59 protein-coding genes and 3 tRNA genes (1 of these 62 cut by a window edge) are annotated in these 56,797 nt (G+C 51.2%); 15 read left to right on the forward strand and 47 right to left on the reverse strand.

Going from position 1 to position 56,797, the window contains the following annotated elements:
- Positions 1–261: 261 nt before the first annotated feature.
- The 4 genes from FHC48_RS19340 to FHC48_RS19350 form a co-directional block, all read right to left on the reverse strand.
- Positions 262–903, reverse strand: coding sequence for a hypothetical protein (locus tag FHC48_RS19340; RefSeq protein WP_145975700.1), 642 nt, complete (start codon positions 901–903; stop codon positions 262–264).
- Positions 904–1,006: 103 nt separating this feature from the next.
- A complete protein-coding gene (locus tag FHC48_RS23535; protein ID WP_259281180.1) occupies positions 1,007–1,810 on the reverse strand; it encodes a hypothetical protein in 804 nt (267 codons plus the stop codon).
- The gene (locus tag FHC48_RS23540) at positions 1,807–2,757 is read right to left on the reverse strand and encodes a hypothetical protein (protein ID WP_259281181.1); all 951 of its coding nucleotides are present in this window, start codon (positions 2,755–2,757) and stop codon (positions 1,807–1,809) included. The genes FHC48_RS23535 and FHC48_RS23540 overlap by 4 nt, the downstream gene beginning before the upstream one ends.
- Before the next feature lie 863 nt (positions 2,758–3,620).
- Positions 3,621–3,732, reverse strand: a tRNA-Ser gene (locus FHC48_RS19350).
- Between the two features lie 25 nt (positions 3,733–3,757).
- On the opposite strand from FHC48_RS19350, the gene FHC48_RS19355 reads away from it, so the two are divergent.
- From FHC48_RS19355 to FHC48_RS19375, 5 genes are all read left to right on the forward strand, one after another.
- Complete coding sequence (locus FHC48_RS19355) at positions 3,758–4,831, forward strand: site-specific integrase (protein WP_220420568.1); 1,074 nt, start codon at positions 3,758–3,760, stop codon at positions 4,829–4,831.
- A gap of 9 nt (positions 4,832–4,840) precedes the next feature.
- Positions 4,841–5,134 (forward strand): hypothetical protein, encoded by a 294-nt coding sequence (locus FHC48_RS19360; protein WP_259281182.1) that lies wholly within the window; start codon positions 4,841–4,843, stop codon positions 5,132–5,134.
- Positions 5,135–5,151: 17 nt separating this feature from the next.
- Positions 5,152–6,120: an IS5 family transposase gene (locus FHC48_RS19365; protein WP_074449071.1), complete on the forward strand. Its 969-nt coding sequence runs from the start codon at positions 5,152–5,154 to the stop codon at positions 6,118–6,120.
- Between the two features lie 158 nt (positions 6,121–6,278).
- Positions 6,279–6,797 carry a hypothetical protein gene (locus FHC48_RS19370; RefSeq protein ID WP_259281183.1) on the forward strand — a complete coding sequence of 173 codons (519 nt, stop codon included), beginning with the start codon at positions 6,279–6,281 and terminating at the stop codon, positions 6,795–6,797.
- The gene (locus tag FHC48_RS19375; protein WP_086512687.1) at positions 6,784–7,011 is read left to right on the forward strand and encodes an antitoxin VbhA family protein; all 228 of its coding nucleotides are present in this window, start codon (positions 6,784–6,786) and stop codon (positions 7,009–7,011) included. Before FHC48_RS19370 ends, FHC48_RS19375 begins: the two co-directional genes overlap by 14 nt.
- Before the next feature lie 172 nt (positions 7,012–7,183).
- Here the strand turns inward: FHC48_RS19375 and FHC48_RS19380 are convergent, their stop codons facing one another.
- The 5 genes from FHC48_RS19380 to FHC48_RS19400 all read right to left on the reverse strand — a co-directional run bounded on the left by FHC48_RS19380 (position 7,184) and on the right by FHC48_RS19400 (position 11,498).
- Positions 7,184–8,203: an NADP-dependent oxidoreductase gene (locus FHC48_RS19380; protein ID WP_065801638.1), complete on the reverse strand. Its 1,020-nt coding sequence runs from the start codon at positions 8,201–8,203 to the stop codon at positions 7,184–7,186.
- Complete coding sequence (locus tag FHC48_RS19385; protein WP_062793282.1) at positions 8,200–8,595, reverse strand: hypothetical protein; 396 nt, start codon at positions 8,593–8,595, stop codon at positions 8,200–8,202. Before FHC48_RS19385 ends, FHC48_RS19380 begins: the two co-directional genes overlap by 4 nt.
- A 2-nt stretch (positions 8,596–8,597) precedes the next feature.
- On the reverse strand, positions 8,598–9,416 hold the full coding sequence (locus FHC48_RS19390) for an oxidoreductase (RefSeq protein ID WP_065801687.1): 819 nt from the start codon (positions 9,414–9,416) through the stop codon (positions 8,598–8,600).
- Positions 9,417–9,548: 132 nt separating this feature from the next.
- Positions 9,549–10,331 (reverse strand): SDR family oxidoreductase, encoded by a 783-nt coding sequence (locus FHC48_RS19395; protein WP_065801639.1) that lies wholly within the window; start codon positions 10,329–10,331, stop codon positions 9,549–9,551.
- Positions 10,332–10,406: 75 nt separating this feature from the next.
- Positions 10,407–11,498 carry an alkene reductase gene (locus tag FHC48_RS19400; RefSeq protein WP_065801640.1) on the reverse strand — a complete coding sequence of 364 codons (1,092 nt, stop codon included), beginning with the start codon at positions 11,496–11,498 and terminating at the stop codon, positions 10,407–10,409.
- 129 nt (positions 11,499–11,627) lie between these two features.
- Between FHC48_RS19400 and FHC48_RS19405 the strand changes: the two genes are divergently transcribed.
- Positions 11,628–12,176, forward strand: coding sequence for a TetR/AcrR family transcriptional regulator (locus FHC48_RS19405; protein WP_065801688.1), 549 nt, complete (start codon positions 11,628–11,630; stop codon positions 12,174–12,176).
- A gap of 151 nt (positions 12,177–12,327) precedes the next feature.
- On the opposite strand, the gene FHC48_RS19410 is transcribed toward FHC48_RS19405, so the two are convergent.
- The 6 genes from FHC48_RS19410 to FHC48_RS19435 all read right to left on the reverse strand — a co-directional run bounded on the left by FHC48_RS19410 (position 12,328) and on the right by FHC48_RS19435 (position 15,986).
- Positions 12,328–12,540, reverse strand: coding sequence for a hypothetical protein (locus tag FHC48_RS19410; RefSeq protein ID WP_001575475.1), 213 nt, complete (start codon positions 12,538–12,540; stop codon positions 12,328–12,330).
- A gap of 69 nt (positions 12,541–12,609) precedes the next feature.
- Positions 12,610–14,004 carry a P-type conjugative transfer protein TrbL gene (trbL, locus tag FHC48_RS19415; RefSeq protein WP_220420569.1) on the reverse strand — a complete coding sequence of 465 codons (1,395 nt, stop codon included), beginning with the start codon at positions 14,002–14,004 and terminating at the stop codon, positions 12,610–12,612.
- 2 nt (positions 14,005–14,006) lie between these two features.
- A complete protein-coding gene (locus FHC48_RS19420) occupies positions 14,007–14,180 on the reverse strand; it encodes a hypothetical protein (RefSeq protein ID WP_015965741.1) in 174 nt (57 codons plus the stop codon).
- Between the two features lie 11 nt (positions 14,181–14,191).
- Positions 14,192–14,986, reverse strand: a complete 795-nt coding sequence (gene trbJ / locus FHC48_RS19425; protein ID WP_001724243.1) for a P-type conjugative transfer protein TrbJ — start codon at positions 14,984–14,986, stop codon at positions 14,192–14,194.
- 81 nt (positions 14,987–15,067) lie between these two features.
- Positions 15,068–15,421: a conjugal transfer transcriptional regulator TraJ gene (traJ, locus tag FHC48_RS19430; RefSeq protein ID WP_042201482.1), complete on the reverse strand. Its 354-nt coding sequence runs from the start codon at positions 15,419–15,421 to the stop codon at positions 15,068–15,070.
- A 283-nt stretch (positions 15,422–15,704) separates the two neighbouring features.
- Positions 15,705–15,986: a hypothetical protein gene (locus FHC48_RS19435; RefSeq protein WP_225526366.1), complete on the reverse strand. Its 282-nt coding sequence runs from the start codon at positions 15,984–15,986 to the stop codon at positions 15,705–15,707.
- 954 nt (positions 15,987–16,940) lie between these two features.
- Here FHC48_RS19435 and FHC48_RS19440 point away from each other — a divergent pair.
- Positions 16,941–17,195 carry a HigA family addiction module antitoxin gene (locus FHC48_RS19440; protein ID WP_259281185.1) on the forward strand — a complete coding sequence of 85 codons (255 nt, stop codon included), beginning with the start codon at positions 16,941–16,943 and terminating at the stop codon, positions 17,193–17,195.
- 54 nt (positions 17,196–17,249) lie between these two features.
- Here FHC48_RS19440 and FHC48_RS19445 read toward each other — a convergent pair whose 3' ends face one another.
- The 6 genes from FHC48_RS19445 to proB form a co-directional block, all read right to left on the reverse strand.
- On the reverse strand, positions 17,250–18,995 hold the full coding sequence (locus FHC48_RS19445; RefSeq protein WP_220420571.1) for a DUF2326 domain-containing protein: 1,746 nt from the start codon (positions 18,993–18,995) through the stop codon (positions 17,250–17,252).
- On the reverse strand, positions 18,964–19,215 hold the full coding sequence (locus FHC48_RS19450) for an ABC-three component system middle component 6 (protein WP_235837649.1): 252 nt from the start codon (positions 19,213–19,215) through the stop codon (positions 18,964–18,966). The genes FHC48_RS19445 and FHC48_RS19450 overlap by 32 nt, the downstream gene beginning before the upstream one ends.
- Entirely contained in the window at positions 19,184–20,164 is a 981-nt protein-coding gene (locus FHC48_RS19455; protein ID WP_220420572.1) for an ABC-three component system protein, read from the reverse strand. Before FHC48_RS19455 ends, FHC48_RS19450 begins: the two co-directional genes overlap by 32 nt.
- Positions 20,165–20,417: 253 nt before the next feature.
- Positions 20,418–20,493, reverse strand: a tRNA-Thr gene (locus tag FHC48_RS19460).
- A gap of 111 nt (positions 20,494–20,604) precedes the next feature.
- The gene (gene proA / locus FHC48_RS19465; protein WP_059364037.1) at positions 20,605–21,858 is read right to left on the reverse strand and encodes a glutamate-5-semialdehyde dehydrogenase; all 1,254 of its coding nucleotides are present in this window, start codon (positions 21,856–21,858) and stop codon (positions 20,605–20,607) included.
- Positions 21,859–21,869: 11 nt separating this feature from the next.
- Entirely contained in the window at positions 21,870–22,973 is a 1,104-nt protein-coding gene (gene proB / locus FHC48_RS19470; protein WP_008501877.1) for a glutamate 5-kinase, read from the reverse strand.
- 304 nt (positions 22,974–23,277) lie between these two features.
- On the opposite strand from proB, the gene phoE reads away from it, so the two are divergent.
- The gene (phoE, locus tag FHC48_RS19475; RefSeq protein ID WP_008501878.1) at positions 23,278–24,330 is read left to right on the forward strand and encodes a phosphoporin PhoE; all 1,053 of its coding nucleotides are present in this window, start codon (positions 23,278–23,280) and stop codon (positions 24,328–24,330) included.
- Between the two features lie 136 nt (positions 24,331–24,466).
- On the opposite strand, the gene crl is transcribed toward phoE, so the two are convergent.
- The 3 genes from crl to gpt all read right to left on the reverse strand — a co-directional run bounded on the left by crl (position 24,467) and on the right by gpt (position 26,735).
- Positions 24,467–24,868 carry a sigma factor-binding protein Crl gene (gene crl, locus FHC48_RS19480; RefSeq protein WP_008500249.1) on the reverse strand — a complete coding sequence of 134 codons (402 nt, stop codon included), beginning with the start codon at positions 24,866–24,868 and terminating at the stop codon, positions 24,467–24,469.
- Between the two features lie 57 nt (positions 24,869–24,925).
- Entirely contained in the window at positions 24,926–26,170 is a 1,245-nt protein-coding gene (frsA, locus tag FHC48_RS19485; protein ID WP_008500250.1) for an esterase FrsA, read from the reverse strand.
- Between the two features lie 106 nt (positions 26,171–26,276).
- Positions 26,277–26,735: a xanthine phosphoribosyltransferase gene (gene gpt / locus FHC48_RS19490; protein WP_003863205.1), complete on the reverse strand. Its 459-nt coding sequence runs from the start codon at positions 26,733–26,735 to the stop codon at positions 26,277–26,279.
- 260 nt (positions 26,736–26,995) lie between these two features.
- Here gpt and pepD point away from each other — a divergent pair, with 260 nt between their 5' ends.
- Positions 26,996–28,453: a cytosol nonspecific dipeptidase gene (gene pepD / locus FHC48_RS19495; protein WP_059364038.1), complete on the forward strand. Its 1,458-nt coding sequence runs from the start codon at positions 26,996–26,998 to the stop codon at positions 28,451–28,453.
- 76 nt (positions 28,454–28,529) lie between these two features.
- Here pepD and dinB read toward each other — a convergent pair whose 3' ends face one another.
- The 8 genes from dinB to FHC48_RS19535 all read right to left on the reverse strand — a co-directional run bounded on the left by dinB (position 28,530) and on the right by FHC48_RS19535 (position 35,737).
- Positions 28,530–29,588 (reverse strand): DNA polymerase IV, encoded by a 1,059-nt coding sequence (gene dinB, locus FHC48_RS19500; protein WP_008500252.1) that lies wholly within the window; start codon positions 29,586–29,588, stop codon positions 28,530–28,532.
- Between the two features lie 108 nt (positions 29,589–29,696).
- A complete protein-coding gene (gene nqrM / locus FHC48_RS19505) occupies positions 29,697–29,900 on the reverse strand; it encodes a (Na+)-NQR maturation NqrM (RefSeq protein WP_023615899.1) in 204 nt (67 codons plus the stop codon).
- The gene (nqrF, locus tag FHC48_RS19510; RefSeq protein WP_023293209.1) at positions 29,900–31,123 is read right to left on the reverse strand and encodes an NADH:ubiquinone reductase (Na(+)-transporting) subunit F; all 1,224 of its coding nucleotides are present in this window, start codon (positions 31,121–31,123) and stop codon (positions 29,900–29,902) included. The genes nqrM and nqrF overlap by 1 nt, the downstream gene beginning before the upstream one ends.
- A gap of 10 nt (positions 31,124–31,133) precedes the next feature.
- The gene (nqrE, locus tag FHC48_RS19515) at positions 31,134–31,730 is read right to left on the reverse strand and encodes an NADH:ubiquinone reductase (Na(+)-transporting) subunit E (protein ID WP_008500255.1); all 597 of its coding nucleotides are present in this window, start codon (positions 31,728–31,730) and stop codon (positions 31,134–31,136) included.
- Between the two features lie 6 nt (positions 31,731–31,736).
- On the reverse strand, positions 31,737–32,375 hold the full coding sequence (locus tag FHC48_RS19520) for an NADH:ubiquinone reductase (Na(+)-transporting) subunit D (RefSeq protein WP_008500256.1): 639 nt from the start codon (positions 32,373–32,375) through the stop codon (positions 31,737–31,739).
- The gene (locus tag FHC48_RS19525) at positions 32,368–33,162 is read right to left on the reverse strand and encodes a Na(+)-translocating NADH-quinone reductase subunit C (RefSeq protein WP_023293210.1); all 795 of its coding nucleotides are present in this window, start codon (positions 33,160–33,162) and stop codon (positions 32,368–32,370) included. The genes FHC48_RS19520 and FHC48_RS19525 overlap by 8 nt, the downstream gene beginning before the upstream one ends.
- Positions 33,155–34,390, reverse strand: a complete 1,236-nt coding sequence (locus FHC48_RS19530) for an NADH:ubiquinone reductase (Na(+)-transporting) subunit B (RefSeq protein WP_008500258.1) — start codon at positions 34,388–34,390, stop codon at positions 33,155–33,157. The genes FHC48_RS19525 and FHC48_RS19530 overlap by 8 nt, the downstream gene beginning before the upstream one ends.
- Before the next feature lie 3 nt (positions 34,391–34,393).
- Positions 34,394–35,737, reverse strand: coding sequence for a Na(+)-translocating NADH-quinone reductase subunit A (locus FHC48_RS19535; RefSeq protein WP_023326742.1), 1,344 nt, complete (start codon positions 35,735–35,737; stop codon positions 34,394–34,396).
- A 298-nt stretch (positions 35,738–36,035) separates the two neighbouring features.
- Here FHC48_RS19535 and dpaA point away from each other — a divergent pair, with 298 nt between their 5' ends.
- The gene (dpaA, locus tag FHC48_RS19540; protein WP_008500261.1) at positions 36,036–36,776 is read left to right on the forward strand and encodes a peptidoglycan meso-diaminopimelic acid protein amidase; all 741 of its coding nucleotides are present in this window, start codon (positions 36,036–36,038) and stop codon (positions 36,774–36,776) included.
- On the opposite strand, the gene FHC48_RS19545 is transcribed toward dpaA, so the two are convergent.
- On the reverse strand, positions 36,747–37,514 hold the full coding sequence (locus tag FHC48_RS19545; RefSeq protein WP_008500262.1) for a class II glutamine amidotransferase: 768 nt from the start codon (positions 37,512–37,514) through the stop codon (positions 36,747–36,749). The genes dpaA and FHC48_RS19545 overlap by 30 nt on opposite strands.
- 48 nt (positions 37,515–37,562) lie before the next feature.
- Positions 37,563–38,141, reverse strand: coding sequence for a D-sedoheptulose 7-phosphate isomerase (gene lpcA / locus FHC48_RS19550; RefSeq protein WP_021242877.1), 579 nt, complete (start codon positions 38,139–38,141; stop codon positions 37,563–37,565).
- Between the two features lie 239 nt (positions 38,142–38,380).
- Between lpcA and fadE the strand changes: the two genes are divergently transcribed.
- Both fadE and FHC48_RS19560 read left to right on the forward strand, forming a co-directional pair.
- Complete coding sequence (fadE, locus tag FHC48_RS19555; RefSeq protein ID WP_059364040.1) at positions 38,381–40,825, forward strand: acyl-CoA dehydrogenase FadE; 2,445 nt, start codon at positions 38,381–38,383, stop codon at positions 40,823–40,825.
- A gap of 108 nt (positions 40,826–40,933) precedes the next feature.
- Positions 40,934–41,704, forward strand: coding sequence for an amidohydrolase (locus tag FHC48_RS19560; protein ID WP_059364041.1), 771 nt, complete (start codon positions 40,934–40,936; stop codon positions 41,702–41,704).
- 57 nt (positions 41,705–41,761) lie between these two features.
- On the opposite strand, the gene FHC48_RS19565 is transcribed toward FHC48_RS19560, so the two are convergent.
- From FHC48_RS19565 to dnaQ, 9 genes are all read right to left on the reverse strand, one after another.
- The gene (locus FHC48_RS19565) at positions 41,762–43,363 is read right to left on the reverse strand and encodes a gamma-glutamyltransferase family protein (RefSeq protein WP_059364042.1); all 1,602 of its coding nucleotides are present in this window, start codon (positions 43,361–43,363) and stop codon (positions 41,762–41,764) included.
- 9 nt (positions 43,364–43,372) lie between these two features.
- Entirely contained in the window at positions 43,373–44,248 is an 876-nt protein-coding gene (locus FHC48_RS19570) for an ABC transporter permease (protein ID WP_021242873.1), read from the reverse strand.
- Positions 44,249–44,250: 2 nt separating this feature from the next.
- Positions 44,251–45,192, reverse strand: coding sequence for an ABC transporter permease (locus FHC48_RS19575; RefSeq protein WP_220420573.1), 942 nt, complete (start codon positions 45,190–45,192; stop codon positions 44,251–44,253).
- An 18-nt stretch (positions 45,193–45,210) separates the two neighbouring features.
- Positions 45,211–46,725 (reverse strand): ABC transporter substrate-binding protein, encoded by a 1,515-nt coding sequence (locus FHC48_RS19580; RefSeq protein ID WP_023343412.1) that lies wholly within the window; start codon positions 46,723–46,725, stop codon positions 45,211–45,213.
- 2 nt (positions 46,726–46,727) lie between these two features.
- On the reverse strand, positions 46,728–47,810 hold the full coding sequence (locus tag FHC48_RS19585) for an ABC transporter ATP-binding protein (protein WP_059364046.1): 1,083 nt from the start codon (positions 47,808–47,810) through the stop codon (positions 46,728–46,730).
- Complete coding sequence (locus tag FHC48_RS19590) at positions 47,807–48,820, reverse strand: ABC transporter ATP-binding protein (RefSeq protein ID WP_059364047.1); 1,014 nt, start codon at positions 48,818–48,820, stop codon at positions 47,807–47,809. The genes FHC48_RS19585 and FHC48_RS19590 overlap by 4 nt, the downstream gene beginning before the upstream one ends.
- Entirely contained in the window at positions 48,817–49,536 is a 720-nt protein-coding gene (locus tag FHC48_RS19595) for a FadR/GntR family transcriptional regulator (protein ID WP_021242871.1), read from the reverse strand. Before FHC48_RS19595 ends, FHC48_RS19590 begins: the two co-directional genes overlap by 4 nt.
- Before the next feature lie 386 nt (positions 49,537–49,922).
- A tRNA-Asp gene (locus FHC48_RS19600) sits at positions 49,923–49,999 on the reverse strand.
- Between the two features lie 132 nt (positions 50,000–50,131).
- On the reverse strand, positions 50,132–50,863 hold the full coding sequence (gene dnaQ / locus FHC48_RS19605) for a DNA polymerase III subunit epsilon (protein WP_072253893.1): 732 nt from the start codon (positions 50,861–50,863) through the stop codon (positions 50,132–50,134).
- Between the two features lie 64 nt (positions 50,864–50,927).
- Here dnaQ and rnhA point away from each other — a divergent pair, with 64 nt between their 5' ends.
- Entirely contained in the window at positions 50,928–51,395 is a 468-nt protein-coding gene (gene rnhA, locus FHC48_RS19610; protein ID WP_008500276.1) for a ribonuclease HI, read from the forward strand.
- Here the strand turns inward: rnhA and FHC48_RS19615 are convergent, their stop codons facing one another.
- Positions 51,396–52,112: a class I SAM-dependent methyltransferase gene (locus FHC48_RS19615; RefSeq protein WP_059364050.1), complete on the reverse strand. Its 717-nt coding sequence runs from the start codon at positions 52,110–52,112 to the stop codon at positions 51,396–51,398.
- Between the two features lie 32 nt (positions 52,113–52,144).
- Here FHC48_RS19615 and gloB point away from each other — a divergent pair, with 32 nt between their 5' ends.
- On the forward strand, positions 52,145–52,903 hold the full coding sequence (gloB, locus tag FHC48_RS19620; RefSeq protein ID WP_059364051.1) for a hydroxyacylglutathione hydrolase: 759 nt from the start codon (positions 52,145–52,147) through the stop codon (positions 52,901–52,903).
- A gap of 68 nt (positions 52,904–52,971) precedes the next feature.
- Positions 52,972–54,336 (forward strand): murein transglycosylase D, encoded by a 1,365-nt coding sequence (gene mltD / locus FHC48_RS19625; protein ID WP_023293221.1) that lies wholly within the window; start codon positions 52,972–52,974, stop codon positions 54,334–54,336.
- Positions 54,337–54,388: 52 nt separating this feature from the next.
- Here the strand turns inward: mltD and FHC48_RS19630 are convergent, their stop codons facing one another.
- From FHC48_RS19630 to FHC48_RS19640, 3 genes are all read right to left on the reverse strand, one after another.
- On the reverse strand, positions 54,389–55,162 hold the full coding sequence (locus FHC48_RS19630; RefSeq protein WP_021242866.1) for a class I SAM-dependent methyltransferase: 774 nt from the start codon (positions 55,160–55,162) through the stop codon (positions 54,389–54,391).
- Between the two features lie 76 nt (positions 55,163–55,238).
- On the reverse strand, positions 55,239–56,039 hold the full coding sequence (locus FHC48_RS19635; RefSeq protein WP_025912579.1) for an endonuclease/exonuclease/phosphatase family protein: 801 nt from the start codon (positions 56,037–56,039) through the stop codon (positions 55,239–55,241).
- 136 nt (positions 56,040–56,175) lie between these two features.
- A protein-coding gene (locus FHC48_RS19640) for an MFS transporter (RefSeq protein WP_032674203.1) crosses the window boundary here: on the reverse strand, positions 56,176–56,797 show its 3' portion. Its footprint extends 554 nt past the window's final position; 622 of the gene's 1,176 nt are visible here — the last part of the coding sequence; its start codon lies beyond the right edge, outside the window; its stop codon occupies positions 56,176–56,178.

Consider the following 56,797-nt stretch of genomic DNA (forward strand, 5'->3'; position numbering starts at 1 on the left):
CGAGCGCTGAACAAAATGACGAAAGCAGGTATGCCTGAAAGCGTGCGTATTGCCTGAAAACACAACCCGCTACGGGGGAGACTTACCCGAAATCTGATTTATTCAACAAAGCCCCCCAAAAGTACCCCCATAAGATTTTCTGCTTCACCACCAGATCACAAAAAAGCTTTAGCGTGATATTCACACGCTCACGAGGTACCTATTAGGTTGAAACTCTAAGTTACAGAAGACACCAAGAGTTAAGAAGGCTCAAGGCATTTGTTACAAACTTTTCCAAATGCCATCTTCACGGATTAATACCTTGATATCAAGGATATCTTCAGGTTGAACTGGTACGAACTGATAACCATCTTGATCGATTCGATAAACGTCAGGGTTCAATAGTGAATGATATGAGGACATAAGTATTTTACCCCAAGGATATTCAATAAATGTTTTAACTTTATGAGGATCTAAAGAACACCTTACAATCATTGACTTGCCAATTAAGTTTAATTTTGAGCCAATAGATTCATCAGGTTCGAAACACATATTAACTTGTTCTCCGCCATACATTTCTAGTAAAAAATCTGCACCTCTATTACTCAATGCTGTTTCAGTGAAATTGAAAAACACCCTCCCGTCTCTAACTGAACTTTGCTGATGGCTATAATATTTACACCAAACACTTTTCATGTACGTTAATTCAGCATCTGTAAAAAGGTATCCATGTTCTTTTAAGAAATCATCTCTTATTTCTTTACCACTCCTTATTGTTAACCCTTTATCTAAAATGCTTCCAGGTTCAGCTCTAGTATAGTGAATACCGACTATCTTGTTTTGCATACAGTATTCATTAATATCTCTCACTAACCCTCGGACATTATTGTTCTCCACTAACTCATCTGAAAATTCAGTAGACACACTAAGCTCCTTGATGCTATTTAGTCGCTCTATGTATTCAAGTGGGAGCTCAAAAGGTTTACATAGGTCAATAGTTACCGCCACATCATTCTGTGTTGTTATTTTATTCATTTATATACTTCCCAATAAACCAGATAGACTGACCCACGTTAGATATTAATTGCTCACCCTTACGTAAGAATGAAATCCCTTCATCAATTCCTGCAAGTGTCAAAGCCTCCCCAATTTTCGAACTTGTAGGGTGTGCATCACCGAGTCTCATATCATACGCACCAACTATCGGCCCAAAAAACTTTCGCGCTTTTTCTTCTCCAATTTTCTGAGCTAAAATATTTTGCAGCAACTTATTAGAACCTAATTTCTCTTTATCCGCATGAGTAGATATCTTTCGAAGTTCCCGTATATTTAATCGTTCTGAAAATAGCCTTACAATATCTTTAGCCAACCGAAGTAAGGATGCTTGATCTCTGCTAGCAAATCTTGAGATAGTATTACTAGCCTCATTAACGTCAATATCATGTGAAAATAGTGAAACGCCGTACTTTTCCTTAAAAACATCTTCAAGCATTTTCATAACTTCAAAAAATAAAAATTCAACGGCATAAGTTTTAGCAGGCATTGCTCTAACCTGCGCAGACAAAAGTTCAGATGAAACCTTACCATCAGGAACGACGTTGTGTGCAGCCCAGACATGCTGCTCCCAGCTATCCAGACGAGCAATATCACAAGCGTAAACGGTAATTAAATCTGCTGCATTTAATCCAAAATGGACATGATTACGCGAAGCAGAAATTAAAGCACCTGTTTCAGCTGAAAACCATTTAATGGAAAATCCGCGAAAGCTTAAAAGTTCGTTTACGATGCTTGAACGAAACCATAACCAGCGGCCAACATCTTCACTATTCAAATTAGATGAAGCGAGCCGAGTTCCATCAGTTTCAACAATAAAATTTGGCAGGTTAGGATCTTCATCTCCACGTACTCGTTTACTAAAGCCTGGATGTTCAATTCAATCCACTCCTCCCGCCAGAACTCCCCTTCAATGCGAATACCTTCATATCCCCGACGATTGCCCTCCTTTTTTTCATAGGCAGTATTACTTTCATTTTCCGGCCCCATAACAGGAGCGTCATCTTCCTCATCAATATCTGTCCTCCATGCTCGAAGCATAGCCCAACTGCCACCGTAGACTTCGTCATTAGAACAAACGCTCAGTTGAAAACTACCGCCATCCCTCTGTTCTTTTAAATGATCTGGTAACTCACTGAATTCACTATTCTCAAGGGAAGCAATATTTATAATACGTTGTTTATAATATGATAATCGAAGGGACAAATTTCTTGCGGATAAATAATCATTTAGGAATTCACGTTTAATTTCAATTAAATTTGGTTCACCCTTATCATCAAAATACTCCCTAACCACCTCAACAAAATTTTCTTCGGGTCTTACCCAAACATTACCCTCTTTTACAAGACGTAGAGCAATTATCATATCAGGAATTAACATCCAAATATTCTTATCAATAACTGGCTGTGGATAATCAAAAACCAAGTGAATACCTAATGGTTCATTATCATTATACTCATACTGCTCAACAGGGGAATATCGTCCATCGCTATAGGCATATGGTTTGGTTTCTACAATGCCTAAATCGTTCCAGCTCAGTTCTTCAGCACGATCTTTTAAATCAACTGGAACGGCAATAGATCCGCATCCAAAAAAATCACTTTCATAGCCTATTTTATATACACAACCTTGCTCATTGGTTTTAGTTGCACGTAATGGCACCCAAGTCGCATTTGAATATCGACGCTGTGTCTCTTTTTTCTGAAGAATCCAATCTAATTTCATTGTGCCCCCCCAAACTAACAACAATTTTAAACCTCATACTAGTCAGTTTTATCATACGCAACTCACAAATTTCTTCATATTCACATTACTTCGCCCATACCAGAAAGTACTATCCACTTGATAGATATAGCATAAATAATTAGACAAGACTGTTTGAAGCAACTGTAACTTAGAGCGCCAACAGCCAAAAATCCCCGCTGGCGGTGCCGGTGAGTGACAAGTTTTGACAGGTGCAACTTAGGAGCTGTACCTGAAGTTTTCTAAAGCGGTAGCCGTTGACACTTTTCTGGTGAGGCATAACAAACCATAACAGGCTGACACCTGCCCTGCTTCGCATCAGGATTAACAAAAGTTAACAGCCAAGGCTCAACAAATCTCAACGCCAGCCCTTTACACTTCTGCTGTAGCTGCTGTTCGTAGCCGTCAGGATCCGTTAGGTTGGGTTGACACTTTTCCCATTTTCTCGCGAAAAAGTGTCAAGTTTGAGGGGCTGGGGGGTTTACAGTTTTTCGCCGTCCAGCAGGCAGAGCGCCCTTAATCTTGTTTTGCTCCAGTCATCCGGCGTATCGGGGTGCATTGTGGCAACGTAAGCCAGCTCAGAACGAAGAAACCGTAAAGCGCCCGCGGCACGGTCTTTACCATAGAAGCTGTGGGTTTCTTCATCCGGCCGGAAGAGAATCAGCAGTTGCTCTTCGGACTCGTGCTGAACATCAAAACCCAGCTCAGCGGCTGCTGCCTCTATCCGCTGGTTTAACTCAATACAGTTTCCGGGGCAGAACTGGACGAAGCTGGAGCCGTTCGCATACTCGCAGGACGAATTACAAGCAAAAATGGACGACTGGGGATGGTACTGGATGAAAAGATGGTGCCGATAATAGGAGTCGAACCTACGACCTTCGCATTACGAATGCGTAAATTGATCTTGTAAAATCAATACCTATCGAATTTAAATGGATTTTTTGCCACAATATTGCCACAGTTCGTTAGGAATCAGACAGAAATGGCGACTATACGCAAACGTGGTAACTACCAATGGGAAGCTCAAATCCGTAAACGAGGTTTTCCCTCTCAAACCAAAACCTTTAACACCAAAGTAGAAGCAGAAGCTTGGGCCAAAATGATCGAGTCAGAAATGGCGAGAGGAGTTTGGCTTAGCCGCAGCGAAGCGGAATCTACGACATTGTATGAAGCCCTAACGCGATATGAAAAAGAGATTGTTCCCGACAAAAAAGGGGCAGTGCAAGACCGATCATTGGTGCGGATACTAAAAGGCACTCAGCTGGCGAAAAACTATATGGCCAGCATCAGGAGTGCCGATGTCGCCAAGCTGAGAGATGAATGGTTGAAAATCTATGCCCCTGCAACCGTTTTAAGGCGTTTGGCCTTACTTTCTCATATATTCAACGTTTCGCGGAAAGAATGGGGCATGGAGAGCCTGCTGAACCCCGTAGAGGCCATTCGCAAACCTCAACCCAAGAACTCCAGGACCAGACGCCTGGAAGCGCTGCCTGTAGTTTCTGAGAAAACCGGTGTTACGTCAGGAAAGGAAATAGCCAACGAGATCGAACATATCATCGCCGCAACACATTCATTAGTATTGCCAGCAATCATTCTTCTGGCGTTAGAGACAGCCATGCGCCGTAGCGAAATCGCAGAGCTTCGATGGCGCTTTATCGATCTTGATCGGCGAGTTGCACATCTGCCGGATACTAAGAATGGTAATGCCCGCGATGTCCCTTTATCAACGAAAGCCATCACGATACTGTCCAGTCTCAAGGAACATTCTAAGCCAGCTGCTGATAAGGTTTTTGATATGCGTGCAGACGCGATTACCCGAGCTTTTGACCGAGCTGTAAAACGAGCCAGAGAACGATACGAGAAAACAAACTCATTATGTGATGAATCATTCCTTAAAGATTTAAGATTTCATGACCTTCGACATGAAGCAACTTCTCGACTTGCTGAAATTTTCCCTATGCATGAACTGACCAAAATTACTGGACATAAAGATCCAAGAATGCTAATGCGGTATTATCATCCAAAAGCTGAAGATTTGGCGTTAAAGTTGAAATAAGGACGTTGTATGGAATATAAAAATAAGTTGGTTGACGCATCATCCAAATTAAACAACCCTCAACTATTGGCTATAATATACTTAATACCTTTTGGATACTTGATTGTAGAAAACCCATTATGGCTAGAAAATATATACATTGCCGCTCCAATTTTTCTATCATCTATAGCTTTATTAACCAGTGTATACATAGGATATCGTGATTTATTAAATAAAGTGTTTAATAATACAGTGGTTAAGTGGGGCGTAACTGGCTTTACATATTCAGTATGCTTATGGATCGCAAAGGGCTTTGTTGAATAAATCGAACTTTTGCTGAGTTGAAGGATCAGATCACGCATCTTCCCGACAACGCAGACCGTTCCGTGGCAAAGCAAAAGTTCAAAATAACCAACTGGCCCACCTACAATAAAGCCCTCATCAACCGTGGCTCCATAACTTTCTGGCTGGATGATGAAGCTATTCAGGCCTGGTATGAGTCGGCAACGCCTTCATCACGGGGAAGACCTCAGCGCTATTCTGATCTCGCCATCACCACCGTTCTGGTCATTAAACGCGTGTTCAGGTTGACCCTGCGGGCTGCACAGGGTTTTATTGATTCCATTTTTACACTGATGAATGTTCCGTTGCGCTGCCCGGATTACACCAGTGTCAGCAAGCGCGCAAAGTCGGTTAATGTCAGTTTCAAAACGTTCACCCGGGGTGAAATCGCGCATCTGGTGATTGATTCCACCGGGCTGAAGGTCTTCGGTGAAGGCGAGTGGAAAGTCAAAAAGCATGGCCAGGAACGCCGCCGTATCTGGCGTAAGCTGCATCTCGCCGTTGACAGTAAAACACATGAAATCATCTGCGCTGACCTGTCGCTGAACAATGTGACGGACTCAGAGGCCTTCCCGGGTCTTATCCGGCAGACTCACAGAAAAATCAGGGCAGCATCGGCAGACGGCGCTTACGACACCCGGCTCTGTCACGATGAACTGCGGCGTAAGAAAATCAGCGCGCTTATCCCTCCCCGAAAAGGCGCGGGTTACTGGCCCGGTGAATATGCAGACCGTAACCGTGCTGTTGCGAATCAGCGGCTGACCGGGAGTAATGCGCGGTGGAAATGGACAACAGATTATAACCGTCGCTCGATAGCGGAAACGGCGATGTACCGGGTAAAACAGCTGTTCGGAGGTTCACTGACACTGCGTGACTACGATGGTCAGGTTGCAGAGGCTATGGCCCTGGTACGAGCGCTGAACAAAATGACGAAAGCAGGTATGCCTGAAAGCGTGCGTATTGCCTGAAAACACAACCCGCTACGGGGGAGACTTACCCGAAATCTGATTTATTCAACAAAGCCATCGCAAAGTTTAAACTTGACATAGCTTATGGTATAGCCCCAGAAAATCTTAATTACTCAACATTAGCTTATGCTTTCATGCTCTCATTTCCAATAGGAGCAATGATTTGTGCAACTACAGTCTATATATACATATTTTTGCGAGATGTATCCCCAGCAAAAATAGTAATATCATCTATGATTTCAGTATATATTGGAAACTTGGCTCAACATCATATACAGGTGAACAATCTTCCTGAAAAAATAATATTAATAGGACTCATAATTATGGTCCCCTATAACATGGTCAATCTAGCCAGTTCATTAGTTATTAAAAGGAAATTTAATTTTAATCGTTTAGTATCAGGCTTATCCCTTTTTGCTGTGTCAGTTGCTCTTTTTATTATTAGCATGACAGCAATGAAATATATTGAAAGATTTCAAGAAAAGTTTATTTTTCTTGATGCAAGAACATCTACGACATGTGGTAGCCCAGAAAGCAAATCTCTTTATATTGAAAAAAATGAAAATCAGTGTTATAAAATATCAGGAAATAAATTCTCGGAGTTAAGACTAACTCTTGTAGATAAAAACATCCCGAATATAAATAATAAGGGCACTTCAACTTATGAACAAAAATAACTCTGCTAATTCATTTTCTATAGAAGCAAGGAAAGAAGCTTTTCGGAGAGCTGAAGCCAGTCTTTTTTTATCAAGTAAAGATCCCAAAGGCTCCTCATTTTTTAATGAAATAAAAAATAAGGTAATCAATGGAGAGCTAACCTATGAAGAGGCAAAGAGAGAAGTGTTAAATCATCACATTGAACAATCTAAAAATAAAATTAAAAAAGGCTAACATCCAGTTAGCTGTATTAGCTCAGGCTCGAACTGACAGTTTGCGTAGGCAAAATGCAACCAAATCTGACAGTCTGCTTTGAGCGAAAAGCGGACATTCAGCAGCTCTTCCCTGAGGCTATAGACTCTTGTCATTTACTCTAAAAGTAGGCTGATAAAAATCACCGTTTTTTTCAATCTTGTATCTTAACGACAACTTTACCCTTCGCATGTCCTCCAGCAAGATAGGCAAGAGCATCCTTGATTGCGGCAAACGGGAAAACTTTGTCGATTACCGGGACGATATGTTCCGCTTCTATGAGCTTACTTATCTGTGTAAGTTGAGCGCCATCTGGCCTTACAAAGAGAAATGAATAGCTTAGGCTCCTCTTCTTTGCAAGACGTATGATTTTGCGGCTCATCAGGCCAAATAGAAAACGAAGAAAGAGGTTTAATTGTCGATCCCGAGCAAAAGCAGCATCTAACGGCCCGATGAGAGAAATAATCTTCCCGCCTGGCTTAAGAATTCGAGTGGACTTTTCTATCGTATCTCCTCTCACAGTGCCCAAAACAATATCATAGCCACTCAGCACATTTTCAAACTCCTGCTTTTTGTAATCAACCACTTCATCTGCACCAAGACGACTCACCCATTCGACATTGACTGAACTTGTTGTCGTTCCCACTTTTGCGCCAAGGTGCTTCGCCAACTGGATGGCAAAACTCCCAATTCCTCCTGAACCAGCCGGGATGAAAACCTTCTGTCCAGACTGCAAACAGGCTCTTTCTGTGAGCGCCTGCCAGGCGGTGAGGCTTACCATTGGGAGTGAAGCTGCCTGCACAAAATCGATATTTGCAGGTTTAATGGCCGCGAGACTTTCAGGAACAACGGCAAATTCGGCAAGAGAGCCTGTACCTCTATCGAAAATACTCGCGAAGATTTCGTCGCCTGGCTTGAAACGCGTCACCCGGCTTCCTGTTGCAATCACAATCCCGGAGAGGTCGCTACCCAGTGTTGCGGGCAGCTTAAAATGCAAAACCGGTTTGAAAATTCCGGTGGGGATCATGTTGTCAATGGGATTGAGGCCTACAGCGTAAACCTTAACCAGAATTTCGTCAGGACCGATGGAAGGATAATCTATGTTATCAAATCCCAACTCAGGAGATTTACCATAGCGTTTAAACGTAAACGCTTTCATTGTCTTCGTATTCATTTGTTGTTTATCCTGTCGATTTTCCGGGTGCCAATATTGCTGAGTAAAAAAGCGGTTCCCAGTAGCAGCTCGATAAATACTGCAAAAAGAATTTGCCCGTTAACATGTCCTTTGTACCATTCGAACAAGCCAGACACGGCTAACATGAAAGATATCGTGCTAATGCCGGTGGCCAGAGCATATCGGGTTGGAGAAGGCTCAGCATTCCTCGCTAAAACACACATTGCTCCTGTTCCAGCGAAGAATGCAGCAGAACGTCGGCCGAGCACATCGGTACCTGGTGTGCTTTCAATCCCCCACAAGGCGAGGAGCTGTTCCGGGAAAATCATCCATACCGTAGCGAGGATGAAAAACAACACTGATGCCAGGATAGCCAGTCGCGAAAATTTCATTTTTATTCTCTCGCATCAAGCTGAAGACTATTTCTCACTACCTTATCCAGGATTTTTGAGGGCGCGAATTTGAGAAGAAAATTCAGTTTAGCCGCCAGCGTTCCCGCGGTATAACGCACTTTTGGTCGTAAATCCTCAGCAGCTTTAACCACTACGTCCGCCACAACTTCCGGACTTTCCGCTTCGGCCATTGCTTTGCTCACCACTTTCGTCAGCTTAGCCCGGATAAGGTCATACTCTTCAAGCCTGGCATCCGGTTCGATATTATTGGCTTCAAACTCGGTCTTTATGTAAGCAGGTTCAATGACAGAAACCCGGATACCCTGCGTGCGCAGCTCGTGATCAAGTGCTCCTGTGTATCCTTCGACTGCATGCTTACTGGCAGCATAAAGAGCCACATACGGCAACGGAACGATACCGAGTATCGAACCAATGTTAATGATACGCCCGCTGCCCCGACGGCGCATATGAGGGACAACAGCACGTGTTAACCTAACGATGCCCAGAAAATTGGTGTCGAAAATAAGCCTGGCCTGATCGAGAGAGCTTTCCTCTGCAGCTGCCGGAGCGACCCCGAAACCCGCATTATTTACAAGAAGATCGATCCGCCCCTCCAGGCGCAGCAACTCATCAATGGCTGCCTCAACAGAGACGTCGTCCGTCACATCCAGCGTCAATAACGGAAAAGGATGTGTTCCCGCCAGCGCGCCACGCCGACTTGTGCCGTATACCGTAAAACCCGCAGCTAAAAGTTTAGTCGCTGACGCTTTGCCGATACCTGACGAAGCGCCTGTAACCAGCGCTACACGTTTTGTTGTCATACTGAACGAGACCTTTATGATTTGTTTGAGATTTCTCATAGGGAATGAGAAAACCTGCTATCAGGGCGTTATGTTTTATTTGCCCGTCTGCAAAACACCTAAAAGATTGTTCTGCAGAGGGCAACTCTTTACTTAACGTGTTTTATATCGCTCTGCGGCTTCATCTTGTTTGATGTCTGAAAGCAGAGCCTGACGGGAAGCATCGAGGGTCTCCCAGTGTGCAGCATTCTGTAAAGGCGGGATGGTGACGAGTTCGCGACGATCAAAACCCACCAGGGCTGCATCGACTAACTCACCTACTTCCATCATTTTGGCAAAGTTACTGATGTCGATACCCGCACGATCCCAAATTTCCGTGTACGTCCCGGCAGGCAGTACCGCCTGGATATAAATACCCTTAGATGACAGCTCCAGACTCATTCCCTGAGACAGGAAAAGCACAAAGGCTTTGGTTGCACCGTAAACCGTCATTGCAAATTCCGGAGCGAGCCCAACGATGGAACTGATATTGACGATAGAACCTTCACCCGCTTTTACAAAGCGTGGTGCTACTGCATTTGCCAGTCTCGTCAGTGCCGTGACATTAAGCGCGATTAGGCGTTCTATCGATTCAGGCGTCTGCTCTGTAAAACTCCCGTACTGCGCGATACCTGCGTTATTGATAAGAATACCGATCTGCTCGTCTTCACGCAGACGCGCTTCGATAGTCGCTAAATCGACCGCTTGCGTGAGGTCGGCTGGAAGAACATCGACAGAAATGCCATTTTCCCGTCGCAGACGATCGGCCAGTATCTCTAACTTTGCTGTGTCGCGGGCGACCAGTACCAGGTCATGTCCCCGACGGGCAAATCGTTCAGCGTAAACAGCACCAATACCTGTGGATGCACCCGTAATGAGAACTGAAGCGTTAGTCATAAGTTGCTCTTCTTTATTAATGTGTAAACTGATTCCGCAATGTGCGATTCAGGTCGAACCGTGATATTCACAGATCTACTTGCTGGTTCCGGTAAGCGACGGATAATCGGTGTACCCTTGTGCACCACCGCCATAAAGCGTTTCAGGATTAAGTGAGGCCAGCGGCGCACCCGTCTTCAGTCTTTCAACCAAATCCGGGTTGGAGATGAACGGACGACCGAAGGCAAACAGATCGGCTTTGCCTTGCTCAAGCTGAGTGGTCGCCAGCGCCAGGTCATAGCCATTGTTACCGATCCAGGTGTTGTTAAAGCGTCGACGTAGTGAGTCGTAGTCGAACGGTGATACATCGCGCGGGCCGCCCGTAGCGCCTTCAACCACGTGGAGATACACGATGCCTAATGCATTGAGTTGCTCAGCGAGGTAGTCATATTGAGGTTGCGGATCACTGCAAGAAATTGCATTAGCAGGAGATACCGGCGAAATGCGCACGCCGGTGCGTTCAGCGCCAATCTCATCTTTTACGGCAGCAGTGACTTCTAACAGCAGGCGAGCACGATTCTCGACAGAGCCGCCGTATTCATCTGTACGCTGATTAGCACCATCTTTAAGGAACTGTTCCAGCAGATAACCATTCGCACCATGGATTTCGACTCCGTCAAACCCGGCGGCAATGGCATTTGCAGCTGCCTTTCTGAAATCATCGATGATCCCCTTTATTTCCTCCACTTCCAGCGCACGTGGTTCAGAAACATCAGCAAAACCGTTGTTCACAAAGGTCTTCGTCTCAGCGCGGATAGCGGACGGTGCGACTGGTGCAGCGCCACCAGGCTGTAAATCGACATGCGAAATTCGCCCTACGTGCCAGAGCTGTACAAATATACGCCCACCTTTGGCATGGACTGCGTCAGTCACTTTGCGCCAACCCTCTATTTGAGCTTGCGTATAGATCCCCGGTGTATCCTGATATCCCTGCGCTTGTGGCGAAATCTGCGTGGCTTCGGTAATCAATAATCCTGCTGAAGCTCGCTGGGCGTAGTAAGTCGCTGCCAGTTCGCCCGGTACCAGCCCGGCACCAGCCCGGTTACGCGTCAGGGGGGCCATCACGATGTGGTTGGCAAGTGTTATGGGGCCAAGATCATAAGGTTGAAATAATGCCTGGTTCGTCATGTTTATCCGCCTGCAAATGATTGGTTGAGGTACTGATTTAATGATGATGATCATAATCTAAAAAGTCAACCGGTTTGATTATGATCATCATCAATGTATAATCAGGCTCTATTTGAAGAGGGTAGAAACGTGAAAGTGTCAAAAGAGCAGGTTCGCGAGAACAGGATGCGAGTTGTTGAAACGGCCTCAGAACTTTTTCGTGAGCGTGGTTACGATGGTATCGGGATATCGGAACTGATGTCTGAGGCAGGGTTAACTCACGGTGGCTTTTACAAGCATTTTGGTTCCAAGGCAGATTTACTGTCTGAGGCCATGAGCTGCGGCTTTATGCGATCCGCAGAAAAAACGGAGGGTGTTAATCGGGAAAAATTTATTGAATATTATCTCTCCCGACAACATCGTGATGACATGGGAAAAGGCTGCGTGATGTCGGCTCTGGGTACTGATGCAGCCCGTCAATCTGAATCAATCAAAGAGACGTTTGCGGCCGGAATTGAGCGGCAACTGGAAGTTTTAGGAACCGAAAATGGCACGCGCGCTGACTTAATAAATACCATCGCGCATCTTGTTGGCGCCCTGGTGTTGTCTCGTGCCTGTCCAGATAATTCCGCTCTTGCTAACGAAATTCTGGATGTTTGTCGCGCGCGTCTTATCAGTCATGACTCTTGTAAGGGATGAATTTTCTGGTAAAAGAATTTTGCTGTGCGGTGCATTTAAATAAGTTGCGAATGTCCGCTTCTGGCACAGAGCGGACTGTCAGCTTAGGTTAAGCCCTATGCAGTAAAAGTGTAAGATCAAGTTTGATCTAATACAAGTTAGCCTCTTTTCACTAGTGAGCCATTTTATAGTCCCTTAATGCATTTTTAAGTAACTCAGTTTGCTCATCAGCATCATCATAATTATAAATTCCGGTAGCAGAATAATACTCTTCGATGCATAGAATATTTATCAATGGTTCACAAATCTCTTTAATAAACTCCTTGTTGTTATCGGCAAAAATAATTTTTATTCCTTCCAAAACAAAGCTATTATAATCAGCCATTATCCACCTCCTTACAGGTGTTTAGTGGAAGCGTCAGTTAACGTTACCGCGCTAACTGACGCGTCTAAATCAAGATTTTTTACTGCCAGTTAAACTATCACCCTCAAACTCACCCTGTTCGTGGTTACTCTGACGATCGGCGGTGTGTTTACGTATTTGATTCGCTATTTCCCCACCAACGGTCTGTTGTGATTGGATAGAATTAGTACTTCCCTTCATCATCTGATACTCCGCAGCTCCATTAGACAGCCCGCTCGCCATGTGAGAAGCCATGCGGCCAGCTCGTGAGAATGATGAAGCAAACCCCTGGCTTCCTCCGCTGACGCTACCTGTATTGCTCCCTGCATAAGAACCACCGGAACCGCCTGATGGTTGTCCTCCAGAAGTATCTACGGAACCGGTATCTTCCTCGCCGCCAAATCCTCCACCTGAACCACCTTTATAACCAGAACCAGATTCTTCGGCCATCGCCGCTTGGGCAGATTCAAATGCTGCTTTTAGAGCGGAAGCACCACCACTGACTTGAGCTGTAGCGCTCATTGCCATTGCCCCAGCGCCACTGATTGCAGTAGTAGCAGCGCCAGTAATCATACCTGCTCCAAAACCACCGATCCCTTGTAAGGACGCTCCTCCAACAACGCCTGACAACAACAACGGTAATTTATTCGTCAATACTAAAAGAATAATTGACGCCAGAAGTAAAACAATAAGACTATTAAGATCAGGAATATCATTTTTAATAATAGAAAAATACTGATCTATAAATGACTGCCCAATCCCAATGATTAATGTCATCGCAAATAACTGAATACCAATCGATAATACTGTGCGTAAGTAATTTATTGCAATATCAGAAGTCCATTTCGAGCCACCAAACCCAAGCAAAATAACTCCTGCATAACACAACACCCATGCAGAAACTAACATTATTAGCATATTTATCGCGATAAGCGCCATTACTACTAATACTATTATCGCGACGGTTATCATAATGGTCGAAATCATTGGAGACCAAATTGATGCTGCTGAACTGACCTTTGTTAATATCACAAAAGCCATATCAACTATGCTGGAGGGTGAAATACCAGTACTTGTTCCTAAAGCATTTGCTGCAAGTTGTCTCATTGAGTTAATTATAGATTGTGATATGGCTGGGCCGTTGATTAAAAGATAATAAAAAAAACCAATCACGGCAAAAAAACGAACTATTTCTGCAAGTGCACTGATTAAACCTTCCCCTTGCATCGCAAACATACCAAATGTCCAAACCATACTTATTAATACCAGCCCCCAGAAGAGCCAATTTGCATAATCACCAATTACTAATGACCATGTACTGGCTACTTGCTGAAACTTATCTAATAACGTATCAAGTAATCCGCTACTATCTAATTGACCAGCATAAGCATTTACAGAAAACAAAAAAATCATTCCCAAAAAAGTGAGTTTGCTTACTATTCTCATAATTACCATTCTCGCTTAGGGCTAGGATTGTTATTACTGCGCAGGGCACATTTATCGTAGTTATGTTCGTTCAATTTATTCTCTGGCGTCGATAAACAATCTTCATCTTTTTTATCGCAAGAGCATAGAATCAATGGAATGATTAGAATAAAAATGACCAAAAGTTTATCTTTCATTCAGCTACCCCTCACCAAATTCGCTTCGGGCTTGGTGTGTTCTCGCCAGCTAACGCTTTTTCATCAGCTACTATTTGTTGGGCCTCTTTATCGGCCTGAGCCTGTGCCATTGTTGCTGCAGCGTTTTGTTGGGATACCAGAAGCGAGCGGATTTGCAGCAACTGGTTCGTTTGAGCACTGGCAAGCTGGTTAGCGGCCTGAATTGCTTCCATTTGCCCTTGTGCGCTGGTTGCCTGAGTTTGCAAATCTGCAAGGTTATCAGCATCGCTTTGCAGTGTTTCCTGCTGTTCGTCGAGAGCCTTAAACACGGCGTCATTGGCCTTTTTACGTGCCTCAGAACTGTTCTGCTCAGCTTTACGAAGTGCGCTAATTTCATCCGTAGTACATTCAACATTACTGTTAAAACACGGTGATGAGCGGTAGTAATTCACGTCCTGATAACGTTTCAGATATGAATCAAGACTTCCGGCTTGATTTTTGTAGTAATTAAGGGTGTCCTGCGCCTGCAACAATTTGTTGATGGTCGAATTGGCCTGATCCCAGATATAGGCAGCAGGTGCGACTGTATTTTTGAGCATGTTTTCATACTGCTGCAGCTGCGTCTGGTACTGCTGGATCTGTTTTGCCACAGCCTGAACGTTGTTGACTGCGCTGATTGTGGTCTGCACCACATTAGTACCATCGATTACAGGGATACCGGCTGTCGCCGGTAATGCCATGATGGACGCCAGGAAGGAAGCTGCTAATGATTTTTTAGCTGCTAAAATCCCTCTCAGTGATGAAAATACTCGGAGCATTAACTTCATTTGCCCACCTCAATTTTAACTGATTATTGATATTGAAAACTCGTACTTTTAACAGATACAGATATTTAGGAAACCATAAATTTATTTGTCCAAGATTCTATCCATAATATTTCTTAGTTCTTGTCTGGTTGATTCTATTTTAGCAAGCAACGTTTTTATCAATGAGGGTGGAAAATCAACTGTGCGTGGATCGTTAGCTAACCACAGTTTAAGTAACCCACCAAGTCGACCAAGATCAGCATTTACTCGGCTAAGCTCTACAACCTGTTCAATATCTACAATAGACTCAACCTGATAACCCATTGCTACTTTACGAATGAAACTTGCTACACTTAAGCCAGATGCTTCTGCATTTTCCTGGATTTGCGCTTTTTCATCTGGCAAACAATAAACTTTAATTGGTGTACTATTTTTTCTAGTCTGAGAAACGGTCATATCATTCTCCATACAGGCGGTAGCCGATCAGCCTCGCAGAGCAGGACTCCGTTGAGCAGCCCAGCTGCGAATAAGGGAAGGTAAAGTAGAAGCACCGTTTACGGTGGGCCTACTTTACATGTCCTGCCCCACTGTTGCCGTTGTATATCTGTGTACCCATTGTGTATTTCGGTGTAAGCAGTGTGTTTTCTTGATGTATTTCTGCAGGTTTATTCATATATTAAGTGTGTAATGCATGTGTTTTCTGAAAGGAAACTGATTTAAATACCAAACTTTAAGATAATTATTCTCTCGGTTTTATCTTCGGTGGCCTACCTCGTTTCTTTTGAACCATTTCAGCACGCTGCATTAAATCGCGGTTTTCCAACTCTGATTCAACAGAATTATCTATCCACTCTTTAACATCTTCTCGACGCCACAAAAGCCGCTTATTGCCAGGAAGACGGCATCTGGGAGGGAGGCATTTAGGATTCCGAGTTGCATCACTACGGATACTTTTCACTGTTTTCTTCAAAGCAAAAGCTAACTCTTCGACGGTTATAAGTTCAGGCATAACTGGTTTCATAGCAGAACCTATCTCTCAGAAAATATTTTCAGGATTTTAGCCGCTAAAATTTTAGCCGCTAAATTTTGCAAACCAACGTTAAGAATTGAGAATACCCAAAAATTATCACCTGAAATATTTCTGTCAACACCTCAACAGCCAGAGGAAATAAAAAACCACTGGACCAGCTCTATTTTTTTGTTCGTTTTTTGCGCAGCAATAAGGTTTTAATAAGTCTTTTAGTATTTTGGTTATATATATGGTTAAAGATCTGGTTAGAGAACAATAAAACAATAGCTAATCCGTTGTTTTATAATTAATTTAAAAAAAATGCACTACCTCATATGTCAATAATTTGCCCCTCATATGTCATGAAATGGCCCCTCATATGTCATAAACACAAAAAAACAAGCACAGGTTATAAACATAGTTACTAACAGAATTTGTTGATAAATACACAGGATATACGCAAAAAATATAAATTGTTTAGCTAAACAAAATAGCAATAAGATAAATGAAACAAAATGTAAATTATGGATTTTGGCTATAGTTACCCACAAAGGTTAGCTAACCTTTGTGGTATCTCATAATTATGAGAGTACCATCATTAACAACGGATATATCGAAACGAGTAACAGTAAATGCTCCTCGATGGCTTGTTTAGCAAAACAAATCTAAACTTTACTAAGTATGTATGAAGGACAAAACCTGCTCCCAAATAGAAAGGAATGGTCAATGGATAGGTGTTTTTGCTGCATCGCTACGCTACTCGCAATAAAACCAGAAAGATAGGAATACTAAACCCGACAGGTGAGGCCGGGCTTGAGTATTTGTAGCTTTGGGCGAAGGGGACATCCCACATTAGACGAAAAAATTCTATAATGAATTGTTGAGGTAAGCAATTAGGTATTATCTAAAACAAGTTATCGCTGATGTAAAAGTTGTTATCTAACAAGTAGAAAGGTGAGAATTGTGATGACAAAAAAGGCTGAACCAAGCACTGTAGGTGAAATACTTAATGAAGAATTCTTGAAACCTATGAATATGTCTTTATGTAAATTAGCAGAATTGACAGGAATGTCTAATAGTAGAATAAGAAAAATTATAATACATAATGATCCAATAAACATAAAAGAAGCATTATTACTTGCTGAAGTATTTCACACAGATCCGGATTTTTGGATAAACTTACAAAATTTTCATCATGACTGGCATCAAAAATGTAACTGATATCAAAATCTGCCGTTAATAATGTGTATTATCAACGGCGTGCATTTAACAAGATTAATTATTCTCAATGCGGAATAATTTATTCTCTTGAGATAACTTCACAATGAAGTTTTTCTCGTCGCTCAATTCTTTTGGAAGTTTATCCTTCAATATAGATGCAACATACTGAATTTGAGATTTGTAACGTTCAACAAGATTAGCTATTCTGACCAGTTGATTGCCATGCATAAGTTCTTTTTTGTCATTTAACAAAAAATGAAAACAAGGAATGTTTTCTTCATCTGCAAATAAAATATATGCAATATCAAAACAAACAATTTCTCCTTGTTTTTTCCCTGAACTAAAATTGGTATTAAATGAACTGAATTTGTATATTTTTTTTCCTGTTTTGGATGCTGTAACAATATCATATTTCAAAGCATATTGTTCACCGTATAACTCTTGAGATACAGTTGAAAAATATTTATTGAACTTATTTACCTGAGATTGAACTTCTAGCTCAAAATCATCAGAAAATAAATTATTGTTAATAGCATCTACTTGAGCGTTTAACTCTTCGATATTCTTTTCAGTTTTTTCAATTTGGTTAATAATGGCTTCGAACTCACCTTTTTTTCGGTGTTTTTCATTCAATTCTAAGACTAATTCTTCAAGTTCATCAAACGAACCGCTTTTATTTATATTTTCAACTAGTTCTTTTTCTTTGACAAGAAGTGTAGTTAAATCTTCTTGAGTTTTACTAATCTCACTAGTTATTACAGGTAATTCTTTTGATATGAATTTAACTTTTTCTTCAACCATTTGGTTGTGGAAGGAAAGTAATGATTCAAATTTCACCTGAATATTCTTTATATTATTACTGGCTTCAGTATATAAATCTTTCAATTGATTAGTGTCAATTTCCATCTTGCCACTTTCAATATCTTTTACCGCCTCAACTATGAGTTCTTTCCGTAATTTAAGCTTACTTAATTTTGAACCTATAGTGCTCAATTGATACTTAATATCATCCAACGCATTGAGATCATTTTCAAAGTTAGGGTTGATATAGAAAGTAGACTTTTTCAGATCTAAATCATTAATTTCCGAAATCAATAATGCTAGTGATGTCTCATACGCTGTGCGAGTTTGTTTAGACTCCAACCTATTCTTGAAGGTTGTTTCCATTCGGATGCTAGCTAACAAATTTTGTTTAAGAGCTCCTTTTCCAAAATCACATCCAAGAAGAAATAAATGAAGGGTCTCATATTCATCATCACGAGTAAATGAGCTTAGTGTTCTCAGCGTATGGGTGACACTGAGTTCTTTATATCTTATATTATTAGATATTATTTGGGAAAAGGTAGGCTTATTACCATAATGGCCAGGAACTAATACGTCTGTTAACGTCTCTTCAAACTCTTCGATAGTTTTTTGTAGCCCATTAATTCTTCTGATACATTTTTTACGAGAGAGAAAATTTCGCTCAATGACGATGGTCTTAGCTAGCGGATCATCTAAATTCTCAACAAGTGTTAGGGTTATTAAAACCTCTGTTTCAATCAAGAAGTTTTTAACAAGTGTATATTCGCCCTTTTTAGTTTCTGGGTCAGTATAAATGCCTTTAGCATCTGCGCCTAAACAAAAATCGACTAACATTAATACTGTTGTTTTACCAACATTATTGCCAGTGGTTTTGGTTGACTCGATTGATGCCTCATCAACTGGCGTTTCATCAACGATCAAATTCAAACCAGCATGAAACTTTATTAAGCGTATAATCCCATCTTTATTGGCTATCTGGAGAGATTTTATGAACATATTCCAATTTCCCCTTTGGATTTAATTCAACTATTCCTGCTAGGTATAACCAGTCAAGAGATAAAACAAAAATTGATATAGACATTTCAATTTTTTTCTTTGTTTCGTAAAAAAGATCGATTAAATCAATTTCATCGAAACCTTTCAGCGCATCTATAATAAAACCGCCGTTATAATATAAGCTATCTTTAGGATGAATGTCCTTTGGTAACAGCATCATTCACTCCGTTAGGGTCTCTAAAAATTTTACAGCGTATGAACGCGTCAACTGCAAGTATACTAACACATAGTTCCAATTCCTCTAATGGTATTTGTGTAAAATTCGCACTTTTTCTGACCGTTTCTACAGAATCTTCAATTATTTTAAAAAATAGTTCATCACCAGTGTATTGAGAACTTAATTTAATAAAGATTGTTCTAAATGCAGATAAAACAGAAAGACTGGTGTTTCTCCCCATTTGATTGAACTCTGAATAAATACGAGAAACTTTGCCATGGTGAATTTTGTAATCATCAATAAGATATTCGGCCACATTCAAATTATTAAATGAAATTTTATCATTCACACTGAATGGTTGCGGAAAATCTGTAGTTTCAATATTAGAAAAATCTTCCTTTGCTAACGTATTTATAACAGCTGCGATATTAGTCTCAACTAGAACATCATCAGGTTCTTCTTGTAATTCGCTTTTAAGAAAGTTATGTATTTCTTTCTGCTTTGTTATATCAAGATGTAGGATGACATTAAGTATTGTTTTTACGTCATGGATATCTTTTTGGGGTATGAAGATTAAAGAATGTGGATTTTCGTATGTTTTAGTTCTTAAATCACTAGCGTCTCTTGAAATTGATATGAACTTGAATTGATGCCCTTGATATAGACTTAAATCTTTTTTTAAAGCCGATTCAATTTTTGTTTTAGTCGCGGTGGAAGAAACCTGTAAAACTATCTTACTATTCTTATCGATTAGATCTATGCCTTCAAAATTATGAGTTTCTTGATTTGTATTTTCTAGGGAATATCCGAATAGCAAATTAAAAAAGTACACATAAAAGTCTTCACAATGAAGATGATAGTCAAGTATATTTAACTTACCTCTTACTTCAATGCTACAACATAAAAATGTTAGCTTTCTCTCACATAAATTAAAATAAAGAGTTCTGTTCACAAATATTATCCTTAAGTTATCAATAATCCGATATTATGAACTCAGGTAGACCCGTAGAACCATCTAAAAATCTTACAACATCTATAGGCCGGTTCAAGCCATCATGAAAAGAGTTGCGATGTTTAGCTCATCTTTTCATTCAGAAAAAGGACTTTGCCACAATTTTGCCACACTCACAACGCGCAAAAACGCACGTAAGTGTTAAATAAGGCAAAACACTGCAACGGTAACTTGATGATCTTATAGGAAAAGATGGTGCCGATAATAGGAGTCGAACCTACGACCTTCGCATTACGAATGCGCTGCTCTACCAACTGAGCTATATCGGCCCTGAGAGGCCGGTTACGAATGTAACCACGGGGCAAAAGGTTAGATCTATCCGGGTGATGCGTCAATGCCCTTTTGAATCAAACGGCTATTTTTGCATCACCCGTGATTATTTACGCACGAATCGTATCGTCGCCGAAGCCGATCCACTTGTACGTGGTCAGCGCTTCCAGCCCCATCGGACCGCGGGCGTGCAGTTTCTGCGTGCTGACCGCCACCTCAGCGCCGAGGCCGAACTGGCCGCCGTCGGTGAAGCGGGTGGAGGCATTCACATACACCGCAGAGGAATCCACTTCGTTCACGAAGCGATCGGCATTGCGCAGCGTACGCGTCAGGATGGCGTCAGAATGCTGCGTGCCATGCTCACGGATGTGCGCAATCGCGTCGTCAAGATCGCTCACGATTTTCACGTTCAGATCCAGTGACAGGAACTCGTCGTCGTACTGCTCCGCGTTGACGGGAACGACGTTAGCCGGGCCATCCTGCAGCAGTGCGAGCGCACTGGCGTCAGCATGCAGCGTCACGCCGCTCTCTGCCATCTGTTTGCTCAGGGCCGGCAGGAAGGTGTTCGCTATGCCCTGATGCACCAGCAGCGTTTCCACGGTGTTACAGGTGCTTGGACGCTGGGTCTTCGCGTTCACGATAATCTTCAGCGCCGGTGCAATCTCAGCGCTGTCGTCTACCACGATATGACACACGCCAATACCGCCGGTGATCACCGGAATCGTCGACTGCTCGCGGCACAGCTTGTGCAGCCCCGCGCCGCCTCGTGGGATCAGCATGTCGATGTATTTGTCCATGCGCAGCATTTCGTTGACCAGCGCGCGGTCCGGGCTCTCAATTGCCTGCACGGCACCCGCTGGTAAGCCACACTCTTCCAGCGCCTGCTGAATGACTTTCACCGTCGCGGCGTTGGTGCGCCAGGTCTCTTTCCCACCGCGCAGAATAGCGGCGTTGCCGGTTTTCAGGCACAGGGAGGCGACATCCACCGTCACGTTTGGACGGGCTTCATAAATAACGCCGATAACGCCGAGCGGCACGCGACGGCGCTCCAGGCGTAAACCGCTGTCCAGCAGCCCACCGTCAATCACCTGCCCTACCGGATCGGCCAGATTGCAGACCTGACGAACATCGTCGGCGATGCCTTTCAGGCGGGCCGGGGTCAATGCCAGGCGGTCGAGCATCGCTTCGCTCAGGCCGTTGCGACGCGCTTCCAGTAAATCCTGCTCGTTGGCGAGCAAAATCTCCTGGGACTGAGATTCCAGATAATCAGCGATTTTTTCCAGCACGCGGTTTTTCTCGCGGCTGGAAAGGAGCGCCAGTTTGTAAGAGGCGGCCTTCGCGGCGACGCCCATTTGTTCCAGCATGTTCTGGCTCCTTAACGAATAATCATGTCATCGCGATGCACGGCAACCGGGCCATATTCATAGCCCAGAATGGCGTCGATCTGCTGCGAATGGTGACCCGCGATGCGGCGCAGGGCATCGCTGTTATAGCGGCTTACGCCGTGGGCGATGTCGCGACCTTCGAGGTTACGGATGCGGATCACTTCACCACGGGAGAAGTTGCCTGTCACGCTTTTAATTCCTTTAGGAAGTAATGAACTTCCTCGTTCCAGAATCGCGGCGGTCGCCCCTTCATCAACGACGAGTTCGCCCGCAGGCGGCGCGCCAAATATCCAGCGCTTTCGGTTTTCCAGCGGAGATTCCTGAGCGTGGAAGCGGGTACCAACGGAGATGCCTTCCATCACGTCGCCAATCACGCCAGGACGGCTGCCCGCGGCAATGATGGTGTCGATACCGGCGCGGCACGCCACGTCGGCGGCCTGCAGCTTGGTTCCCATGCCGCCCGTTCCGAGGCCGGACACGCTGTCACCGGCGATGGCGCGCAGCGCATCGTCGATACCGTGAACGTCGGTAATCAGCTCGGCTTCCGGGTTGGAGCGCGGATCGGCGGTGAACAAACCCTGCTGATCGGTCAGAAGCAGTAATTTATCTGCACCGGCCAGAATGGCGGCCAGCGCAGAGAGGTTATCGTTATCACCCACTTTGATTTCAGCGGTAGCAACGGCATCGTTCTCGTTAATGACCGGAACGATATTGTTGTCCAGCAGCGCGCGCAGGGTATCGCGGGCGTTCAGGAAGCGCTCTCTGTCTTCCATATCCGCACGCGTCAGCAGCATCTGCCCGACGTGGATGCCATAGATAGAGAACAGCTGTTCCCAGAGTTGAATGAGTCGGCTTTGTCCCACGGCGGCCAGCAGCTGTTTAGAGGCGATCGTCGCGGGGAGTTCGGGGTAACCCAGGTGTTCACGCCCGGCGGCAATCGCCCCGGAGGTCACAATTACAATACGATGCCCTGCGGCATGTAACTGAGCGCACTGACGTACAAGCTCAACAATGTGGGCGCGATTTAGGCGGCGCGATCCGCCTGTTAAAACACTGGTACCGAGTTTTACCACCAGCGTCTGGCTGTCACTCATGATTCTCTGCCGTTCAACGATAAGGGAAAGTAATGTCGAACGAACGTTTTAGCAGGAGTCAGCCCCGTTGCCAACTGCCTTAGCACATCGCGAAACACTTTGTTGCGCGGGCTCAGGAAGCGTAGCGGGAGAATTTGACACTTTTATTACCGAAATAATAAATCACAGTTTTTTAAAATTATTCTTAGTTTGTCATAAAAGTTTCATTCCAGAACGATAAAACCCTTCCTGTTTTTTCACGGGACTTAAGCATGAGCTTATCGTCCAGCGAATTTTTTAGCGCGTTTATAAGACAGGATCGAAAATGAAAAAGAGCACTCTGGCATTAATGGTTATGGGCGTAGTGGCTTCTGCATCCGTTCACGCAGCTGAAGTTTATAATAAAGATGGTAATAAGCTGGACGTGTACGGCAAAGTGAAAGCCATGCACTACATCAGCGATGATGCCACCAAAGATGGCGATCAGACTTACGTTCGTTTCGGTTTTAAAGGCGAAACCCAGATTAACGATCAGCTGACGGGCTATGGTCGTTGGGAATCTGAATTTGCGGGTAACAAAGCCGAGAGCGACTCCTCTCAGAAAACCCGTCTGGCGTTCGCGGGCCTGAAGCTGAAAAACTTTGGTTCTCTGGATTACGGTCGTAACCTGGGTGCGCTGTATGACGTCGAAGCATGGACCGACATGTTCCCTGAGTTCGGCGGCGACTCTTCCGCTCAGACCGATAACTTCATGACCAAGCGTGCGACCGGTCTTGCCACCTACCGCAACACCGACTTCTTCGGCGCGGTTGACGGCCTGGACATGACCCTGCAGTACCAGGGCAAAAACGAAAACCGTGACGCCAAGAAGCAGAACGGTGACGGTTTTGGTACCTCTCTGAGCTATGACTTCGGCGGCAGCGATTTTGCCGTCAGCGGTGCTTACACTAACTCTGACCGCACCAACGCGCAGAACCTGCTGGCGCGTGGTCAGGGGCAGAAAGCCGAAGCCTGGGCTACCGGTCTGAAATATGACGCGAACGATATTTATCTGGCAGCGATGTATTCAGAAACCCGCAACATGACGCCAATTTCTGGCGGATTTGCCAATAAAGCGCAGAACTTTGAAGTCGTTGCACAATATCAGTTCGACTTCGGTCTGCGTCCGTCCCTGGGTTACGTCCAGTCTAAAGGCAAAGATATCGAAGGTATTGGTGACGAAGATCTGGTGAAATATATTGACGTTGGCGCGACCTATTACTTCAACAAAAATATGTCCGCGTTTGTTGATTATAAAATTAACCAGATTGACGACGATAATAAACTGGGCGTGAGCAGCGATGATATCGTTGCCCTGGGTATGACCTACCAGTTCTAAGATTATCCGAATAAGAAAATCCCGGCAGATAAGCCGGGATTTTTTTTGCCCGGTGGCGCTACGCTTACCGGGCCTACGGGATAGTGCATTTTGTAGGCCGGGTAAGGCGAAGCCGCCACCCGGCGCTGTGACGCTATCAGGCGGTCAGCTTCACCGCTTCGCTGGAAAAATCATCCGCTGGCTCGAACTTAAGATCCAGGGTGGCCAGCAGTGCGCTCGCTTTGTCGTGAAACTCTTTCAGGGTATATTCCAGGCGATCGATCACTTCCTGATCTTTAATGGTGGTGGCCTGCCAGTTACCGTCTTTATTAAACAGGCCAAACTGGTAGCTATACGTAAAGCGTTTTTCCTCTGCTTCCATTTCCATCCACCAGCCCCAGAATTCACGTTTTTCGGGTGCAGGCTTCACGTTGACGCATACAGCCAGGCAGTCGAAAAAAAAGCGATTCTCTTCACACTGCTCTTCTCGAATATACGGGCCAAGAGCCATGAACTTCTTAATCAATCTACTTTTCGGGTGTCCACTCGGTAACGTCATTGCGATCTCCTTTTGTGAAGCCACTGTTTTACCAAACCAGCGAAATTTAGCAATCTATTAACACAATCTCTGAGCGATCCAGCGCGTAATCTCCTTCAGAGCTTTATCGAAATTCTGATAGACCGGGCTGAACGGCACCTCAAGCAATTTGCCATCCGCAGATGACGACGTGATTAAGCGCGACTCTTCTTCCGGACTGAACGGATCGTTTTTCCAGAACCCCGACAGCATCGGCGTCGGACAGCGACGTCCCAGCAACCCTTGCGTTTTTAACGAGTAGCGATTGAGCTCAACGCGCAGCGCTTCGTCTGATGCATCATGCATGCCAAGACGGCTGGCCAGCACATCAAGGTACATTTCGGGCACGCTCCCCTGGCGTGCGGGATCGCTGAGCAGAGCATGAACGACCGGTCCAAGGCAGGCGACAGCTTTCAGGCGGGAGGATTCAAGGTAAGCCAGACGCACCGCGACGTTTGCGCCAAAGCGGAAGCCGAATGCCGCCACGCGGGTGTGGTCAACCCACGGAATGTTTTCCAGCGCTTTTAGCGCATGCTGGTGCAGCAGGCTGGAATCCTGAGTCAGTTTCCATTTGGAGGAGAAGCCAATTGAGGGCATATCCAGCGTCAGCATCGCGATCCCTTTTGGTGCGAAGTAGCGCTCATACAGGCTGTAATAGTCAATTTGCAGAGAGTCCAGCCCGCCGCACATCAGCACGGTCGGGAACGGGCCTTCACCTTCGGGCATATGCAGGAACCCGGTAACGGGCGCCCCGCCCGGAACAGCGAACTCAAGCTCGCGCATCTGGCCCGGCAGGCGTTGAGCCGCCTCTTCGTAGGCGCGATTCGCCAGCGCCTGCGCCTGTTCAGCCAGCTCATCGCCTTTCAGATGTGGATACGCGGCAATGGCATAGAGGTTGGCCGCATGCAGCCAGTGTTTGCCGCTGCGCGTGGCATCCTCTTCCTGGCTGGCTTTTTGCTGCCAGAGCATCGCCTGTTTAGACCACTCGTAGATCCAGTTTCCGCCACGGTAGCCCACCACCGTATCATAGAGTTCGCTGTCGGTACGCTCGGCTTCACTCATCACGATACGTGCCTGCACATCAAGGATTTCACGGGGGTCGATACCGCGCCAGATCCACATCAGGCGGTTAATCATGCGATACCAGTGAGGCACGTTTTTACCGTCTAACGCAGACTGGACGGCAGGCTGAGTACCCGGATTGAAGCGACGCACCAGCGTCGACGTTTCAGGGTGTTTGAAACGGGGTTTGAAGAGAGTCTCGGTGAGATTCGCCTGCGTCATTGCATTGCCTCCATGAATACGTCGTATAGAGACTATTGTAACGCGCGTCAGACTAAAAAAAACAACGCCCGGCATCACCGGGCGTTAAATTAATTGCGGAACGTGATTAACGACCCGAGATAGGCGGTACGAAGACCACGCCCATATCCCATGGTTGTTCAATCCAGGTATCCTGCGGAATATCAATCACGTAATCGTCAACCAGCGGGCGGCCAGCAGGCTTCGCGAAGATAGTGACGAAATGTGCTTTCGGATACATTTCGCGGATAGCCACGGCGGTACCACCGGTATCCACCAGGTCGTCAATAACGATGAAGCCTTCACCGTCGCCTTCCGCGCGCTTCAGCACTTTCAGCTCGCGCTGGTTGTCATGGTCATAGCTGGAGATGCAGACGGTATCGACATGACGAATACCCAGCTCACGTGCCAGCAGCGCCCCCGGTACCAGACCGCCACGGCTGACGGCAATAATGCCTTTCCACTGTTCGGAAGGCATCAGACGCGCAGCCAGTTTGCGTGCGTGAATCTGCAACATGTCCCAGGTGACGACGTATTTTTCGCTCATGTGAAGTGTCCCAGCCTGTTTTTATACGGCTTAAAAAGTGTTCGAGGGGGAAATAGGTTGCGCGAGATTATAGAGATCTGACGCACTAAAAACCAGTGTTTAGCGCCCTCTGCCTGAGTTTTTACATGCTTTATGCTACCAGCCAGCAGAGAAAGTGGTATTCTCAGTTTCATCTCGCAAGCCTGACTTGTGGTAACTATTAACCTGCTAACCCTGTGACCTGCAACCCTGTTTGCAGCGCCTCGACAAGGAGACTTATCGTGTCTGAACTGTCTCAACTATCTCCGCAGCCGCTGTGGGATATTTTTGCCAAAATCTGCTCCATTCCACACCCTTCCTACCATGAAGAACAGCTTGCCGAACATATTATGGGCTGGGCGAAGGAAAAAGGTCTGCATGCGGAACGTGACCAGGTTGGCAACATTCTGATCCGCAAACCCGCCACCGCAGGCATGGAAAACCGTAAACCGGTTGTGCTGCAGGCGCACCTGGACATGGTGCCACAGAAGAACAACGACACCGTTCACGACTTCACCAAAGACCCAATCCAGCCATACATCGACGGCGACTGGGTGAAAGCGCGCGGCACCACCCTGGGTGCGGATAACGGCATCGGTATGGCCTCTGCGCTGGCCGTGCTGGCCGACGACAGCGTTGAGCATGGTCCACTGGAAGTGCTGCTGACCATGACCGAAGAAGCGGGCATGGACGGGGCGTTCGGTCTGCAGGCGAACTGGCTGCAGGCGGATATCCTGATCAACACCGACTCCGAAGAAGAAGGCGAGATCTACATGGGCTGCGCGGGCGGGATTGATTTCATCTCTACCCTGCCGCTGTCACGCGAAGCGATTCCTGCCGGTTTCCAGACCTTCAAGCTGACGCTGAAAGGGCTGAAAGGCGGCCACTCCGGCGGTGATATTCATCTGGGTCTGGGTAACGCCAACAAGCTGCTGGCACGCTTCCTGGCAGGCCATGCGGCCGAGCTGGATCTGCGTCTGGTAGACTTCAACGGCGGTACCCTGCGCAACGCGATCCCGCGCGAAGCCTTCGCCACCGTAGCGGTTCCAGCGGCAAAAGCCGACGAGCTGAAAAAACTCTCCACCGTGTACCTGGATATCCTGAAAAACGAACTGTCGGCGAAAGAGAAGAACCTGACCGTGGTGCTGGAATCCGTCTCCACGGAGAAAGCCGCGCTGACCGTGCAGTCTCGTGACACCTTCGTTCAGCTGCTGAACGCGACGCCAAACGGCGTAATCCGCAACTCTGACGTGGCGAAAGGCGTAGTGGAAACCTCACTGAACGTGGGCGTGGTGACCATGAGCGACGACAGCGCGGAGATCATCTGCCTGATCCGCTCCCTTATCGACAGCGGTAAAGAGTATGTGGTGAGCATGCTGGAATCTCTGGGCACGCTGGCGGGCGCGAAAACGTCTGCAAAAGGCAGCTACCCGGGCTGGCAGCCGGATGCAAGTTCTCCGGTGATGGCGCTGGTGCGTGAAACCTATCAGCGTCTGTTCAACAGCACCCCGAACATTCAGGTGATCCACGCCGGTCTGGAATGTGGCCTGTTCAAGAAACCGTATCCGGATATGGATATGGTGTCCATCGGGCCAACCATTACCGGCCCGCACTCGCCGGATGAGCAGGTTCATATCGAAAGCGTCGGTCATTACTGGACGCTGCTGACTGAACTGCTTAAGGCGATCCCAGTTAAGTAATACCCTCATCCCAGCCCTCTCCCACAGCGAGAGGGTGAAAAACCCAGGCCCGGTAAGCGTAGCGCACCGGGCTTTTTTACAATCCTAATACCAGCTGTCGCTCTAACTGCGGATCCAGCAGCGTGACGTGCAATCCCACCAGCCTGACCCCTCGTCCACCTCGTCGCTCTTCCCATGCCTTTTTTGCCGTCGCGATAAGATCGTCTTTGTTCAGACGCGGCCAGACGTGTTCCTGCGTGGTCTGCTGGAAATCGTTGAATTTGAGCTTGATGCCCTGACGGGCAATCAGCAGGTCCGGTTTTACCTTGCTTAAGCGTCGTTCCAGCTCAGGATAAAGCTGTTCCGTGATAATGGTTTCGCATTCGGACCAGTCATGAATATCTTCAATGAGGGTTCGCTCGACGCCGACGGATTTCCGCAGCCGTTCGCTGTTCACATCGCGATCGTCAATCCCCTGGCTGCGCTCCCACAGCACGCGGCCAAACTTCCCGAAGCGCTTGAGCAGCATGGCGAGGTCGCTTCGCTGCACGTCTTCGCAGGTGCGTAACCCCATGCTTTCCAGCTTTGCGGCGGAGACTTTCCCGACGCCGGGGATTTTGCCAAGCGGCAGCGTTTTTAAAAATGCAGGCACCTCTTCCGGCGTAATGACGTACTGGCCGTTGGGCTTATTTAAATCCGAAGCGATTTTGGCAAGGAATTTAACGGGCGCGACCCCCGCAGACGCCGTCAGATTCAGCTCGTTGAAAATCGTCTGGCGGATCTCCTGCGCCATCAGCGTGGCGGAGCCGTGGCAATGCACGCTGTCGGTCACATCGAGATAGGCTTCGTCCAGCGACAGCGGTTCTATCAAAGAGGTATAGCGGGAGAAGATTTCCCGAATATGAAGGGAAGCCTCTTTATAGGCGTCGAACCGCCCGGGCAGAAGCGTGAGATGAGGGCAAAGCTTTAAGGCCATCGCCGTCGGCATGGCGCTACGCACGCCAAATTTGCGCGCAGGGTAGTTGGCGGTGCTGATAACGCCACGCTGAACGCGGCTGCCGCCAATAGCGATGGGAATATCCCGCAGCGCCGGGTTGTCTCGCATCTCCACTGCGGCAAAAAAGCAGTCCATATCAACATGGATTATTTTGCGCATAGTAAGCCCTCACTCATCACTGGATAAGTATACAGTAAATAAATGAGGGTTGAGAAGCAGATGTAAGAATGCCGGGTGGCGGCGTTGCCTTACCCGGCCTACAAAAACTTAAATAATGCGCTGCTGCTCGCGCGCCATGCGTTTTTTGCGGGCGTCGCACGGTTCCGGGCAGTCGCAGACCTTCTCCATGCCAATGGAGGAAATACCGCCGCAGCTGCCCTGAATGCTTTTCCGCTTAACGATCCAGCCTAAAGACATGCCAAAGATGACAAGTACAAAAACCACAAAGGTTGCCAGAAACGTCAGCATCATCAGCCTCCAAAGTCATCGAGCATGATGTTCTCATCTTCGACGCCGAGATCTTTCAGCATCTTAATCACGGCGGCGTTCATCATCGGCGGACCACACATATAGAACTCGCAGTCCTCGGGAGCCGGGTGCTGCTTGAGGTAGTTTTCATACAGCACGTTGTGGATGAACCCCGTATAGCCCGTCCAGTTATCTTCCGGCTGCGGATCGGAGAGCGCCACGTGGAAGGTAAAGTTCGGGTTTTCACGCGCCAGCTGTTCAAATTCATCATCGTAGAACATCTCACGCAGCGAACGCGCCCCGTACCAGAAGCTGATTTTACGCTTGCTGCCGAGCCGCTTGAGCTGGTCAAAGATGTGCGAGCGCATCGGGGCCATGCCGGCACCGCCGCCGATAAAGACCATTTCCGCGTCGGTATCTTTCGCGAAGAACTCCCCGAACGGGCCGGAGATGGTCACCTTATCGCCCGGCTTCAGGGACCAGATGTATGATGACATCACGCCCGGCGGCGCATCCGGCACATTTGGTGGCGGCGTGGCGATACGCACGTTGAGCATGATAATGCCCTTCTCTTCCGGGTAGTTGGCCATCGAGTAGGCGCGCAGCGTCGGCTCTTTTACCTCTGATACAAAGCGGAAGAGATTGAATTTGTCCCAGTCGGCGCGGTACGCCTGCGGAACGTCAAAGTCCGCATACGCCACGGTATGCTCAGGGCACTCAATCTGAATGTATCCTCCGGCGCGGAACGGGACATCTTCCCCTTTCGGCACCCGCAGCTTCAGCTCTTTGATAAAGGTAGCTTTGTTATCATTAGAGATAACTTCACATTCCCATTTTTTGACGCCGAAAATCTCTTCCGGCAGTTCAATCTTCATGTTCTGACGCACTGCGACCTGACAGGCCAGACGGCAGCCCTCTTTTGCCTCACGCTTTGTGATATGCGACAGCTCGGTGGGCAGAATATCGCCGCCACCCTCTTTTACCGTCACGCGGCACTGCCCACAGGAGCCGCCGCCGCCGCAGGCCGAGGAGACAAAAATTCCGTTACCGGACAGCGTGTTGAGCAGCTTATCTCCCGCAGGCGTGCGGATCTGATTCTGCGGATCGTCGTTAATATCAATCACCACGTCGCCGGAATTCACCAGCTTCGCCCGCGCCGCCAGAATGAGCCCTGACAGCACCAGTACAATCAGCGTGAACATCACCACGCCAAGAATAATTTCCATCTGTTAGCCCTTATAGCTGCACGCCGGAGAAGGACATAAAGCCCAGTGCCATCAACCCGGTGGTAATAAAGGTGATCCCTAAGCCACGCAGGCCTGCAGGCACGTTGGCATATTTCATTTTTTCGCGGATCCCCGCCATGGTGACAATCGCCAGCATCCAGCCGATGCCGGAGCCGAAACCGTACACCACGGATTCACTGAAGTTGTAATCACGCTGAACCATAAACGAGACGCCGCCGAAGATGGCGCAGTTCACCGCGATCAGCGGCAGGAAGATCCCCAGCGCGTTGTACAGCGACGGGAAGTACTTATCGAGGATCATCTCCAGGATTTGCACCAGCGCGGCAATCACGCCAATAAAGGTGATGAAGTTCAGGAAGCTGAGGTCAACCCCTTCCACCAGCGCGCCGTCCCGCAGCACAAAGTTGTAGACCAGATTGTTAATCGGTACAGATAAGCCAAGCACCACGGTGACCGCGATACCCAGCCCAAATGCCGTCGACACTTTTTTGGACACCGCAAGGAACGTACACATGCCGAGGAAAAACGCGAGCGCCATGTTTTCAACAAACACCGCGCGCACAAACAAACTCAGGTAATGAGCCATCGTCGGTTACTCCTTTTCCTGCTGTTCTGGTCTCAAGGTACGAATCAGCCAGATCAACAAACCGATAATGAAAAATGCGCTGGGAGCCAGCAGGAACAGGCCGTTTGGCAGATACCATCCACCGTTTTGCACCGTGTCCAGCACCGTGATGCCAAACAGCTTACCGCTGCCAATGAGCTCACGCAGGAAGCCAACGGTCAGCAGGATCACACCGTAGCCGAGGCCGTTACCGATACCGTCCATAAAACTCGCCAGCGGCGGCATTTTCATGGCGTAGGCTTCCGCACGCCCCATCACAATACAGTTGGTGATGATCAGCCCGACAAACACCGAGAGCTGTTTGGAGGTTTCATAGGCGAAGGCGCGCAGCAGCTGATCGACCACGATCACCAGCGAGGCGATGATCGCCATCTGCACGATGATCCTCACGCTGTTGGGAATGTGGTGGCGGATCATCGAGATAAACATGCTCGAAAATGCCGTGACCAGCGTGACCGCCAGCGTCATCACCACCGCCGTTTCCAGCTTGGTCGTCACCGCCAGGGCTGAACAGACGCCCAGCACCTGCAGCGTAATCGGGTTATTGGCCAGCAGTGGGCCAATGAGCACCTTTTTGACTTCTTTCAGTTCACCGGTATCAGCCATTGTTCAGCGCTCCTTCACGTACGTTTTTCAGGAAAGGACCAAAACCCAGCTCGCCCATCCAGAAATCAAAACTGTGCTGCACGCCTTTGGAGGTGAGCGTGGCGCCGGACAGCCCGTCGACGGCGTAGTCGTCACCGGGACGTGCCGCCCCTTTCATCACCTTCAGCGCAGGCAGACCGTTATCGTCGAGCACTTTCTTACCGATAAACTGTGCCCGCCAGTTCGGGTTTTCTACTTCGCCCCCCAGCCCCGGCGTTTCGCCCTGGTCGTAATACGTAATGCCTTTTACGGTACGGCCATCCGTATCAAGCGCCACAAAGGCATACATCATTGACCACAGGCCGTTGCCGTAGACAGGAAGCACCACTTCCTGAATGCGTTTTTGGGGGTCACGCACCAGATAAATTTCGGCGAGATTGCTGCGGCGCTTAATCCCGGCGGGATCTTGCGATGCCTCGAGCGTCAGGCTCATCTGCGGATCTTTCAGCGCCAGCGCCTGGTTATACTTCGCCGGATCTTTATCCAACAGCTGGCCGGTTTTCAAATCCACCAGACGCGGTGAAATACGCTCCGCAAATACCGCCGAGACGTCGTCTGCACTCATCCCTTCCTGCATCAACCCGGCCACGGCCAGTATGTTGCGCTGTTTATCCAGCGCACGTTGCGCCTGCTGCAGGGGTTTTAACCCCACGGCAGAGCCGGCCACGACAATCGAACAGACCAGACAGAGCACCAGCACCACCAGCAGCGTTTTGCTGATACTGTCGTTATTTTTAACTTCAGCCACGCGCCTTCCTCCGCTTAATGTTGGCCCGCACCACCAGGTAATCGAAGAGTGGCGCAAACAGGTTGGCAAACAGAATGGCCAGCATCATTCCTTCCGGGTACGCCGGGTTGACCACGCGGATCAGGACACACATCGCGCCAATGAGCACGCCATAGCTCCATTTACCTTTGTCCGTAAACGAGGCAGAGACGGGGTCGGTTGCCATGAACATCATGCCAAACGCGAAGCCACCCAGTACCAGATGCCAGTACCAGGGCATGGAGAACATTGGGTTGGTGGTCGAACCGATAACGTTGAACATCGTGGCGGTCAGCACCATGCCGATCATCACGCCCGCCACAATTCGCCAGGAGGCCACGCGCCCAAACAGGATGATCGCTCCACCAATCAAAATCATCAGCGTTGAAACTTCACCAATGGAACCCGGAATGTTGCCAATAAAGGCATCAAACCAGGTCACAGGCTGACCCGTCGCGTTGTTCACCAGCGTTTCGCCGCCGTGTGCCGCCCACTGTGAAAGCGGTGTCGCGCCGGAAAAACCGTCAGCTGCCGTCCAGACCAGGTCGCCGGAGATTTGCGCCGGATAGGCAAAGAAGAGGAACGCACGCCCCGCCAGCGCCGGGTTAAGGAAGTTCCGCCCGGTGCCGCCGAAGATCTCTTTGGCAATGACCACGCCAAAGCTGATGCCCAGCGCTGCCTGCCAGAGCGGTAGCGTCGGGGGAACAATCAGGGCAAACAGAATAGAGGTCACGAAGAAGCCTTCGTTGATCTCATGTTTACGGATGATAGCAAACAGCACTTCCCAGAAGCCGCCCACGATAAAGACCGTGATGTAAATCGGCAGGAAGAACACCGCCCCCAGCGTCATCATGCTCACCCAGCCCGCGTCTGGCGCAAAGCTCACCCCTAACGACTGGGCCAGACGGTAGTGCCAGTCAGACTGAAGCACCTGCGCCAGCTGCTGCGCATCGTACATGTGGTGCAGCGCCGGAATGGTCTGCAGACCGACGTTGTACATCCCCCAGAACATCGCCGGGAAGACCGCAAACCACACCAGGATCATCATCCGCTTAAGGTCGATGGCGTCACGGACGTGCGCCGCTCCTTTCGTCACCAGCCCCGGCGTGTAGAAAATGGTCGCCGTGGCTTCATACAGCGGGTAGTACTTTTTGAGCTTCCCTTCGGTAAAGTGCGGCTCAATTTTTTCAAAGAGGTGTTTTAAGCCCATCGGTTATCCTTCCTGCTCAATGCGGGTTAACACCTCGCGCAATACCGGTCCATATTCGTATTTTCCCGGACAGACATAGGTACAGAGCGCCAGATCTTCTTCGTCCAGTTCCAGACAGCCCAGCGCCTGCGCGCTGTCGGTATCGCCAGCGAGCAGATCGCGCAACAGCATGGTCGGCAGAATATCCAGCGGCATGACGCGCTCGTAGTTGCCAATCGGGACCATAGCGCGCTCGCCGCCGTGCGTACTGGTCGAGAAGCTAAACAGCTTATTACGCAGGAAGTGCCCCAGCGTGGTACGGGTGACGGAGTATTTTTCCGCACCGGGCAGCACCCAGCCGAACAGCTCTTTCTCGCGGCCTTCCTGCACAATGCTGACCTGCAAATGGAAACGTCCCAGATAGGCGTGCGCCTGCACGGCATGGCGGCCACTGAGGACCGAACCGGAAATCAGCCGGTTTTCGCCTGCCTTGGTTTCTTCGTTCAGCAGTTCATTGATATCAGCGCCAATCAGCGTCTTCACCAGACGCGGGTTTGCAGCCTGCGGCCCACCGATGGCGATGATGCGTTCCGCGCACAGCTCCCCGGAGGTGAAGAGCGTACCGATGGCGATGACGTCCTGATAATTAAGATGCCAGACCTGTTTCGTCAGGCTCACCGGCTCAAGGAAATGGATGTGCGTCCCGACCAGACCCGCCGGATGCGGGCCAGCAAACTCATTAAACGTGACCTGCCCCTGAGGATGACCGCCAAGCTTGCCGCCACCGGCCTGGCAAACGTGGACTTTTCCCGACGTCAGACGGGTTAAAACGGTAAGCCCGGCATCAAAGGCTTTGCGCTGTGCCAGGATAACCGGCTGCGGATCCACGCTGAGCGGGTTGGTATCCATTGCCGTGACGAAAATCGCGGCCGGTTCCGTGCCGGGAACCGGGGATTTACTGAAGGGACGCGTGCGAAGCGCGGTCCATAAGCCGGACGCCAGAAGCTGAGCCTGAACAGCCTCACGGCTCAGCGACGCGAGGTCTGCGGCATCGTAACGGGCGAATTCACGCTGTTCATCGCCTTCAATGCGGATCACCACCGACTGCAGAACGCGCCGTTCGCCACGGTTGATCGCCACAACGGTGCCGCTCGCGGGGGCTGTAAACATCACGCCGGGATTTTTTTTGTCCTCAAAGAGCGCCTGGCCTTTGATCACGCGATCGCCTTCCTGTACCAACATCGAAGGACGCATTCCCAGGTAGTCGTCGCCCACAATGGCGACATGACGGACACTTGCGCCTGTCGAAACGTGCTGCGCGGGCACGCCTGCAATCGGCAGATCAAGTCCTTTTTTGATTTTAAACATGTGGTTAGCAGGTTTCCATGAACAACAATCCAGTGGCCGCGAAGTGTAACATTTTCCCCTTCTCGCGGGCAGCGAATCCGCCGTCGCGCGCGCCAAATTGCGAGCTAATGCGCAAAGTTCCTGGAGCTATCGCGATTTTGATGGTTTATAAAGTAAAACTAATTTGTAAACTCACCGCCCGGCTCTTGCGAAAATCTATAGCGGTGCTAATGTGAGCGCTCCTAACAGAATAATCTGATTTCGGGTCTCTTTTGCCGTCCTGGCAAGTTGGTCATGGTTTTATCAAGGAACTAGTAGTATGCGTAAAATCGCATTGTTCATTGCGATGCTTCTGATTCCGTGCATGTCGTTTGCCGGACTGCTCAGCAGTAATAGCTCAACGACGCCGATCAGCAAAGAATATAAACAGCAGTTAATGGGATCGCCGGTTTATATTCAGATCTTCAAGGAAGAACGCACTCTCGATCTGTTTGTAAAAATGGGTGAGACGTATCAGCTGCTTGATAGCTACAAAATCTGTAACTACTCCGGTGGATTAGGGCCAAAACAGCGTCAGGGCGATTTCAAAAGTCCGGAAGGGTTTTACAACGTTCAGCGTAGCCAGCTCAAACCAGACAGCCGTTTCTATAAAGCCATCAATATCGGTTTCCCGAATGCCTATGACCGTGCACACGGTTATGAAGGTAAATACCTGATGATCCACGGTGCCTGCGTGTCTATCGGCTGCTACGCGATGACCGATTCCGGCATTGATGAGATTTTCCAGTTTGTCACCGGCGCGTTGGTCTTTGGTCAGCCAAACGTTCAGGTCAGCATCTATCCGTTCCGCATGACGGATGCCAACATGGCGCGTCACAAGTACTCGTACTACGCGGATTTCTGGAAACAGCTGAAACCCGGCTATGACTACTTCGAGCAGACTCACAAGCCGCCTGTTGTCTCGGTTGTGGATGGCCGTTACGTGGTCAGCAAGCCGCTGAGCCACGAAGTTGTCCATCCACAGCTGGCGTCAAATTACACGGTCCCCGAGACAAAATAGCACCCACTCGCCTGGCATAATCTTTTGCCAGGTTTCGTTGCCCGTCAGCGGCTGCGTTGCAATAACAGTGACCACATCGTTCGGTGTGGTCTCCTTCTGAAAGTCTATCTCCACATCCTGATCGAGCAGCGTTGCCACGCCAAACGGCGCACGGCGGGTGATCCAGAACAAATTCGTCGAGCAGAACGCCATCACATAGCGGCCGTCTGAGAGCAGCATGTTGAACACGCCTTTTTCGCGTAGCTCGGTCGCCAGCGTTGCGATGTATTTAAACACGGCAGCCATGTTGCCTGGCGTGCGGGGATAGCGCTCCGTCAGCTTGTGCAGCAGCCAGCAGAAGGCTTTTTCGCTGTCGGTTTCGCCTACCGGGCGGAAATTGCCCGTCTCCAGCGACTTATAGCCCGTGAGTTGCCCGTTGTGCGCGTAGGTCCAGTTTCGGCCCCACAGTTCCCGGGTAAACGGATGGGTATTTTCCAGCGCCACTTCGCCACGGTTAGCCTGGCGAATATGGGCGATCACCGAGCGGGACTTGATAGGATAGTCCTGCACCAGTTTGGCAATCGGTGAGTTAAAGCTGGGCTGTGGATCTTTGAACGTGCGACACCCTTTGCCTTCGTAGAAGGTGATGCCCCAGCCGTCTTTATGCGGCCCGGTTCCCCCACCGCGCTGAACCAGCCCAGTGAAGCTAAAGCAGATATCGGTTGGCACATTGGCGCTCATCCCGAGCAGTTCGCACATACATCACCTCCACAACAGCGGGGGGCACCGGCGCCCCCCAGCGAAGTCTTACTTAGCCATCTCTTTTTCGATCAGCTGGATCAGGATGTGGATCACTTTGATGTGAATTTCCTGAATGCGGTCAGCATAACCGAAGTGCGGAACGCGAATTTCAACATCCGCCGTACCGTCCATCTTACCGCCATCTTTGCCCGTCAGGGTGATGACTTTCATCCCTTTTTCACGCGCGGCGGCGATCGCTTTGATCACGTTACCGGAGTTGCCGGAGGTAGAGATCCCCAGCAGCACGTCGCCTTCACGGCCTACCGCTTCAACGTAGCGAGAGAAGATGTGGTCGTAACCGAAGTCGTTGCCTACGCAGGAGATGTGGCTCACGTCGGAAATCGCAATCGCCGGGTAGCCAGGACGGTTTTCGCGATAGCGTCCGGTCAGCTCTTCTGCGAAGTGCATCGCGTCACAGTGAGAGCCGCCGTTACCGCAGGAGAGCACTTTGCCACCCGCTTTGAAGCTGTCGGCCAGCAGGACCGCCGCGCGCTGAATAGCGTGAATATTGGCATCATCTTTCAGAAAGTTCGCCAGCGTTTCCGCCGCTTCGTTCAGTTCGTTACGAATAAGATCCTGGTACATGAGGATAATCCTTCAGTATTGATGAAATAACACAGTGGAGTGTACCGGATAGCGGGAAAAGCGAGAAGCTAAAGCCATGCGAAACGTCCGGCGTTTTGCTTTTTCGTGCCGGGTAAAACGCGAACAATGTGAACCAGGTTGTAATTATTTTGTAAACACATTGCTAAAGGAAATAACATCAACTACAACCATATCATCACAAGTGGTCAGACCTCCTACAAGCAAGGGAGCTTTTCTTTATGATGATTTTGAGCATTCTCGCAACCGTTGTTCTGCTCGGTGTGCTGTTCTATCACCGCGTAAGTTTATTCCTGAGCAGCCTGATTCTTCTGGCCTGGACGGCTGCGCTTGGCGTCGCAGGTCTCTGGACTATCTGGCTTTTAGTCCCTCTTGCCATCATCCTTCTGCCGTTTAACTTTGCCCCGATGCGTAAATCAATGATTTCTGCACCGGTGTTCAAAGGCTTCCGCAAGGTGATGCCGCCCATGTCGCGTACTGAAAAAGAAGCGATTGATGCGGGCACCACCTGGTGGGAAGGCGACCTGTTCCAGGGTAATCCGGACTGGAAAAAGCTGCATAACTATCCGCAGCCGCGTCTGACCGCGGAAGAGCAGGCGTTTATTGACGGCCCGGTAGAAGAAGCCTGCCGTATGGCGAACGACTTTGCTATCACCCATGAAATGGCCGATCTGCCGCCAGAGCTGTGGGCGTACCTGAAAGAGCATCGCTTCTTCGCGATGATCATTAAGAAAGAGTACGGCGGTCTGGAATTCTCCGCTTACGCTCAGGCTCGCGTCCTGCAAAAGCTGGCAGGCGTTTCCGGCATCCTGGCGATTACCGTTGGCGTGCCTAACTCCTTAGGCCCGGGCGAACTGCTGCAGCATTACGGTACCGAAGAGCAGAAAGATCACTACCTGCCGCGTCTGGCTCGCGGTCAGGAAATCCCTTGCTTCGCGCTGACCAGCCCGGAAGCAGGCTCCGATGCGGGCGCGATTCCGGATACCGGCGTGGTCTGCATGGGCGAGTGGCAGGGCGAGCAGGTGCTGGGCATGCGCCTGACCTGGAACAAGCGTTATATCACGCTGGCCCCTATCGCCACCGTGCTGGGTCTGGCCTTTAAGCTCTCTGACCCGGAAAGACTGCTGGGCGGCGAAGAAGATCTGGGCATTACCTGTGCGCTGATCCCAACCTCCACCCCGGGCGTTGAGATTGGTCGTCGTCACTTCCCGCTGAACGTGCCGTTCCAGAACGGTCCAACCCGCGGCCAGGATATCTTTGTGCCGATTGATTACATCATCGGTGGCCCGAAAATGGCCGGTCAGGGCTGGCGTATGCTGGTGGAATGTCTGTCGGTGGGCCGCGGCATTACCCTGCCGTCGAACTCAACCGGCGGTCTGAAGTCGGTGGCGATGGGGATTGGTGCCTACGCGCACATCCGCCGTCAGTTCAAAATCTCCATCGGCAAGATGGAAGGTATCGAAGAGCCGCTGGCGCGTATCGCGGGCAACGCCTACGTAATGGACGCTGCCGCCACGCTGATTACCTACGGCATTATGCTGGGCGAAAAACCGGCCGTACTGTCGGCCATTGTGAAGTACCACTGTACCCACCGCGCGCAGCAGTCAATTATTGACGCGATGGATATCGCGGGCGGTAAAGGCATTATGCTCGGCGAAGGCAACTTCCTTGCGCGCGGCTATCAGGGCGCACCGATTGCCATCACCGTGGAAGGGGCAAACATCCTGACCCGCAGCATGATGATCTTCGGTCAGGGCGCAATTCGCTGCCATCCATACGTGCTGGAAGAGATGGCCGCGGCGCAGAATAACGACGTGGATGCCTTCGATAAGCTGCTGTTCAAACATATCGGTCACGTGGGCAGCAACAAGGTGCGCAGCTTCTGGCTGGGCCTGACGCGCGGTCTTACCAGTTCGACGCCAACCGGCGATGCAACCAAACGTTATTATCAGCATCTGAACCGTCTGAGCGCCAACCTGGCCCTGCTGTCCGACGTTTCCATGGCGGTACTGGGCGGCAGCCTGAAGCGTCGCGAACGTATCTCTGCCCGTCTGGGCGATGTGCTGAGCCAGATCTTCCTGGCCTCTGCGGTCCTGAAACGTTACGACGACGAAGGCCGTCAGGAAGCGGATCTGCCGCTGGTGCACTGGGGCGTGCAGGATGCGTTGTATCAGGCTGAACAGGCGATTGACGATCTGCTGGCGAACTTCCCGAACCGCCTCGTGGCTGGTGCCCTGCGCGTGGTGATCTTCCCGACCGGTCGTCACCATCTGGCACCGTCCGACAGGCTGGACCACAAAGTGGCGAAGATCCTGCAGGTTCCGAGCGCAACCCGTTCCCGTATCGGTCGCGGTCAGTACCTGGCACCGACGCCGCATAACCCGGTGGGTCTGCTGGAAGAGGCGCTGCTTGACGTGATGGCCGCCGATCCGATTCACCAGAAGATCTGTAAACAGCTGGGCAAAAACCTGCCGTTTACCCGTCTGGACGAACTGGCAAAACAGGCGCTGGCCGGTGGCATTATCAATAAAGATGAGGCCGCTCTGCTGGTGAAAGCCGAAGAGAGCCGTCTGCGCAGCATTAACGTGGATGATTTCGAACCGGACGAGCTGGCGACGCAGCCGGTAAAGCTGCCGGAGAAGCACCGTAAACCTGAAGCGGCATAACGCGTTTCGCTTACCTAAACCCCGCCTCGCGCGGGGTTTTTTATTGCCACATTTTCTCGTTATGTCGTGCTACAGTGTCAAAAAGTGGTCGTTTGAGGAGTCTGTATCGTGCCTGGTCTGAAGATTTCTATTTTGCAGCAACCTTTAGTGTGGATGGATGGCCCCGCCAACCTGCGCCACTTCGATCGTCAACTCGAAGACATTACCGGGCGCGATGTGATTGTCCTTCCGGAAATGTTCACCACCGGCTTCGCCATGGAAGCGGCAAAACAGTCAATGCAGCAGGAGGAGGTGGTCGCCTGGATGCATGCCAAAGCGCAGCAGACTAATGCGCTGATCGCCGGCAGCGCCGCCCTGCAGACCGAACGCGGGCCGGTGAACCGCTTCCTGCTGGTCGAGCCGGAAGGAAAGGTGCACTTCTACGACAAGCGTCACCTGTTCCGTATGGCGGATGAGCACCATCACTATGAAGCCGGTAACGAACGCGTGGTGTTCGAGTGGCGCGGCTGGCGTATTCTGCCGCTGGTCTGCTACGACCTGCGCTTCCCGGTGTGGTCGCGTAACCGCAACGATTACGACCTGGCGCTGTATGTTGCCAACTGGCCTGCACCGCGCTCCCTGCACTGGCAGTCGCTGCTCGTGGCGCGCGCGATTGAGAACCAGGCGTACGTGGTGGGCTGCAACCGCGTGGGGACGGACGGCAACGGGCATCACTATCGCGGCGACAGCCGGGTGGTGAATCCGCAGGGCGAGATCATCGCCACCGCCGAGCCGCATCAGGCGACGCGTATTGATGCGGAGCTGTCCTTGACGGCGCTGAAGGAGTACCGGGAGAAGTTTCCGGCGTGGCAGGATGCGGATCCTTTTAGCATTGAGTGAAAATAAAGCCGGGTGGCGGCTACGCCTTACCCGGCCTACCAATGTTGCTCGCTTCTTTTAACTCACCAGCGCCTGCCCGTCTTTGCGGCTTTCCGTCGCGGCCACGTAGTGTCCTTCCGGCAGACGGTAAATCACCTGCGCACCACCGAAGTTGTAATCCTGAAGCGGATCTTCCACCACGATCTGATGCCCGCGCTCGCGCAGCGCGGCAATCGTGTTGCGATCGAACGTCGATTCAACGATCACCTCCCTGCCCTGCACCACGCGCCAGCGCGGCGCATCGATTGCCGCCTGCGGGTTTTGCCCGTGCAGCATGATGCGCAGCGCCATCTGCATGTGCCCCTGCGCCTGCATCGGGCCGCCCATCACGCCGAAGGACATCAGCGGCTTGCCGTTGCCGTCCATCGCAAAGCCCGGAATGATGGTGTGGAACGGGCGCTTGCTGCCCGCCAGCGCGTTCGGGTGATTTGGATCCAGCACAAAGCCACAGCCCCGGTTTTGCAGGCTGATCCCGGTATCCGGCACCACAATGCCTGAACCGAAGCCCATATAGTTGGACTGAATAAACGAGACCATCATCCCGCTGGCGTCCGCGGTGCTGATGTAGACCGTGCCGCTCTGCGTCGGGGAACCGTAGACAAAATCAGATGCGCTGTCGTGGTTGATCAGCGCCGCGCGCGACTTCAGGTAATGGTCGCTCAGCAGCTCTTTCGCCGCAAACGCCATGTGTGCTTCGTCTGCCACGTAGCGGTCGAGATCCGCCAGCGCCAGCTTCATTGCCTCGATAGAGAGATGCAGAGACTGCACGGAATCCGGATGATGCTTCTCAATGCCGCACTGCTCAAGAATGCCGAGCGCAATCAGCGTGGCGATCCCCTGCCCGTTTGGCGGCAGCTCCTGCACCGAGCCGCCCGCAAAGTCGCGTGACAGCAGTTCTACCCAGTCCACGCGGTGGTTGGCCAGATCCTCGGCCGTCAGGTGCGCGCCATGCTCTCTGGCGAAGGCGGCAATTTTCTGCGCCAGCTCACCGCGGTAAAAGGCTTCGCCGTTGGTGCGGGCAATCAGCTCAAGCGAGTTCGCCTGCGCCGGGTTACGGAAGATCTCCCCCACCCGCGGGGCGCGGCCTTCCGGGGCGAAACAGGCGCTGAAGCCCGGCTGATCTTTCAGCTTGTTATAGCCGCGCTGCCAGAGATGCCCAATCAGCGGGGAGACCGGGAAGCCGTTGCGCGCGTAGTCAATGGCGGGCTGCGCCAGGGTGGTCAACGGCAGCGTGCCGAAGCGTTCCGCCAGGGCGACCCAGCCGGATACCGCCCCCGGCACGGTCACCGCGTCCCAGCCGATTTCGGGCACCGCCGTTTTACCGGCAAACAGATCCGCATGCCAGCTCGCAGGCGAACGGCCGGACGCGTTGAGGCCGTGAAGCTTTTCACCGTCCCAGACGATGGCAAAGGCGTCGCTGCCGATCCCGTTGCCGGTCGGCTCAACCACCGTCAGCGCCATGGCGGCGGCTATGGCCGCATCCACGGCATTCCCGCCCAGCTGCAGCATCTTCATTCCCGCCTGCGCCGCCAGCGGCTGCGAAGTGGCAACAGCGTTATGGCCCAGCATTGGCGGGCGGCGTGAAGCGTAACCGGACGTAAAATCTAGCGCTTTGGTCATCATGACTCCTTAGTCGTGGCGCGGATCGAGCGCATCGCGCAGCCCGTCGCCGAGTAAATTAAAGCCCTGCACGGCAAGGAAAATCGCCACGCCGGGGAAAATGGACATCCACGGGGCCTGCTCAAGAAAACCTTTGGCGGTGTTGAGCATGGAGCCCCAGGATGGATTGGGCGGCTGCTGTCCCAGCCCCAAAAACGACAGGCTGGCTTCAGCGATAATCGCCGAGGCAATCGCCAGCGTGGCCTGCACCAGAATCGGCGACATCACGTTGGGCAGAACGTATTTGATGATGATCCAGCGATCCGGCAGGCCAATTGCCCGCGCGCCGTCGATGTACTCTTCGTTGCGAATGGCGATCACCTGGCCGCGCGTCAGGCGGGCGAAGATCGGCATCGCGGAAAGGCCGATGGCGATCATCGCGTTCGTCAGGCTCGGGCCCAAAAACGCCCCCAGCGCGATCGCCATGATCAGGAACGGGCAGGCCAGCAGCGCCTCGATCACGCGCGAGATGACGCCGTCCCACATCTTCTGGAAGTAACCCGCCACCAGCCCCAGCGGTACGCCGATAACCACGGCAATCACCACAGACATACAGCCCGCCATCAGCGAGGTGCGCGCCCCCCAGATAATGCGGGATAGGATGTCTCGCCCCAGCTCGTCGGTGCCGAACCAGTACATCGCCGACGGCGCTTTGCGCACCGCCAGGAAGTTGGCTTTGACCGGGTCGAACGGGGCGATCCACGGCGCCAGCAGCGCCACCAGCACAAAGAATCCCACCACTGCCGCGCCAATGACCGCGCTTTTATTGGCGAGGAATTTTTTCAATACCCGGTTTTGCGCCCGCGGCAGTGCGGGCGCAACGGTTTGTGTCGTCAGTTCCGCCATCGTTAGCCTCGCATTTTCGGGTTGATAAGGACGTAAAGCACGTCGGCCAGCAGGTTGAGCATCAGGAAGCAGATGGCGACGATCAGCACCACGCCCTGCACCACCGCGTAATCACGGTTAAATACCGAATCGACGATCATCTTGCCGAAGCCCGGAATGGTGAACACCTGCTCGGTCAGCACCGCGCCGCCCAGCAGTTCGCCAAACAGCAGCGTGGTGAGGGTAATCACCGGCACCAGCGCGTTGCGAAAGGCGTGCTTTAAGATCACCGCCTTCGGCAGCAGCCCTTTCGCCCGCGCGGTGCGGATGTAGTCCGCCTTCAGTACCGCAATCATCGAGGCGCGGGTGTGGCGCATCAGCGTTGCCGCCAGGCCGGTTCCGAGCACGGACGCGGGCAGCAGCAGCGTGCGCAGGTTCTGGAGCGGATCTTCACTGAACGGCACGTAGCCGGACGCAGGGAGCCACTGCAGGTTTACCGAAAAGACCAGAATCAACAGGATCCCCAGCCAGAAGTGCGGGATCGAGACCCCCGAGATCGCCACGAAGTTCGCCCCGTGATCGACCCAGCTGTTTTTGTTCACCGCCGCGAGGATCCCCATGCTGATGCCAAACACCAGCGCGATAATCATCGCCAGCAGCGACAGCTCAAGCGTCACCGGTAGCTTGCTGGCAATCAGCTGCGTCACCGGCTCGTGCGTGCGTAAGGAGACGCCCAGATCGCCCTGCAGCGCCCGCGTCAGCCAGTGGAAATACTGCACCGGGATCGGGGCATCGAGGTTCAGCTCCGCACGCAGCTGAGCGATGACCGCCGGGTCGCGCTCCTCGCCTGCCATGGCGATCAGCGGGTCGCCGGGCAGCAGCTTTTGCAGCCCAAACACCATCATGCTCACCAGCAACAGCGTCGGGACGGCCAGCAGCAGACGTTTGCAAATCAGTTCCAGCATGGGCTCTCCTCAGGACACTTATTTCGCAAGCGTCAAACCGGCCAGACGCACGATGCCGTCCGGGTACGGCTTAAAGCCCTGCACGCTTTTGTTCAGGCCAAAAATACGCGGCTCGAAGTAGAGGTAGGCAATCGGCATGTCGGTTTGCAGCTGCTTCACCACCTTGTCGTACAGCGGCTGGCGCGCGGCCTGGTCGGTACTCTGGCGCGCTTGGGTCAGCCACTCATCAACCTGCGCGTTGCTGTAGCGGCCGTCGTTCAGGGTGCCTTTGCTGTTGATAAAGCCGTAGATGCTGCCGTCCGGATCCGGGCGCCCCGACCAGCCGGAGAAGCTCAGCTGATAGTCCCCGCTCTGCTGGCGGTCCAGCAGCGTGGCGAATTCGGTCATCTGCAGGTTCAGGTTAAAGCCTGCCTCGGCGACCATCGCCTGCAGCACCTGCCCCACCTGCTGCGAGGTTGGGTTGTTCGGCACCAGCAGGTTGACGGTCAGCGGCGCGGTGACGCCTGCCGCTTTGAGCAGGGCTTTGGCTTTATCGACGTCACGCGGCGGGACCGGCAGGTTGACGTGATACGGACTCACCGTCGAAAACGCCTGGTTGGCTGGCGTATACAACCCTTCAAAGACCACCTGGTTTAGCGCATCGCGGTCGATGGCCTGAGAAAACGCCTCTCGCACTCGAGCGTCCTTGAACGGATCGTTGGCGGGCACCTTGCCGTTATTGATGTTGAAAGTGATGCCCTGATAGCCCAGACCGGTCACCTTCGCCAGCGCCAGCTTGCTGTCGGCTTCGACGGTTTTAACGTCGCTGGCAGCAATCCCTTCGGTCAGATCAAGATCGCCCGCGCGCAGGTTCGCGAGGCGCACGGAGGCATCCGGGATCGGCAGATAGATAATTTTGTCAAAGTGGTAGGCGTCTTTGTTCCAGTAGTTGTCGAAGCGGGTCAGAACGATGCGGTCCTGGGACACGCGGCTGTCGAATTTATACGGGCCGGAACAGACCGGATGGGCGGCAAAGTCAGGCTTTTTTGCCGCTTCAGGGGCCATCATCGCGCCCGCGCGGTCGGTGAGCTGCATCAGCAGTGCCGCATCCGGCGTCTTCAGGTGCAGGGCAATCTGCATCGGACCGGTGACCTCGACCGATTCAACGGAGGAGATCTCGCTTTTACGCAGGGAGCCTTTTAAGGTCAGGGCGCGGTCGAGGTTGTATTTTGCCGCGGCGGCATCGAATTTCTCACCGTCGTGGAAGGTCACGCCTTCGCGCAGGTTGAGCGTCAGGGTTTTACCGTCGTCACTCCACGCCCAGTCTTTGGCCAGACCGGGGACGACCTTCAGGTTTTCATCCACATCCACCAGCCTGTCGCACAGGGAGGCAAAGACGAAGCGGCCATAGTAGGTGCGCGCCAGATGCGGGTCGAGCATGTCCGGGTCAGCCCCCAGGCCAATACGCAGCACGCTTTCAGAATGGGCGGGCAGCGCCGCGCCAAGCAACATAACACTTCCCAGTACGGTCAAAAGAGAATTACGCATTGTCATTATCATGAGTTCCTTGAAGGAAGGGACGAGTGGGTGGCCGCGTGTTCAAACAGCGCGCGGCGGCGCAGAAAAGCAGCGGATGGCGGTGCGATCTGGATAACGCTGCGATCGCGGTTGATCTCCTGCCAGCGATGACAGGCAACCTGACGCCCGCCGTCGAGCACCTGATTAATCGGCTCGACCTGACGGCATTCGTCAGTGACGTACGGGCAGCGGGTGTGGAAACGGCAGCCGGACGGCGGACTGGCCGGGTTCGGTAAATCCCCCTGCAGCAGCGGCGCGTCGCGTTCAGCGCCCGGCTGCATCTGCGGCGCCGAGGCGATCAGCGCCTGGGTATAGGGGTGCAGCGGTGCGTCAAAGATCTCATCGACGCTGGCAAGCTCGACGATTTGCCCGAGGTACATGACCGCCACGCGGTCGCTCATATGGCGAATAACAGCCAGACCGTGGGCGACAATCACCATCGTCAGCCCCAGCTGGTGCTTCAGGCTTTCCAGTAAATTGACCACCTGCGCCTGCACCGACACATCCAGCGCGGATACCGGCTCATCGCCCAGCAGCAGCTTTGGTCCTGAGGCCAGCGCGCGCGCAATGCCGATACGCTGGCGCTGCCCGCCGGAAAACTCGTGCGGGTAGCGCCCGGCCCAGGCGGCGGGCAGGCCCACGGTCTTAAGCAGTTCGGCAACGCGGTACTGCCGGTCCCCTTTCTTCATGTTCTGGTGCAGCCACAGCGGCTCACCGACGATCTGCTCCACCGTCATGCGCGGATTCAGCGAGGCAAAAGGATCCTGAAAGATGATCTGCAGCTCGCGCCGGAGCTGGTTCAGACGGGCGCCTGTGGCGTGGGTAATTTCCTCCCCCTGATAAAACACGCGTCCTTCGCTGGCGGCCAGCAGACGCAGCAGCAGACGGCCAAGGGTGGATTTCCCGGAGCCGGACTCGCCGACAATCGCCAGCGTTTCGCCCGGCATGACGGCAAGCGACACGCGATCGACCGCCGTCACAAACCGGGCGGGGGTAAAGAGTTTTTTCGGGCCGGGGAAAAGCTTGCTGAGATCCCGAGCTTCCAGAATGGGCGTGGTCATGCGGTCTCTCCCAGGGCGATGTGGTGTTCGAGCGGCACGCGGAAGCAGGCAACCCGATGGCCCGCGCCGAGCGTGGTGAGCGGCGGTTTTTCGTCATGGCAGCGCGACTGCGCAAACGGGCAGCGCGTTGCGAAACGGCAGCCTTGCGGCATGGATTCCGGCAGCGGGACCGATCCGGGAATAGTGGAAAGCGGGCCCTTGCGTGCGCTAAGGGAGGGGATCGAGCCCATCAGGCCGATGGTGTACGGGTGCTGCGGGTCGGCAAATATCGCCTCGACGCTTCCCTGCTCTACCACCTGTCCGGCATACATCACCGCCACCTGCTGCGCCACTTCGGCCACCACGCCTAAATCGTGGGTGATCATCAGCACCGCCGTGCCGGTTTCCTCTTTCAAGGTGTTGAGCAAGGCGAGGATTTGCGCCTGGATGGTGACGTCGAGCGCGGTGGTGGGTTCGTCGGCAATCAGCAGTTTAGGGTGGTTGATCAGGGCCATGGCAATCATCACGCGCTGGCGCATGCCGCCGGAAAGCTGGTGCGGATACGCCTTGAGGCGCATCTCTGCTGCCGGAATCTGCACTTTCTCGAGGATCTGCAGCGCGATCTTCATCGCCTCTGCGCGCGAGACGTCCTGATGACGCATAACCGCCTCGCTCAGCTGATCGCCCAGCGTAAACGCCGGATTGAGCGAGGTCATCGGCTCCTGGAAAATCATCGCCAGCTCGCTACCGCGCAGATCGGCATATTCCCGCGGCGAGAGCTTGCGCAGATCGTGGCGACGAAACTGCATCTCCCCGCTGACGATCCGTGCGCTGGCGGGCAGTAACCCCATCAGCGCCAGGGAGGTGATACTTTTCCCACAGCCGGATTCTCCCACCAGCGCCAGCGTTTCGCCCGCCCTGACGGTCAACGAGATACCGTCAAGCACGCTTACCGGCGAGCCCGCGAACGTAACGTTGAGGTTTTTTACTTGCAATACGGGCGTGGCGTCCTTTAAGGGGATTGTCGTCATGGCGTGAAGTCGTCCTCGAGGTGGATCGCCTGAATCAGGGCGGTTTGCAGGCTGAGCAGGTGTTCGCGCATCGCGGTCGCGGCCTCGTTAGGCTGGCGATGGATAATGGCAGCCATGATCTTGTGGTGGTGGTCGTTATAGCTATCGACACGCTCGGGGGTGCGTGCCAGCTCGCGCAGATGCTGCCAGCCCGGTTCACGCCGCACGGCATCAATGGCATCAAACAGGCCGAGCATCAGGCGGTTGCCAGCCGCTTCCGCAATGGCGCGGTGAAAGGCGCTATCCCACAGTTCGTTGAGATCGCGGTCATCCGGGCTGACCTTGTCGATGCGTTCCAGCATGCGCTGCATGAGCGCGAGGTTTTCCCTGGTGGCACGCAGTGCCGCAAGCCGGGCTAAGCCGGGTTCGAGCTGCAGACGAGCTTCCATCACTTCCAGAAGGTTGGTTTGCTGAACCAATCCCTGAAGGGCCAGCGGTTCAACGGGTGCAGCCGGGCCGATAAAGGTCCCTTTGCCCTGCTTACGCCAGATGCGCCCCTCTTCTTCCAGCACGTCCAGCGCGCGACGCACTTCACGTCGTCCTACGCCGAGTGTGTCCGACAGCTCACGTTCCGTGGGCAGTGGAGTGCCTGGTGTTGACTCGTGCTGGTTGATTAGCCCGCGCAGCTGTTCAAGCGCGGTGCTGGAATTTGCCAGAAACCGTGACGGTTTTTCCATATTGGTTCGCTCGCTTTCATCATTGCTTTATTTTTATTAACGATAAGTTATTGATATGGAATGACGCTTATCGTGCTAATGATTAAGCAATAACCAAACCAATCTGCAATTGGTTCAGTAATTTTTTGCATAGCGGGTTATAAGCAGATGATTCTGTATGAATTCTTTTTTACAGAGAGACACAATCTGACTCGTGCCTGAATAGCCGGTGGTGGAAAAACGCACAATAACAGTGCAAAGAATGCACTAATGATGTGCAATTGTTAATTAATTGCACTATTGATATTAACTTTTTGTTAACTACAAGTCAGAAGAGAGGGAATGGAATCACAGCTGGCTGAAACGACGAAGGCCTGAATCATTTCTGATTCAGGCCTTCTGAATAGTGGCGGAACGGACGGGACTCGAACCCGCGACCCCCTGCGTGACAGGCAGGTATTCTAACCGACTGAACTACCGCTCCACTGTTCCCGTTTGGGGAACGAGGCGCATATTACGGTGCGCCTCCGATCTCGTCAACGCTTTTTCTCGCGTTTTGAATCGTTTGCTGCAAAAATCGCCCAAACGATGTTTTTACAGGCATTCCGGCGTTTTTTCAGGCACGCCAGAGACAGCTGCCGCCCTTCTTCTGCACCAGATCAAGACGGGATTCGTGGTTAAGCAGCTCTTCATCACTGGCTAAAACAACCCGCAGCCGGCTTGCCTGACGGACGACACGCAGAATACCCGCTTCGCCCTGCGTTTGCTGCGACTCATTTTCCATACTGAACTTCATAGACGTCTGCCCACCGGTCATCGTCAGATAGACATCGGCGAGGATCTGGGCATCGAGCAACGCCCCGTGGAGCGTTCGTTTGGTATTATCTATCTCGTAGCGCGAACACAGTGCATCCAGGCTGTTACGCTTGCCGGGGAACATTTTCCTCGCCAGCGCCAGACTGTCTGTCACCTTACAGAAGGTATTCGTCTTCGGGATATCACGATTAAGCTTGCTGAATTCATAATCCATAAAGCCGATATCGAACGAGGCGTTATGGATAACAAGCTCAGCGCCCCTGATGTATTCCAGGAATTCATCAGCCACGTCCGCAAAAGTCGGCTTATCCAGCAAGAACTCATCGGCAATACCGTGAACGCCGAACGCTTCGGGATCCACCAGCCGATCGGGCTTGAGATAGACGTGGAAGTTGTTCCCCGTAAGACGACGGTTCACCACTTCAACGGCACCGATCTCAATGATCTTATGCCCTTCGTAGTGCGCGCCGATCTGGTTCATACCGGTGGTTTCGGTATCGAGGACGATCTGGCGAGTAATTGCAGTGCTCATAGCGGTCATTTATGTCAGACTTATCGTTTAACTGAACGTTTCAAATACAGGAAGTCTACCAGAGATGCGTAAACAGGTAGAAATTTTCACCGATGGATCTTGTCTCGGCAACCCGGGTCCCGGCGGCTACGGCGCGATTATGCGTTATCGCCAGCATGAAAAAACTTTTAGCGAAGGCTATTTTCTGACCACCAACAACCGGATGGAGCTCATGGCGGCCATTGTGGCGCTGGAGGCACTAAAAGAACATTGTGACGTGGTGTTAAGTACCGACAGCCAGTACGTTCGTCAGGGAATTACCCAGTGGATCCATAACTGGAAAAAACGCGGCTGGAAGACTGCTGATAAGAAACCGGTCAAGAACGTCGATCTCTGGAAACGGCTTGATGCCGCCCTGGGCCAGCACCAGATTAAGTGGGAGTGGGTTAAAGGGCACGCCGGTCATCCGGAAAACGAACGCTGTGACGAACTGGCGCGTGCGGCAGCCGCTAACCCTGCGCATGAGGACGCGGGCTATCAGCCTGAATCCTGATCAGGGCTTTCTGTACTGCCGCGTGGCGCCAACGGTCTGGCGGATCGGCGTTTTCGATTTGCTCTGCTTCATGGGATTAAGCGTAAGGGGAATGGTTCGCTTACGCGCGACGATAAACTGCATGCAGCCTAAAGCAGGCAAATGCGTGCTCAACAAGACGCCCCCCTGCCGTGCCCAGGGCAGCACCTGAAAGCCGCCGTAGCAGAGCACTTCGAAGTTAAGCAGTGACAGCCAGTCGAGCTGGCGCATCATGGTGAACATCCGGCTGTTGTAAGGCCGCGTCCGGCGCAGCACCGGTACCAGCTTTCGCAGGCCCATCAGGCTCAGCGGGTTGAATCCGCTCAGCACCAGCCAGCCGTCATCAATCAGCACGCGATCGGCTTCGCGAAGCAGACGGTGCGGATCGCTGCACCAGGGTAACGTATGTGCGAGCAAACACGCATCAACGGATTTTTCCGCAAACGGCAGATGTAAGGGGTCTGCTTTCACCTGAACCGGCGATCCGCCGAGAGAGACGTTCACCTGATGCGAGATAGCGCAGCTTTCGGTATTGATTTCCGCGCTGAGATTGCCAATCTTAAGCAGGTGAAAGCCATACATTTTCGCGAGCCAGGGCTTCAGCTGTTGCTCTAACGCCTCGCGATAGTATTCACCCCAGGGCAGTTCCGCCCAACGTTCCGGTGCTGCGACAGTCTGAGGTATCCTTGCCGGTTTCATCAACACACCCGCCACGCTATAAGAGGTAATGTATGAATCTTATCAGTATTTCTGCTTTTGAGGACAATTACATCTGGGTTTTGGTTGACGATGAACGTCGATGCGTCATTGTCGATCCCGGAGAATCCGCCCCCGTATTGCGCGCAATAGAAGAGAACGGCTGGCAGCCGGAAGCCATTCTGTTGACGCATCACCATAACGATCATACGGGCGGTGTACCTGAACTGCGTACCCATTTTCCGCATGTTGTGGTTTACGGACCGTCAGAGGCACAAGATAAGGGTGTCACGCAAGTAGTCGAAGAAGGCGAAAAAATCCTCATACGTGAGTGGGAGTTTTCCGTATTTGCCACACCGGGTCACACTTTGGGACATCTGTGTTTCTACAGTAAGCCTTATCTTTTTTGCGGTGACACGCTGTTCTCAGGGGGCTGCGGAAGGTTGTTTGAAGGAACACCAGCGCAAATGTATCAGTCTTTACAGAAGATTAACGCATTACCCGATGACACCGTTATGTGTTGCGCACATGAGTATACATTAGGAAATATGAAGTTTGCCGTCAGCCTGTTGCCTGAGGATCGGGCGATTCAGGATTATTATCACAAAGTGAAGGAGTTACGTGCAAAAAACCAAAACACACTCCCCGTAATTCTGAAAAACGAGCGCCAAATTAATTTATTTTTGCGAACAGATGATGTTGATTTAATTAGCAAAATTAACCAAGAAACAAATTTGCAACAACCAGAACAGCGATTTGCATGGTTAAGGTCAAAGAAAGATAACTTCAGATAATTGCTGGTTGCCTTTTCAAAAATTCGCCGTTATCATCGCTCGTCTTTTAAGCAACTATTGACACACACATGAAGGCAAAAGCGATATTACTCGCCTCTGTCCTGCTTGTAGGTTGCCAGTCGCAGAACGGCAGCAACGTACAACAGCACGCACAGAGCCTTTCTGCAGCTGGTCAAGGGGAAGCAGGGAAGTTTACAAGTTCGGCGCGCTGGATGGACGATGGGACATCTTTCGCGCAGGAGCAAGACTTGTGGACCTCTATTGGCGACGAGCTAAAGATGGGAATTCCGGAAAACAGCCGGATTCGCGAACAGAAACAGAAGTATTTAAGTAATAAGAGCTATCTCCACGATGTAACGTTACGGGCAGAGCCGTATATGTACTGGATAGCCGGGCAAGTTAAGAAACGTAACATGCCTATGGAGCTGGTACTCCTACCCATAGTGGAGAGCGCTTTTGACCCACACGCGACGTCTGGCGCCAATGCCGCAGGCATTTGGCAGATCATTCCGAGCACCGGGCGAAACTATGGTCTGAAACAGACCCGCAACTATGATGCGCGTCGCGATGTTGTCGCTTCAACGACAGCCGCTCTCGACATGATGCAACGTCTGAACAAGATGTTTGACGGCGACTGGCTGTTAACGGTCGCAGCGTACAATAGCGGCGAAGGTCGTGTACTGAAGGCAATGAAAGCGAATAAAGCACGGGGTAAATCCACCGATTTTTGGTCGCTCTCACTGCCACAGGAAACAAAGATTTACGTACCGAAAATGCTGGCTTTGAGCGATATTCTCAAGAACAGCAAGCGTTACGGTGTACAACTGCCAACACCAGACGAAAGTCGTGCACTGGCGCGTGTTCGCCTCAGCAATCCGGTTGATATTCAACAGGTTGCTGATATGACGGGTATGTCGGTAAGTAAATTGAAAACCTTTAATGCTGGCGTTAAAGGCTCAACGCTGGGGGCGAGTGGCCCGCAGTATGTAATGGTTCCGCAGAAACATGCTGAGCAGTTACGTGAGTCTTTAGCTTCGGGTGAAATCGCCGCCGTTCAGTCAACGCTGATCGCGGATGCATCATCAGTTAACAGCCGCAGCTATAAGGTTCGTTCAGGTGATACGCTTTCGGGCATTGCGTCACGTCTTGGCGTGAATGCGAAAGATCTGCAGCAGTGGAATAACCTGCGCAGTTCAGGCCTGAAAGTGGGTCAAACTCTGACGGTGGGTGCAGGTAGCAGCGCACAGCGTCTCGCCAGCAACAGCGATAGCATTACCTATCGCGTGCGCAAGGGGGATTCGCTGTCCAGTATCGCAAAACGTCACGGCGTGAACATCAAAGATGTGATGCGCTGGAACAACGATACTGACAATCTGAAACCGGGCGACCAGCTGACGCTGTTTGTGAAGAACAGCGCGACGCCAGACTCCTGATAACACGACCGAAAGATAAAAAGGCACCGATTCCCCTCGGTGCCTTTTTTGTTTATCCCGCTTTTTGCGCTTCCGCCATGATGGTATCGCTGGTAAATGAACCATCGTCCTGCAGTTCAAAGTACGCCTTCACCTCTGCCGACGCGCTCTCCTGATACAGCCTGATAGCCTGGCTTAATGCTTCCGGGGTGCGCATACGCGCAATCCACGAGCTAAACTCCAGCGGTAAACGGTCTGTGATTAACGATCGCGCGATCAGCCCCGCTTCCGTGATAAGCGATAACCACTCTCCGCTGGCGTAGTTTTGCACATGGGAGGTGTCGCGCAGCGCTTCCACCGTCTGCAGCCAGATATTACGTACCGGATGCCCAGGTGACATGACATCCATAATAATGAAGATGCCACCCGGCTTCAGAACGCGTTTGGCTTCGCGTAATGCCTGGCCAACATCATGCCAGTGGTGCGCGGAATAACGGCTGATCACCACCTCAAACGAGGCATCATCAAAAGGTAAGGATTCGGCATAGCCCTGGCGCGTATCGATGTTGCCCAGTCCCTTCGCTTTCGCCGCTTCAGCAACCACCTCCAGCATCTGGCTGGATAAGTCATATGCGGTTACGTGCGCCACCTGCTGCGCAGCCGTGAAGCTGGCATGCCCTGCCCCACAGCCTAAATCCAGCACGTGCGCCTGCGGGAATGCCGACAGGCGCTCACCGAGGCGTACCAGATCGCGACCTGAAGCGTGCACGGCGCTGCTCAGATAGGCATTTGCCTGAGAACCAAACTGTTTTTCTACGTTGTCATGATGGGAGTGTGTTGTTGTCATCGTACTGTCCTTTGTGGGTTAAAAATAGAAGGGCAGCACCCGCGCAGGTCTGCCCCACGGCAGACCTGACACACCATTATTTATCAGGTTTGCCGGGACTGAATTCGACTAGTAGAGGGTTATGATCGGAGGCGCGCGTCACCAGCACAGAGGCGTCGTGCACGCTTAAACCACGGTAGAAGACAAAATCGAGAGGACGACCAAAGGCTTTTTTGCGCTGGTCATCGCTAAAACGGACTTCACGCAGCGACATTTCGCGCGCAAAGCGGTACAGCGCATTCATGCGCGGGCGACTCCAGGCATTGAAATCACCGGCCATAATGATCGGCCCACTGTGATGCGCAATCTGATCGCCGATCGGAAGTAACTGCTTACTATATACATCCACGCCCAGGCTGAAGTTTACCGCGTGGATATTCACGACCATCAGCATACGGGTATCCGGCAGTGGATAGACCGTCACCAGTGCCGATTTCGCCAGACGCAGGATAGGCTCGCGTTCGCGCAATGGACAACAATAGACCGGATGTGCTGCTGAAAGCGTCATCACCCCCGAGGGGTGCTGAGGCAGAACAAAGGCCGGTACCTGGTCGGCGGCAAGATAGTGAGTGGTGGCAAACCGGACCAGCTCAGGGGTGGTTTGCGCTTCCTGGAGCAGAACCAGATGGGCATCTTTGCCAAAATTCTTGAGTACCGATAACCACTCCGCACGCTGCTGCTTAAAGATATTCCACACCAGTACGCGGATTTTTTCATCACTGCTTAACGGTGTGCCGGCGGGTAATGCCTGACTGATGCTCGCAAACGACCCCGGAGGCAAGATCCTCTCCGCGGGCATTCCGGCAACATAACGCATGGCATAGGTATTTTTTCGCACTTTTGGAAACAGCCTCTGTAACATGAACCAGTCCGGAAAACGGACTGGTTCTAATGTTATAGGGACTTTAGGTCACACTTTCAACGCAATTTCTGAGAAACCGCTTTCCAGTTTTGTAAGCCAGCGCTTACTGATGTTACCCCAGCGCAACGCGGGCTGGCTTATCCAGACGTCCGCTCAGGCCAATCAGCAGGAAGGCGATCAGGACAATCACCGCGCCAATCCACGGGGTCTGGGTCAATCCGAAGTGCTCGACGGTTTGTCCGCCAATAATAGAACCCAGCGCAATACCAATATTAAATGCGGCAATGTTCAGCCCCGATGCCACGTCCACCGCATTTGGCGTATAAAGCTCGGCTTTCTGTACAACGTAGACCTGAAGCCCTGGCACATTACCAAAAGCGAAGATCCCCATGACCAGTACCGTGACCAGCGCGGCGTACTGTATCGAGGCGGTGAACTGGAAAATCATCAGCAGAACAACCAGCGCGGCGAAGATGAATTTCAGCGCCGGTACCGCACCATGCTTATCCGCAAGCTTGCCGCCCCAGATATTGCCAATCGCAACGGAAATACCGTACCCCAGCAAGATCCAGCTCACGGCGTTGGGAGAGAAGCCCGCCAGGTCCTGCATCATCGGTGCCAGGAAGGTAAAAGCAGTGAATACGCCACCATAGCCCAGCGCCGTAACCGCGTAGATGATCAGCAAACGCGGATGCGTAAGTACCTTCAGCTGATCGCTCAGGCTAGCGCTGGCC

It is taken from the genome of Enterobacter sp. EC_50, assembly GCF_019584525.1.
GTDB classification, from domain to species: domain Bacteria; phylum Pseudomonadota; class Gammaproteobacteria; order Enterobacterales; family Enterobacteriaceae; genus Enterobacter; species Enterobacter roggenkampii.

Excerpts from the sequence above, each read along its gene's own strand:
- FHC48_RS19570 (WP_021242873.1), bottom strand. The coding sequence starts at position 44,248 with ATGGCGGAACTGACGACACAAACCGTTGCGCCCGCACTGCCGCGGGCG.
- mltD (WP_023293221.1), top strand. The coding sequence starts at position 52,972 with ATGAAGGCAAAAGCGATATTACTCGCCTCTGTCCTGCTTGTAGGTTGC.
- FHC48_RS19565 (WP_059364042.1), bottom strand. The coding sequence starts at position 43,363 with ATGACCAAAGCGCTAGATTTTACGTCCGGTTACGCTTCACGCCGCCCG.
- FHC48_RS19575 (WP_220420573.1), bottom strand. The coding sequence starts at position 45,192 with ATGCTGGAACTGATTTGCAAACGTCTGCTGCTGGCCGTCCCGACGCTG.
- FHC48_RS19590 (WP_059364047.1), bottom strand. The coding sequence starts at position 48,820 with ATGACGACAATCCCCTTAAAGGACGCCACGCCCGTATTGCAAGTAAAA.
- dinB (WP_008500252.1), bottom strand. The coding sequence starts at position 29,588 with ATGCGCAAAATAATCCATGTTGATATGGACTGCTTTTTTGCCGCAGTG.
- FHC48_RS19380 (WP_065801638.1), bottom strand. The coding sequence starts at position 8,203 with ATGAATACGAAGACAATGAAAGCGTTTACGTTTAAACGCTATGGTAAA.
- FHC48_RS19360 (WP_259281182.1), top strand. The coding sequence starts at position 4,841 with ATGGAATATAAAAATAAGTTGGTTGACGCATCATCCAAATTAAACAAC.
- gloB (WP_059364051.1), top strand. The coding sequence starts at position 52,145 with ATGAATCTTATCAGTATTTCTGCTTTTGAGGACAATTACATCTGGGTT.
- FHC48_RS19355 (WP_220420568.1), top strand. The coding sequence starts at position 3,758 with ATGGCGACTATACGCAAACGTGGTAACTACCAATGGGAAGCTCAAATC.
- FHC48_RS19400 (WP_065801640.1), bottom strand. The coding sequence starts at position 11,498 with ATGACGAACCAGGCATTATTTCAACCTTATGATCTTGGCCCCATAACA.
- frsA (WP_008500250.1), bottom strand. The coding sequence starts at position 26,170 with ATGACGCAGGCGAATCTCACCGAGACTCTCTTCAAACCCCGTTTCAAA.
- FHC48_RS23540 (WP_259281181.1), bottom strand. The coding sequence starts at position 2,757 with ATGAAATTAGATTGGATTCTTCAGAAAAAAGAGACACAGCGTCGATAT.
- FHC48_RS19395 (WP_065801639.1), bottom strand. The coding sequence starts at position 10,331 with ATGACTAACGCTTCAGTTCTCATTACGGGTGCATCCACAGGTATTGGT.
- FHC48_RS19450 (WP_235837649.1), bottom strand. The coding sequence starts at position 19,215 with ATGATGCTGTTACCAAAGGACATTCATCCTAAAGATAGCTTATATTAT.
- FHC48_RS19615 (WP_059364050.1), bottom strand. The coding sequence starts at position 52,112 with ATGAAACCGGCAAGGATACCTCAGACTGTCGCAGCACCGGAACGTTGG.
- FHC48_RS19370 (WP_259281183.1), top strand. The coding sequence starts at position 6,279 with ATGATTTGTGCAACTACAGTCTATATATACATATTTTTGCGAGATGTA.
- FHC48_RS19375 (WP_086512687.1), top strand. The coding sequence starts at position 6,784 with ATGAACAAAAATAACTCTGCTAATTCATTTTCTATAGAAGCAAGGAAA.
- proB (WP_008501877.1), bottom strand. The coding sequence starts at position 22,973 with ATGAGTGACAGCCAGACGCTGGTGGTAAAACTCGGTACCAGTGTTTTA.
- FHC48_RS19585 (WP_059364046.1), bottom strand. The coding sequence starts at position 47,810 with ATGACCACGCCCATTCTGGAAGCTCGGGATCTCAGCAAGCTTTTCCCC.
- FHC48_RS19420 (WP_015965741.1), bottom strand. The coding sequence starts at position 14,180 with ATGAAAGATAAACTTTTGGTCATTTTTATTCTAATCATTCCATTGATT.
- FHC48_RS19410 (WP_001575475.1), bottom strand. The coding sequence starts at position 12,540 with ATGGCTGATTATAATAGCTTTGTTTTGGAAGGAATAAAAATTATTTTT.
- nqrF (WP_023293209.1), bottom strand. The coding sequence starts at position 31,123 with ATGGAAATTATTCTTGGCGTGGTGATGTTCACGCTGATTGTACTGGTG.
- FHC48_RS19520 (WP_008500256.1), bottom strand. The coding sequence starts at position 32,375 with ATGGCTGATACCGGTGAACTGAAAGAAGTCAAAAAGGTGCTCATTGGC.
- FHC48_RS19595 (WP_021242871.1), bottom strand. The coding sequence starts at position 49,536 with ATGGAAAAACCGTCACGGTTTCTGGCAAATTCCAGCACCGCGCTTGAA.
- FHC48_RS19445 (WP_220420571.1), bottom strand. The coding sequence starts at position 18,995 with ATGTTCATAAAATCTCTCCAGATAGCCAATAAAGATGGGATTATACGC.
- rnhA (WP_008500276.1), top strand. The coding sequence starts at position 50,928 with ATGCGTAAACAGGTAGAAATTTTCACCGATGGATCTTGTCTCGGCAAC.
- traJ (WP_042201482.1), bottom strand. The coding sequence starts at position 15,421 with ATGACCGTTTCTCAGACTAGAAAAAATAGTACACCAATTAAAGTTTAT.
- nqrE (WP_008500255.1), bottom strand. The coding sequence starts at position 31,730 with ATGGCTCATTACCTGAGTTTGTTTGTGCGCGCGGTGTTTGTTGAAAAC.
- gpt (WP_003863205.1), bottom strand. The coding sequence starts at position 26,735 with ATGAGCGAAAAATACGTCGTCACCTGGGACATGTTGCAGATTCACGCA.
- FHC48_RS19535 (WP_023326742.1), bottom strand. The coding sequence starts at position 35,737 with ATGTTTAAAATCAAAAAAGGACTTGATCTGCCGATTGCAGGCGTGCCC.
- FHC48_RS19630 (WP_021242866.1), bottom strand. The coding sequence starts at position 55,162 with ATGACAACAACACACTCCCATCATGACAACGTAGAAAAACAGTTTGGT.
- FHC48_RS19530 (WP_008500258.1), bottom strand. The coding sequence starts at position 34,390 with ATGGGCTTAAAACACCTCTTTGAAAAAATTGAGCCGCACTTTACCGAA.
- FHC48_RS19385 (WP_062793282.1), bottom strand. The coding sequence starts at position 8,595 with ATGAAATTTTCGCGACTGGCTATCCTGGCATCAGTGTTGTTTTTCATC.
- fadE (WP_059364040.1), top strand. The coding sequence starts at position 38,381 with ATGATGATTTTGAGCATTCTCGCAACCGTTGTTCTGCTCGGTGTGCTG.
- FHC48_RS19580 (WP_023343412.1), bottom strand. The coding sequence starts at position 46,725 with ATGACAATGCGTAATTCTCTTTTGACCGTACTGGGAAGTGTTATGTTG.
- crl (WP_008500249.1), bottom strand. The coding sequence starts at position 24,868 with ATGACGTTACCGAGTGGACACCCGAAAAGTAGATTGATTAAGAAGTTC.
- phoE (WP_008501878.1), top strand. The coding sequence starts at position 23,278 with ATGAAAAAGAGCACTCTGGCATTAATGGTTATGGGCGTAGTGGCTTCT.
- FHC48_RS19390 (WP_065801687.1), bottom strand. The coding sequence starts at position 9,416 with ATGACAACAAAACGTGTAGCGCTGGTTACAGGCGCTTCGTCAGGTATC.
- trbJ (WP_001724243.1), bottom strand. The coding sequence starts at position 14,986 with ATGAAGTTAATGCTCCGAGTATTTTCATCACTGAGAGGGATTTTAGCA.
- nqrM (WP_023615899.1), bottom strand. The coding sequence starts at position 29,900 with ATGATGCTGACGTTTCTGGCAACCTTTGTGGTTTTTGTACTTGTCATC.
- proA (WP_059364037.1), bottom strand. The coding sequence starts at position 21,858 with ATGCTGGAACAAATGGGCGTCGCCGCGAAGGCCGCCTCTTACAAACTG.
- FHC48_RS19545 (WP_008500262.1), bottom strand. The coding sequence starts at position 37,514 with ATGTGCGAACTGCTCGGGATGAGCGCCAATGTGCCAACCGATATCTGC.
- lpcA (WP_021242877.1), bottom strand. The coding sequence starts at position 38,141 with ATGTACCAGGATCTTATTCGTAACGAACTGAACGAAGCGGCGGAAACG.
- trbL (WP_220420569.1), bottom strand. The coding sequence starts at position 14,004 with ATGAGAATAGTAAGCAAACTCACTTTTTTGGGAATGATTTTTTTGTTT.
- FHC48_RS19435 (WP_225526366.1), bottom strand. The coding sequence starts at position 15,986 with ATGAAACCAGTTATGCCTGAACTTATAACCGTCGAAGAGTTAGCTTTT.
- dpaA (WP_008500261.1), top strand. The coding sequence starts at position 36,036 with ATGCGTAAAATCGCATTGTTCATTGCGATGCTTCTGATTCCGTGCATG.
- dnaQ (WP_072253893.1), bottom strand. The coding sequence starts at position 50,863 with ATGAGCACTGCAATTACTCGCCAGATCGTCCTCGATACCGAAACCACC.
- FHC48_RS19440 (WP_259281185.1), top strand. The coding sequence starts at position 16,941 with ATGACAAAAAAGGCTGAACCAAGCACTGTAGGTGAAATACTTAATGAA.